Source organism: Streptomyces hyaluromycini (assembly GCF_002217755.1).
GTDB lineage: Bacteria > Actinomycetota > Actinomycetes > Streptomycetales > Streptomycetaceae > Streptomyces > Streptomyces hyaluromycini.
Genome location: NZ_BCFL01000025.1, coordinates 55,356 through 113,026 on the forward strand (window position 1 = coordinate 55,356; position 57,671 = coordinate 113,026).

The following is a 57,671-nucleotide window of genomic DNA, read 5'->3' on the forward strand; positions in this document are numbered from 1 at the left end:
ACGGCACCCGCCCTCGTACCAGCCGCCCCGCCGCCCCCCGTGGAGCGTGTCTGCGCGCCGACTCGGCGAAGGGGCAGGGCCGTTGAGTACCGAATCGGTGCGGCGGGGGCCGCGGGGTGCGGGGCCGGGGATGCCGGAGGGGCAGGTGGAGCTGGCCGAGCCGCCCGCGCTCGGCGAACCGCCGCAGGCCGATCTCGGCTCCGCCCTGATGTACCTGCCGATGGGCCTGGGCACGGGCGCGATGATGCTGATGTTCTCCCAGGGCCAGCCCGGTCCCACGACGTATCTGATGTCGGGGCTGATGGGCGGGTCGATGGCGAGCATGACCCTGACGCAGCTGGGCCGGGCCGGCGGCGACCGGCGGCGCCGGATGCGCGCGGAACGCCGTGACTACCTGCGCTACCTGGGCCAGAAGCGCGCCCAGGCCCGGCAGGCCGCGGCCGAGCAGCGCGCCGCCCTGCTGTGGGACAACCCGCCGCCCGACCGGCTGTGGACGTGGCCGCTCGGCGACCGGCTCTGGGAACGCCGGCCGAACCACGAGGACTTCGCCCGGGTCCGGATCGGCACCGGCACCCGGCGGGCGGCACTGGAGTTCCTGCCGCCGCAGACCCGGCCGGTGGAGGACCTGGAGCCGCTGTCGGCGGTGTCGCTGCGCCGGTTCACCCGGGCCCACCAGCGGGTCCCGCATCTGCCGGTGCCGGTGGCGCTGCGCGCCTTCACCAGCGTGGAGTTCGCCGGTTCCGGTGTCGAGGCGCTGGCCCTGATGCGGGCGATGGTGGCCCAGCTGGCGGTGCTGCACTCCCCCGACGACCTGCGGATCGCCCTGCTGGGCGGGGAGCTGGCGGCCGCGGAGTGGGAGTGGCTGAAGTGGCTGCCGCACAACGCGCATCCGGAGGAGTCGGACGCGGCCGGACCGCTGCGGCTGGCCGCCGACGACCACGACGGGCTGCTGGAACTGCTCGGCGCCGAGGTCCGCGACCGCCCCGACCACGACCCGGACGTGTCGCCCAGCACCGCCGAGCCGTTCGTGGTGGTGATCGCGCAGGACATCGGGATCCCCGCGGCCTCCCGGCTGCTGACCACGGGAATGCGCAACGTGGTGCTGCTGGACGCGACCGGCGCCATGCCCGGCGGTGCGAAGGTGCTGCGGCTGACCGTGCGCGACGGCCGCGCCGAGTACCCGGCGGGCAGCGACACCGCCCGGGTGACGGCCGACGCACTGAGCGGGACGGCCGCCGAGGTACTGGCCCGGCAGCTGGCACCGCTGCGGACCGGCGGGGTCATCGACCTGGTGGACCGGTCGCTGGACTCGGACTTCGAACTGACCACCCTGCTGGGCGTGCGCGACCCGCACACCTTCGACGTGGCCGGGCTGTGGCGGCCGCGCCAGCTGCAGGCGGCCCGGCTGAAGGTGCCGCTCGGGGTCACCGAGGACGGCGAGGTGGTCGAGCTCGACCTGAAGGAGTCCGCGCAGGGCGGGATGGGCCCGCACGGGCTGCTGATCGGCGCCACCGGCTCCGGCAAGAGCGAACTGCTGCGCACCCTGGTGATGGGCCTGGCCGCCACCCACTCCTCGGAGGTGCTCAACCTGGTCCTGGTGGACTTCAAGGGCGGCGCCACCTTCCTGAACATGGAGCGGCTGCCGCACACCTCGGCGGTGATCACCAACCTCGCCGACGAGGTCCACCTGGTCGACCGCATGCGGGACTCGATCAACGGGGAGATGGTCCGCCGCCAGGAGCTGCTGCGCGCCGTCGGCCACTCCTCGCTCTTCGAGTACGAGAAGGCCAGGCTGTCCGGAGCCGACCTCACCCCGCTGCCGTCGCTGCTCATCATCGTCGACGAGTTCTCCGAACTCCTCGCCAGCAAGCCCGAGTTCGTCGACCTGTTCGTGTCCATCGGGCGGCTGGGGCGCAGCCTCGGGGTGCATCTGCTGCTCGCCTCGCAGCGGCTGGACGAGAGCCGTATCCACAAGGTCGAGGGCCACCTGTCGTACCGGCTGGCGCTGCGCACGTTCTCCGCCATGGAGTCCCGCGCCGTCATCGGGGTGACCTCCGCGTACGAGCTGCCGTCCGCGCCCGGCAACGGCTATCTGAAGGTCGACATCTCCAATCTGGCCCGGTTCAAGGCCGCCTACGTCTCGGGGCCGGCACCGGCACCGGCCGCTCCGGGCGAGTCGGCGGCGCGGGCGGCCGAACCGGCGGCGGAGGTCGCGCTGTTCGGTCTGGGCCGGCTGGGCCCGGTCCGGCCGCCGGAGCCGGCCGTGGCACCGGCGCCGCCGTCGGTCGACGAGGACCAGGCCGACCACGACACGGGCGAGAGCCTGCTGGACCTGCTGGTGCGCCGCATCGAGGGCAGCGGGCCGCCGGCCCGGCAGGTGTGGCTGCCGCCGCTGACCGATCCGGCCGGCCTGGACGAACTGCTGCCCGGCATCGTCCCCGACCCGGTGCGCGGCATGACCGCCGCCGGTCATGACGCTCCGCCGCTGACCCGCGTCCCGCTGGGCATGGTGGACCGGCCGTACGAGCAGGCCCGGGAACTGCTCGTGGCGGACCTCGCCGGGCCCGACGGCCATGTCGGCCTGGTGGGCGCGCCGCAGACCGGCAAGTCGACGCTGCTGCGCACCCTGATGCTGTCCCTGGCGCTCACCCACACCCCGGAACAGGTGCAGTTCTACTGCCTGGACTTCGGCGGCGGTCTGCTCTCCACCGGTGGTCTGCCGCACGTCGGCTCGATCGCCGGCCGGGTCGACCGGGATCGGGTGCACCGTACGGTGGCCGAGCTGACCCAGCTCCTGGAGCGCCGGGAACAGGAGTTCGCCGCCCAGGGCGTGGAGTCGATGGCCGCGTACCGCGCGCGGCGCGCCGCCGGGCAGGTCGAGGACCCGTACGGCGATGTGTTCCTGGTGGTCGACGGCTGGGCGACGCTGCGTTCGGAGTACGAGGACCTGGAGCCGGTCGTCATCGACCTGGCCGCGCGCGGCCTGTCCTTCGGGGTGCACGTGGTCGCCTCCGCGGTGCGCTGGTCGGAGATCCGGCCCCGGCTGCGGGACCTGCTGGGCACCAAACTGGAGCTGCGGCTGGGTGACTCGATGGAGTCCGAGGTGGGCAGCCGGATCGCCGCCGGGGTGCCGCACCGGCCGGGCCGCGGCCTGGTCTCCTCCGGCCACCACTTCCTGTCCGCGCTGCCCCGCATCGACGGCATGGCGACGGTCGACGACCTGACGGCGGCGACCAAGTCCGCGGTCGCCGAGATCGACACGTTCTGGACCGGCCGCCGGGCCCCCGAGGTACGGCTGCTGCCCCTGCGGCTGCCCGCCGACCGGCTGCCGAACCCGCCCGCGGACGCCGCCGAACTGCGGATCTGCCTCGGTGTGGACGAACTGCGCCTGGAGCCCGCCTGGCACGACTTCGGCGCCGCGCCGCACCTGATGGTGCTGGGCGACAACGAGACCGGCAAGACGAACCTGCTGCGCCTCGCCATCCGGGCCGTCACCGCCCGCTACTCCCCCGACGAGGCCCGCATCCTGACCGCGGACCCCGGCCGCGGGCTGCTGCGGGACATCCCCGAGGCCTACCGGGTCGGCTACGCCGTCGACTCCGACGGGCTCGGCGAACTGGCCAAGTCCGCGGCCGTGTCGGTCGGTCAGCGGCTGCCGGGGGCGGACATCAGCCCCGAGCAGCTGGCCCGCCGGGACTGGTGGCACGGACCGCGGCTGTTCGTGGTGATGGACGACTACGACCTGTTCGGCGGCCTGCCCGGAATGCCCTCCCCGACGGCGCCCCTGGTACCGCTGCTGGCGCAGGGCCTGCACATCGGCCTGCACCTGGTGGTCGCCCGCAGCGCCTCGGGAGCCGGCCGGGCCATGATGGACCCGCTGCTGCGCCGCATGTGGGAACTGGGCAACCCGGCACTGCTGTTCTCCTACCCCAAGGAAGAGGGCAAGTTCCTCGGCGAAGCCAAGCCCCGCACCCTGCCGCCCGGCCGGGCCCAGCTGGTCACCCGGCGTTCGGTCGGTCTCGTCCACACCGGCCTGGTCCCCCCGGCATGATCCCCCGACGCGACCGCCCGGCCGCGCGACCCGGCGCCCGGTGACCGGATCCCGCCCCCACACCGCACAGGAACACCATGACGACGTCAACGCCCCTGCTCCAGTCCACTCCGCCCGACGTCTGCCGGCTCACCGTTCAGGGCCCGGCCGGGCGCGCCGATCTGGCGGTCCCGCTCACCCTGCCGGTCGCCGCGCTGCTGCCCGTCCTGCTGCGGCACGCGGGCCTGCCGGACGACGGCGGCCGCAACTGGGTGCTCCAGCGGATCGGCGACGAGCCGCTGGACCCCGACGGCACCCCGCAGACCCTGGGGCTGCGCCACGGTGAGGTGCTGTGGCTGCGGGCGGCGGAAGAGGCCCTGCCCGGGCTGCACTTCGACGACGTCGCGGACGGCGTCGCCCATGTCGTCGGCGGGCAGCGCGGGCGCTGGACCCCGGCCGCCACCCGGGTCCTCGCCCTGACCGGGGCCGGGCTGGTGCTGGTGGCGCTGCTCGCGGTGCTGCTGCGGCCCGGCCCCGGTGCGGCGAACGCGGTCGCCGCCGGTGCGGCCGCGCTGCTGCTGGCGGCCGGCTGCGTCGCCGCGGACCGGTACGGCACCCACCGGGCCACCGCCGTGCCGGCCGGCTGCGGCTCGCTCGCCCTCGGCGTCCTCGCGGGCCTCGCCTCCCGCCCCGCGGCGGGCGGCGGCTACCGTCCGGACGGCCCCGGCCTGCTGCTCGCCGCGCTCTGGGTGACCGTGCTCGCCGGTCTGCTGCTGGCGTTGCGGGCGCTGCCGGACGCGCTGCCGGGCGCCGCGCTGCTCACCGCGGTGAGCACGGCGGCGGCCTGCGGACTGGCCGCCGCCGGCTGCTCGCCCTCGCAGGCGGTCGCCGTGGTGGCCGCCGCCCTGTTCGTCCTCGGCCGCGTCGGCCCGCGTACGGCGCTGCGCCTGGCCCGGCTGCGGGCGCCCCAACTCCCGCACAACGCTGATGAGTTGCAGCAGGACATCGAACCCCAGCCGGAGCAGCTGATCCGCTCCCGGACCAGGGTGGCCGGCGCCCTGCTGGACACGCTCGCCGTCACCACCGCCGTACTGTGCCTGGCCGCCTGGTGGCTGCTGGCCCATCGCACCGACTGGGTCGGCTGGGTGCTGCCGCTGGTCTTCGGCACGGCGGTGGTGCTGCAGGCCCGCGAACTGACCGGGATCACCCAGCGGGTGTCCACCGCCGTGGCCGGTCTCGCCGGGCCGGTGGTGGTGCTGCTGGTCGACGTGGCACCGCACGGCACCGGGGCCCGGATGGCGACGGCGGCGGCACTGCTGCTCGCCGCCGGCGGACTGCTGCTGGCCGCCGAGCGGCTGCCCGGACGCCGGCTGCTGCCGGTCTGGGGGCAACTGGGCGACATCACCGAGTGGGTCACCGCGATCGCCCTGCTGCCGCTGCTGTTCCAGCTGCTGCACGCCTACGCGTGGTTCCGTTCCCTGGCCGGCTGAAGGAGACACAGGTGCAGACCCGACGCGACCATGTGCAGGCGTACCAGTTCGCCGTGGGCAGGCTGGCGACCTCGCTGGTCACCGGTGATCCGGGCCGCGGCACGAGCCCGACCCGGCGCGGCTCCCTGGGCGCCTTCTTCGGCGTGCTCCTCGTGGTGCTGCTGTGCGCCGGATCCGGGGTGTACGGCCTGATCAAGCCGGTGCAGAAGGACACCTGGCGGCAGCCGGGGTCGATCATCGTGGAGAAGGAGACCGGCAGCCGCTACCTGCTGGTCGGCGGCACCCTGCGGCCGGTGCTCAACTACGCCTCCGCGCTGCTGCTCACCGGCTCGTCCGGGACGGTGCGCACGGTCTCCCGGGACGTGCTCGCCCCGGTGCCGCACGGCTCGGCCATCGGCATCGCCGGCGCCCCCGACGCGCTGCCGGCGGCGGCCGACGTCCTGTCGGGCGGCTGGGCGCGCTGCCTGCGGCCCGGGGCGCCGGCCGGCGAGATCCTCGATCTGGGGCCGCCCCGTACGCTGCCCGCGCCGGGCTCCGCCCAGGCCGTGCTGGCCGGACCGAAGGGCGAGCTCTACGTCCTGTGGCAGGGCGTGAAGTACCCCGTACCGGCCGCCGACGCCACCCTGATCGCGCTCGGCCTGGACAGCGAACAGCGGATCGCCGCGCCCCGCGCCTGGCTCGCCCGGGTGCCCAGCGGTACGGCCCTCACCGCACCGGCCGTACCGCACGCCGGTACCCCGGCCGGCCGCGTGGCCGGCCACGCCGTGCGGGTCGGGCAGCTCTTCCGCACCCCCGCGGCGTCCGGCGGCCACACCTACGTGCTGCTCGCCGACGGGATCGCGCCGGTCACGCCGACCGAACTGGCCCTGTTGGCCGCCCGGCGCGGCGCGGCCCCGGTGCTCACCATCGACGCCACCACGCTGGCCGGCGCGACCCTCTCCCGGTCCGGCCTGGCCGCCACCGGCCTGCCCGACGTCCTGCACGCGCCGGCGGTGGACACCGCCGGCGCCGACCTGTGCCTGCGTCAGGTTCCGGCCGGCCGGAAGCTCACCTCCACCGTGGTGCTGGAGCACCGTACGGCCGGCGACGACCGCACCGTACGGGTACCGCCCGGGCACGGCGTGCTGGCCGTGGACCAGGACCAGGTGGCCGCCGGGGCCGCCGTCCCGCAGCCGTACCTGGTGGACGACCAGGGCACGCTCTTCCCGCTCGGCCAGCAGGCCGCGAGCGCGCTGCAGCTGAGCGGGCCGACCACGCCCATGCCCGCCGACGTGCTGTCGCTGCTGCCCCGCGGCCCGGTCCTGGACGGCGACGCGGCCGCCGCCACCGTGAAGGAGGGGTGAGCGTGGTGCATCTGGAGGCCCCGGCCGCGCTGGCCGGCCGCGCCGGTCTGCGGACCCGGCCGGCCGGCGAGGCCCTGCTGGTCCACCGCAAGGGCGGGCCGGATCCGGCCGCGCTGGCCTTCGCCCGGACCCTCGCCGCCGACCCGCACCACCGACTCGTCGTGGTGGACCTGCCGTTCGACGCCGGCGCCCGCGAGTGGGAGGCAGTGCCGCGGGCGCTGACCGCCGCGCCGGAGGGGGTACGGCTGGTGTTCAGCCATGCCCTGCCGCCCGATGTACGCCGGTTCGGCCAGGCCGCGGCGGAGCGGCTCGGGAGCGTGGTGCTGGCACCGGACGGCGCGGTGCGGGCCCTGCCCGAGGGCGGGCTGTTCATCGCGCCCGAGGACGGCACCGGCTGGCTGAGCTACCGGGCCCGCCACCCGGTGGGGTACGACTCCCGGCGCTTCCCGAAGCCCGCCTGGGAGTACGCCGTCACCGACCGGACCTGGCACACCGCGTCCCACGCCGTCGTGGAGCCCACTCCGAGCGGGGTCTGGCTGCGCGGCACCGGTGCGCCCGGCGGCGGCCGGCACTGGCTGGTGGACCGCATCCCGGCCGGCACCGAGATGCTGACCGCGGTGGTGGGCAGCCCGGGCGGCCCTCCGGTGGACCTCCCGGACGCGGTCCGGGTCTGGCACAGCGTCCTGCCCTCGGCCCGCCGGCGGCTGCGCTTCCTGCAACTCGGCCCGGTGGCACTGCCGGACGGCGTGGACTCCCTGGGCCAGGGGCTCGCCGACGGCACCGGCGAGCAGGTCGTCTTCTACACCGGCCTGCCCGCCCGGCAGCACCTGGGCGGGCAGGCCCCCGACATCGAGGTGCCGAGCCACGACGGTACGGCGGCCTGGAAGCCGTTCGTCGGCGAGGTGGTGTACTTCCCGGGCAACGGCCGTACGCCACCGCTGCCCGCCCTGTTCGGCGTCCGCTCCCCGCTCACCGGAACCCCCGACAGTACGGGCGGGACGTACGCGTACGGGCCCGAGACCGTGCTGGAGGTCGTCCAGAGCGGGCTGTGGCTGCGCCCGTCGGCCGAGCCGGAAAACTCCGACCGGGTCCGCCGGGTCGCCGCCGCGCCCGGTCGGGCGCTGATCCTCTACGACCGGGCCACCCCCGAGTCCGGGGAGCGGCTGCGCGGCCTGGCCGAGGACATGCTGCGCCAGCTGGACCCCACCCTGCGGGAGGCGTTCCGGGTGACCCCGGCGGACGAACCGGGCCCCTCGCTCGGCTGGCACGAGCAGGAGTGGTGGGTGTGGTCGCCCGGACACGAGGACCCCGGACAGACCGTGGCGACACCGGCCGCCGCCCCCACCGCGGCGCCGGGCGCACCGCCCGCCGCACCGTCGTACGCCCGCATCCAGCCGACGCCCGCACCGGAGCCCCCGGCGTACCCGGCCTCGGCGGCCCCGCCCGCGGCCGACCCGACAGCCGGCCCCGGCCCCGACCCCGACCCCGGACCCGGACCCGGACCCGGACCCGCGACGGTCCCGTATCCCGCCCCGCCGGAGGAGAGCCGCGGCCCCGAACCGGTTCGGGCCGATCCGGCGAACGCGACACGGACACAGCCGGTTCCCGCCGACCCCACGGACACGCGACCGGGACGCCCCGATCCCGGTGGCCCGGGCGGCACGGCACCGGCCCCCGCCGGTCCCGTGCACACCGCGCAGGATCCCGCCGTTCCGTCGGATCCCGCGAGCGCGGAACCGGCACCGGCCACTCGCCCCGACCTCGCCGCCCCTCGACCGGTCCACGCCGACCCAGCGGGCAGCGCACGGGGGCACTCGACCCCTGCCGATCCGCCGACCGGCCGACCGACACCCATCGCTCCGACCGACCCCACCGGCCCAGCGGGCAGCGCACCGGGGCACACGCCCCATGTCGACCCCCCGACCGGCGAACCGGCACCCACCACTCCGACCGACCCCACCGGCCCAGCGGGCAGCGCACCGGGGCACACGCCCCATGTCGACCCCCCGACCGGCGAACCGACACCCACCACTCCGGTCGGCCCCGGAGGCGCCGCCGCGACACGCGGGGCTCCCGCTCCGGCCGCACCCGTGGGCGGTGTGCCGGTGCCGCCGCCCGGGGTGCCCGCGGGGCCCGGCGGAGCCGTACCGCCGCCGCCCGGGACGCGGGCCGGGGCCCCTCTCATCCGGCTGGAGTCGGACGTGATGCCCCCGGGGCCGTCGGTGCCGACGGCCGCCGCCGGTGACCGGCGGGAGGCGGGCGGACCCGGGGTCCGGGTGCAGCCCGTGCCCGGTGCGGCGGTTGCCGCGGTGCCGCCGGAGCGTGGGCTGGAGCGGGAACGGGCCTGGCTGCGCCGGACGTTCAGCGCCCAGTTCGGCGCGCTCGCCGGGTCGGTCGCCCGGGTGCTGTCGGAGTCGCCGGGGCTGCGTTCGTCCTCCCGGGAGGACGCGGCGGACGCGCTGACCGACCTGGTGGCGGTGCGCCTGTACCTGGGCGGCGACAGCGCCCGCGTGGACGCGGCGGTGCGCGGCGCCACGAAGGGACCGCACGTCCCGATGTCCCGGTGCGTGACCGCGGGGCTGCGCAGGCTGCCCTCCTACCGCGGCCCGGCGCTGCTGCACGCGCCGGCCGGCCCGGCGGAACTGGCCTGGTTCCACGAGGGCCGGGTCACCACGGAGTGGGCGTTCTGCTCCGCGTGGACGGCGCCCTACCCGGCGCCGCCGGACAGCGTGGACTTCCTGGTGTGGTCGATGACCGCGCGCCGCACCCGGCTGGTGGACGCCTCCGCCGCCGACCGTGTGGTCTTCGAACCCGGCACCCGTTTCAAGGTGCTGCGCGCCGACGGCGCAGGGGACCGGCCCGCGGTTCTGCTGCGCCAGCTGTCCTCCTCGGAGACCGGGCAGGACGGGCCGCTCCCGTTGGACGGGATCGCGCTCGACGGTCTCACCGCCTCGCTCGCCGCCCTGCGCGAGTTCCGCGGCGGTCCGGCGCGCGGCCAGGAACCGCCGGCCCGTCCCGTGGGCGTCCCGCCGGGGCTGCTGCCGGTCCGCCCCGCCTCGTCGAACAGCAAGGGAGCACGCCAGTGACCCGGCAGCTGCTGCAGGTCGCCCCGGACCGGCCCGGTGCCTACCGCTCGATCGGCGCGGCGCTGGCCGACGCCCGGGAGGGCGCGCTGATCACCGTGGCGCCCGGCCGTTACGAGGAGAGCCTGCACGTGACGAAGCCCGTGACGGTCGCCGCGCAGGACAGCGCGCAGCCGCCGCAGCTGCACGCGTCGGCGGGCAGCACGATCGTCCTGGACGCCGAGGCGGTGCAGTTGTCCCACCTGGTGCTGTCGGGGGCGGACCGGGAGGCGCCGGTGCTGGACGTGCGCCGCGGCCAGGCGGCCCTGGACGGCTGCCGGGTCTCCGGTCAGGCCTGGGCCGCGGTACTGGCCTGGCACGAGGGCGTACTGGCGTTGCGGGACTGCGAGTTGGCCAACGAGCGGGGCGCGGGGATCGTGGTGACCTCCGACCGGCCGAACGTGGTGGAGCGCAGCCGGGTGACCGGGGTGGGCTCGTCCGCCGTGGTGGTCGCCGAACGGGGCCGGCTGACGGTCCGTGACTGTGTGCTGGAGGGGGCGCGGGGCAACGGCGTGTGCGCCAACGGGCAGAGCTCGGTGACGGTGGAGACGACCCGGATCGCGGGCAGCGGGAAACCGGCCCTGGCCGTCGAGCAGCAGGCGCGGGCCGAGCTGCGCGAGGTGCAGATCTCCGGGAGCGCCACGCTGGACGCGTATCTGACCAGCACCGCGGAGACCGTGCTGACGGGGTGCCGGTTCACCGGCGCCGGCCAGCAGTCGGTGTACGTCGGCCCGGGCGCCGCCCCGGTGTTGCGGAACTGTGTGCTGGAGTCACCGGGCGAGGTGGGCGTGCAGGCCGTGTCCGGGGCCCGGGTGCGGCTGGAGGAGTGCGCGGTCAGCGGGGCCGGGGTGGGTGTCGCGGTGGACGCGGAGGCGAGCGCGGAGTGTGCGGGGCTGGCCGTCCACGACGCGGCGCAGGCGGCGCTGCGGGTGGCCGGGGAGGCGCGGGTCGAACGGCTGACGGTGAGCGGGGGCCGGGGCCACGGCGTGGTGGTGCGCGACGGGGGCCGGCTGGAGGTGCGGGACGCCGAGGTGGCGGCGGGCACCGGTGTGACGCTGACCGAGGGGGCGCGGGCGGAGCTGTCGGCAGTGCGGCTGCGGGCCGCCGGCGGTCCGGGTCTGTCGCTGGCGGACGCGTCCCGGGCCACCCTCAGCGGGTCGGCGGTGACCGGCTCGGCGGTGCTGATCGGTTCCGGCTCCCGGCTGACCGCGCACGACAGCGAGTTCGGCGACTCCGACGCGGACGGCGTCCGCCTGCTCACCGCGGGCGAACTGGCCGCGACCGGCTGCCGGATCTCCGGCGCCCGCGGCCACGGTGTCCATGTGACGGCGGGCTGCCGGGCGGAGCTGACGGGCTGCACGGTACGGGACAACGGCGGCGACGGCGTGCGCTCGCGCAGCGACGAGCCGGTGGTGGTCACCGACTGCGACATCCGGGACAACGGCGGCCGGGCGGTGGCCGACCGGAGCGGCGCCCCGGACGCCGTGGCCGGAAAAGCCGACCGCGATGGACGCGACGGACCCGGTGCCCGGCCGGCCGGGCTGTCCGGCGGGGAGCGCGAGGACGGTCGTACGGACCGGACCCGGATGGTGGGGCCGCTCGCCGAACTCGACGCGCTGGTCGGTCTGGAGAGCGTCAAGCGCGAGGTCACCGGGCTGATCAACCTCAACAAGATGGCCCAGCGGCGGCAGGAGATGGGGCTGCCGATGCCGCCGATGAGCCGGCACCTGGTCTTCGCCGGTCCGCCCGGCACCGGCAAGACCACGGTGGCCCGGCTGTACGGGGCCGTGCTCGCGGAGCTGGGCATCCTGAGCGAGGGCCACATCGTAGAGGTGGCGCGGGCCGACCTGGTGGCCCAGATCATCGGTGGGACCGCCATCAAGACCACCGAGGTCTTCAACAAGGCCCTGGGCGGGGTGCTCTTCATCGACGAGGCGTACACCCTCACCAACCAGTCCCGCGGCACCGGCCCCGACTTCGGCCAGGAGGCCGTCGAGACGCTGATGAAGCTGATGGAGGACCACCGCGACGAGATCGTGGTCATCGTGGCCGGCTACTCGGCGCAGATGGACCAGTTCCTCGCCTCCAACCCGGGCATGGCGTCCCGGTTCGCCCGCTCCGTGGAGTTCCCCAACTACAGCCCCGACGAGCTGGTGACCATCGTGCGGGGCCTGTGCGGCAAGCACTACTACGAGCTGTCGGACGGCGCGCTGGCGGCGTTGGACCAGTACTTCGAGGCGGTGCCCAAGAGCGACACCTTCGGCAACGGGCGGGTGGCCCGGCAGATCTTCGAGGAGATGATCAGCCGTCAGGCGTCCCGGCTCGCCGTCGAAGCGCCGCTCGACGACAACGAGCTGAGCGTCCTGGCGGCCACCGACGTACCCGCCCTGCCGGCCCGGGGCGACGGGGCGGGCGGCAAGGACGGCGGCCGCCGGGAGACCCCCGCGGTGCGCCGGCTCGCCGCGGTCAGCGGGCAGCAGCCGGCCCGCGACGCCCTGCTGGCCCGACTGCGCCGGCTGGCCGTCGCGTCCGGCGCCGACAGGGAACTGCCGCGGGCGGCCGCTCTGGTGCTGGAGGGCGGGCCGGGATCCGGTCGCGCGGCACTGACCGCGCTGTACGGGCGCGGGCTCGCGGAGGCGGGACTGCTGCCCACCGGTGCGGTGGTACGGCTGCCGCTGTCGCAGGTGCCGGCCCGCTGGCCGGAGCAGCCCGCGGCCCGGCTGACCGCCGCGTTCGCGGAGGCCGAGGGCGGGGTGCTGCTGCTGGAGCTGGACCCCGGCTTCGAGCAGCGGCCGCCGGCGGAGCAGACGGCGGTCCTGGACGGGCTGCAGACGGTCGCGGTCCGGCCGGGTGGTCCGGTACCGGTGCTCAGCGGTTCGGCCGCCATGGGGCCGCTGCTGCGGGGCCGGGCCCCGCTGACGGCGGTGTTCGCCGAGTACGTGCGGATGGTGCCGTACACACCGGCGGAGCTGGTCGAGCTGGTGGCACGGCGGCTGCGGGTCCAGGGGTTCCGGCTCGCCGAGGACGGCGCCGCGGAACTGGCCGCCGAGTTCGGCCGGCGGCCGCCCGGCGGCGCGGTCTTCGGCGCGCACCGGCTGGCCGACCTGCTCGCGGCCCGTTGCGAGCGGCTGGAGATCGGTGCGCAGGAGCTGTACGGCGCGGGTGTGGTCGCCGCTCCGGCCCCCGAGGCGGAGGCGGAAGCGGTTCCGGCCGGGTGAACGGGAACGGTCCCCCGCCGCGGAGTGCAGCGGGGGACCGTCTTCGTCCTACGGGTGCCTCGGCTCTCAGTGCACGGTGCCGGACGCCCAGACGACGGTGCCGGACGAGGTCAGGACCGTCACGTTGCCGTCGGCCTGGAGGACCAGTTCGGCGCCGTTGTTCCCGGCGGTGCCCGCGGTCCACAGGGTCTGGTCGGCGGAGCCGTAGACGACGAAGTTGCCGTCGGCCTGGAACACCGCCCGGTTGCCCGCGCCCGAGGTTCCGGCGGACCACAGGACCGTGCCGTTCGTGTCGGTGATGACCAGATTGCCGGTCGACGTCATGGCGAGGCGCACGTGGTCCGTGGACACGGACTGCCCCGCGCCGAGCACGGTGGTGGCGTTGACCACCCGGGTACCCCACTGGTGCGGGGCGGCGGCGACGCTCGGACGGGCACTGGCCTTGGGCTTCTCGGTGGCCTTCGGCTTCTCGGCCGTGGGCTTCTCGGCCGTGGGCTCCTCGACCGTCCGCTTCTCGACTGTCTGCTTCTGAGCGGTCGTTGTCCGGTGGACCTGCTGCTTCTCGGCGGTCGCGCGCGGGGTGACCGCCCGTTCGGTGACCGCCGACGGCCGGTCGGCGACTGTCCGCGGCGGGCTCGTGGCCTTGTCGTCCGTGCCCGGGGTCCGGTCGTCCGACTCGTCCAGGAGCGCGTCCGCCCACGGCACGCGCGGCGTTCGGCTCTCGCTGGGTGAGGTGCGGGGTGCGGTGTGCTGGTGCGCGGCGGTCTTCGGGGTGCCGTCCCCGCTCGGCGACGCGTGCGGCGTCCGGCTGCCGCTCGGGGAGGGTGTCGGCGTCGGCGCCGGTGTGCCGCCCGCGCCGAGGTCGTCGTCCGTCGCCGTACCGCTCTGGGCCGGGTTCCGCGTGCCCTGCTGCGGGGTGGCGTACGGGACCGGGCTGCTGTCGCCGTCGCTGGAGAGGTCGCCGCTGCCGGAGGTGGCCACCGGCGCCACGCGGTCGAGCCCTTCCACGTCGGTGGTCTGCTTCTCGCCCTTGTGCGCCAGCGGCACGGAGACCAGGACCGCGCCCGCCACCGCGGCCGCGGCGACCAGCGGCCAGGGGCCGGACTTCGGCCGGGCGCCGCGTGTGACCGGACCCGGCTGGTCGCCGCCGGGGTCGGGGCGGAAGCCGCGCGCCGTCGCGCCCGTGCGGCGCAGGCGGGTGACGACGTCCGGGCGGGTCTCGGCGGGCGCCGGTACGACGGGGGCCGTCGGCTCCTCGGCGACGGCGGTGACCGCCGCCCGGGCCGCGACGCCGGCCGCGACGGCCTGGGCGTGCGCGAGCGCGGCCGAGGCGGCCGTGCCGTCCGGGTCGCCGTCGTGCATGGGCATGGCGGCGGCGCGGCGTATCCGCCTGGCCCTCGGCGGATCGCCGAGAGCCGTGCGATCCGTGCCGGGCGGCCGGGCGCCCGGCTGGTGCGTGGGGGTCATCCGTTCTCCTCGTGGTCTTCTGGTGGTGGCCGGCGCCCGGACTTCACCCCGGTGAACCGGAGATCTCCCCGTGCGCGCCGGGCTGTTGTCCCGGCGGGGGCGGGGGCGTCGCGGCCGGCGGTGTGAAGGTGACGGTGACGGCGGGGGGCCTCGGCACGGGCTCGGCGACGAGCCGCAACGCCCCGCCTGCGGCCCCTCCCGGAGCGCGCTTCCGCTCCTGCTCCGGCTCGCGCTCCTGCTCCGGCTCGTGCCGCTGGTCCGGCTCGTGCCGCTGGTCCGGCTCGTGCCGCTGGTCCGGCTCGTGCTTCTGGTCCGGCTCGTGCTTCTGGTCCGGCTCGTGCTTCTGGTCCGGCTCGCGCTTCTGGCCCGGCTCGTGCCGCTGTGCGGTGCCGGATCCGGTCCCGGGCTCCGGCTGCTGTCCCGCTGCGGCGGACACCGCCGGTTCGGGCCGTACGTTCTCGGCGGGCTCCTCGGCCGGCTCCGCCTGGAGCGCGAAGTCCGGCCGCACCACCGGCCCGGGTACTACGGCGGGCTCCGCGGCGGCGGACGTCCCCGCCGCGCCCTGCCAGCCGCGCGGTGCCACGGCCAGGCCGTGGACGACGGCCAGCCGGCGCACCGCGCGCAGGTCGTCGTCCGAGCCGTCGCCCTGCAGCTGGACGAGGGTGCGTTCGCGCACGTCGTCCTGGAGGGCGGTGAAGAGGCGGTCGAGGGGTTCCCAGACCGAGTCGTCGAGCGGCTCGCCCGGCACGCCGACGTCCACCGTCATGAGTTCGGGCAGGACGGGGCGGGCGGCGATGTCCTCCGGTACCGCAAGGCCGTTCGGGCCGATCCAGAGCCCCGCCCTGGTGACCACGACCTCCCACTTGCGGTCGAGCATCATGGCTCCGGGTTCGAGTCCCGGGCGCAGTCCGCTGACGGGCGGCCGCCAGGTGCCCAGGCGCGGCGCGGGCGCGGCACCGCCGTCCGAGGGCACACAGGTGACGGTCTCCACGTAGGGCCGCCAGGAGGGCTCGCCGGTCTCGTCGGTGAGCACCACGCGCGGTGTGCCGGCCCGGCCGCGGTCGTCGGCGCGTTCCAGGTCGTCCAGCAGCAGCGGCAGTCCGCTGAGCACCTGGACGGGGATGCCGAGCAGGTCCGCGACGTGCCGGCCGACCGGGAGCAGGTCGGCGCCGCCGCCGGGGACGAGCCGTACGGTGCCGCGCACCTGGGCGGGGAGCGCGGCGATCACCTCGGCGAGGGCGTCGGCGGGCACGGTCGCGGTCCGGGAGGAGCCGACGACGAGCAGCGGACCGGCCGCGTCGGGCGGCACCGCGTACCGCAGCGCGGAGGCGCCCTCCGGCGGGGTTCCGGTGGGCAGGACGAGCAGTCCCGCGGGGATCTGCTCCACCACGCAGCCGCCGACGACCGCCGGGGCGGTGCGCTCCACCGCGGCCTGCCACTGCGGTTCCGGCAGCCGGGTGCCGACGCGGCGGGGCACCAGTCCGGAGGAGAAGTTCCACCAGCCGCCCGGGATGTCGGGCAGGTCGGGTGCGAAGAGGGTGCCGCCGGGGGCCACGACGACGAGGCCGCGGGGCGCGAGGACCTCGAACGGCCCCGCCTCGCTGAACGCGCGTGCGGCGGCGGGCCGGTCGGGGCGGTCGGCGGCGGCGCCGGACATCACCAGCCGGAGCACGCGCGCACCGGCCGCGTGGGCCTCGGCGAGCGCCGGGGCCAGCCGGGCGCGGAGCGTCTCGGGCGCCTCGAAGCCGGCGCCCACCAGTACGGTCACGTGGTCCGTGGGGCGCCCCTGCCGCAACTCGGCGGCCACGCCCACGAGATGGTCGGGCGACTGGCCCGCCGCGTGCACGGCGAGGACGCCGTCCGCACCGGTGATCTCCAGGGCCGCCTCGTCGCCGTGCCGGTCCGCACGGCGCCTGCCCGTACCCCGCCGGGCGGACCGCCCGCTCATCGTCGGCTCCGGGTTACAGGAGCCACCCATGTCACCGTCACCCTTCGGACGATAATCGAGCGGAGCCCCGTCACGGCGGTCCCGGGCAGCACCCGCGCCCGGCCTTCGCCGGCCTCAAGTACCGCCTGGATCAGGGGTTTTGCCGTTCGCCAGGCCGCGCCGGGGCGTTGGCGTGCCGGCCCCAAGTCGAGCCCTACGGGCAGCATCGCGGGTACGAACGGACGGGCCGCGGACCCGCCCACGGCAGTCGTCACCCGTCCAGCACGCCGGCGGCCAGGCGTTCGGCCAGGGCATCCTCACGAAGGGTCCAGTCGGCCGGGGGCAGGCCGGCGAGGGCGGCGCGCAGCCGCTCCTCGGTGATCTCGGGTCCCCGGTCGCCGGCGATGCGCTGTACGTGCCCCAGCAGCACCGTCCGGTCGGGCATGCCGCCGTGCGGCTGTGCGATGGGGGCGAGTACCGCGGCGATACGGCGCGCGACCTCGTCGCCCACCTCGTGGTCGGGGCGGTGCCGCCAGTCCTCGCCCAGCGCGCCGCGGACCGCACCCACCAGCGTGTCGTCCGGCAAGGCCGTGTCCCACCGCAGGTCCCGCAGCCGGTCGTGGACCAGGTGCAGGAGCAGTGGCGGCACTTCGGCCCCGGGCTCGGCCGGTGCCCGCGAGGTGGCTTCGAGAGCCGCGTGGACGGCGCGCAGCCGGTCGAGGAGCTCTCGGTGGCGGTCCTGCCCGGGCTGCCTCTCCTCGGCCGCCGTGAACAGGCGGAGGGCGCGCCGCTGACGCGCCAGCACGGTCTCGGTGTCGTTCCCGATCAGGATCTCTGCGGCGCCCTCGTCCCGGTGGTACGCCGCCGTGGCGTCCCCCACCGCCGTGCCGCGGTCCTTGACCAGGGCCTCCGCGAGCGCGTCGAACCGCTCCGCGAGGTCCGGCGCCACGGCGCCCTCGGCGCCCTCCGTGCGAACACCGAGGGCGCCCGAAGCGGGCTCGGCCGGCGGCCGGTGGGGCTCCGCCTCGTCCGGCCGCGTCTCCTGCGCGCGCGAGGAGGGCCCGGCCGACGCGGGATCCCGCTCGGAGTCCGCGGTAGGAGCGGTGGCGGGCGCACCTCCGGCCGTACCGTGCCACTGCTGGCTCCGGGCCTGTGCGGGTGCCTGTGCCGGTGCCCGTGTCAGGGTCGCCCACCGGGAGTACTCCGAGAGCCACTCGAACGGCTGCTGACCCGGGGTGAACTGCATCATGTCCCTGACGTCCTGGGGCAGTTGGACCGACACCCAGCCCTGGTTGCCGCCCTCCCAGGAGTCGAGCGTGACCGTCCTGACCTGAGTCCTCAGGTCCTCCCGGGAGCCCAGGAACTGGAAGACACTTCGCCACACCAGGTCCTTGTCCGGGTGCGACGACTTCTGGAGGGCCTCGTTCAACCCGGTGACGTGCAGATCGCCGTTCCGGTTGTACAGGCCCCGCACCGCGGAGTGCGCGAGGTTCTTCGCGAGATCCAGCGTGCGGTCCCTCGACCACTGCTCGGCGCCGCCTCCGGGCGGCGGTGCTGTCCGCCAGGTGTTCTCGGAATGCACCGTGATGTGCGCGACGGAGGGAGGCAGGGTGCGGGCGTACCCCAGATCACCGAACAGGCCGCTGAAACTGCTGGGCCCCGTCCTGAACATGACGGAGTGACGGTGCAGGTTCATGTCGATCTGGCGGGCGTTGATGGCCGGCAGGTAAGGCTGGTAGAGCTGCCCCTGGGTCAGGGTGTAGTTGCGCTCGTACATGTCCTCGATCATGGTCAGGACCGGGTGGCCGGCCGGTGCGAGGACGACTCCGTTCGCCATGTTGACCTGACCGCTCTGCGGATTTCTCTCGGCGTAGATCGCGTAGGTCTCCCGACGGTTCTCCTGGCCGATGCCGCGCAGGTCCGCCAGGCTGTCGATCACCTGGTCGCCGTCGTTGTAGAGGCCGCCGAACTCCTTGACGACCGCCACCCGCAGCAGGTCGCTCGCGGCGGCCCAGCCCGGCCCGGTCCTCTTCGCCAGCTCGGTCCGGAAGGCGTCGTTGAGCCGCATCGGGCGGTTCGCGTTGAACACCTCGTCGACGTTGACCAGGTGAACGCCGGAGTCCGCCGCCCACCGGACGAGGTCCCGGACCCTGGCGGCCCGTGTGCCGGCGGGCGCGCCCTGCCCCGCTCCTGCCAGGGCGTCCCGGATCTCCGCACGCGGTACGTCGGTCCACAGCACGAAGGTCGCCTCGTTGCCGAAGCGGCGTGCGCCGCCGTAGAACCGCTCCCAGAACTGCGGGGCGTCGGCCGGGTTGAGCGGACCGCCCAGCCAGATGGCGTGGACCAGCCGGGGCATCTCCAGCGTGTCGGAGGCCAGCAGCTCACGGTGCCGGGAGGAGGGACCGAAGTGCCACTCCCGGCCGGCCAGCCGGCGGGAGTAGCTGAACTGTCCCTGTGCCACGCCCCATCCGACCGGGTCCATGTCCCGGCCCGGTGTCTGCGCCCGCAGGTCCGCCCGCCGCAGGAACTCCACCTTCTCGTCGGCGGACAGCCGCGAGTAGTCGTACGGCATGCCGCGCGGGTTCCTCAGTACAGCCGGGACGGCGGGCGCCTGGCGCAGACCGAACAGGTCGGGCCCCAGGGCTCCGTGCTGCTGGAACGGGCCCACCGCGGGCATGACCGCCGCCTGGCGCAGATCGGCGACCAGTTCGCCGGCGTTCCGGTACCCCGCCACGCCTCCGTCACGCCGGGAGGGACCGGCCACCGGTCCGGGGGTCCCGCCGCGGGCCGCCGCGCGATGGCCCGAGGCGCCGTACGGGGTGGACGGCCCGGACCTGCGCTGCGACCCGCCCTCGTCGTTCCCCCGCAAGGCGGGCGAGCCTGCCCGCAGTTCGACACTCTCGCCGCGGTTGGCGATGGTGCGGGCGATCCGCTCGCCGATGTGACGCGCGGGCTGGTATCGCAGTTGGGCGGGCGTGAACGTGTTGCGGTACTGGAGCACGGTGTCGAGGTCGGTGGCTCCGCCGGGCCACTTCAGCCTCCTCAGCTCGGCGTTGGTCGCGTCGAGAAGCAGCTGGTCCGGGTCCAGGGTGTGCGGCTCAAGGGCCTGGGCCTGCGCGGAGTTCGTGCGCCGCGTTCCGAGAAGGTCCCCCGCGTCCCGTGACAGCCTTCGGGCCGCGCCTTCCGGATCGGCCGCGTCGCGGTCCCGGTACAGCTGACGGGCGATGACCGACCGGATCTTCTCGTGCACGGCGAGTCTCGCCGCGTCCCCCTCCGTCATCTCCGCGTGCCGGACCGGCGGCGGCTCATGCTCCTGAGCCATCAGGGCGGTGGCCCTGGCCTCCCAGTACCTCGTCACGTCGGGCCGCTGCTTGCCGAGGAACGTCTCCGCCGACGCGGCCTCCCGGTCGAACTCCTCCCGCGAGCCGGAAACCTGCGCCGGCCCGGCGAAGAGGTGGCCCAGCTCCGCCACGAGTGCGGCCGCGAGCCGGCCGTCGGCGACCGGCAGCATCCCGGTCAGGCCGTCCGGTACGTGGACGCGCAGCTCCCGCCCGCCGACGCCCCGCAGGACGACGTCGACACCGAAGCGGTAGTAGGCGTACGACCGGGTGCCGGCGCGGTTGTGCTCCACCGTCTCCGCGACGCCGCCGTCGATCCCGTCGCCCCGCTCCCGGCCGGCTTCCAGGATCTCGCGACCCATCAGAGCGACCGCGCCGCCCCCGCTGCCGCCGCCTTCGGGGATGAGGCCCGCGTACCGGCCCGCGTCCCGCTCGGCGCCCACGTGTTCGCTCCTGCCGCCCGGCTGGTAGCGCCGGGCCTTGAAGGGCACGTCCTGGCCGTCGGGGTGCAGCCGCTGTGCGGAGGTCAGCTCGAAGCCGACGGTGACCGTCCGGCCGGCGACGTCGACCTGGTAGTCGTGGGCGAGGAGGCGGGAGATCCGGGCGCGGAGTGCGGAATGGGCGGTCTCCTGGTGGTAGCGGAGTCCGTGCCGGGTGAGCAGGCCGACGGCCGGGACGTCACGGGTACCGGCGGCTTCCAGGTCGGGCTGTTTGCGGCTCGGCGTGCCGGCCACCTTGGCCCATTCGCGTACCGCCCGGGCGGCCGGCACGTCCCACGGGTGGAGTTCCGCCAGGAGGTCCGCGATCCGGCGTGGCTCCGGTCCGGGCCGGGCCGTGGTGCCGTCGGGGCCGCTCCAGCGCGGGGTTCCGACCGGCATCCGGGTGAGCGGAGATCCGGCGGGGGTCCCGTCCAGGGCGACCGTCAGATGGGACGGGACCAGCAGCCGTACCTCGCCGCCGAGCGGGGTGCCGTCGCTGCTGTGCTGCCAGCTCCACGGCTGGTGGCGGTACCAGGCGTTCTCCACCACGTGCCGGGTGCCGAACGGGCGCGCGATCAGCGCGGCGGCACCCACCAGTGTCCGGCCGACGGAACCCAGGACCTCCGGCAGCTGCGTGGTGACGCCCATCCGCACCCGGAAGCCGAGCCGGTGGGTGAACTCCTCCGAGGAGTCCCGGGTGTCGGCCCGGTAGATGTCGACGTCCTTGTGCACGGCCGTGACCGTGCGGATGTCCCGGCCGACCAGCCCGGCGGTGACGCCCAGGGCGCCGTGGACCTGCCGGTCGTTCTCCGGGACCCGCTCGCCGCCGCGCGCCTCGACCTCCACGCCGAAGCCGTGCGAGGTGCCCCGGCCGCGGACGTTCGTCTCGTCGGTGACGGACTCGCCGCGCAGGGTGAGCCTGACCCCGTCGCGGTGGCGATGGGCGTGGGCGGCCGCCATGTCCGTCACCTCGACGTTCACCCACAGGTAGTGGCTGGTGCCGGCGAAGCCCGAGAGCGCGGAGGATTCCTCGGCGTGGACGGGGAACCACCGCCGCACACCGCCGTCGGTGAGCGCGGACCACTGGGTCGTGAGCGACTCGGAGCGGAACGCCGCCTGGAGGGACCGCCACAGCGGGGTCCCCTTGTCGGCCGCGCCGGCCCGCAGTACGCCCCGGCCGGCGAGGCGCTCGACGAGGTACGGCAGGACGGAGTCCGCGTCGAGCAGCTCCGGATGGGACGCGGCGGGCAGGAGCCGGCCGCCCAGGTAGCCTCGCGTGATCTCGCCGGTACGACCGGTCTCGGCGACGGCGGTCTCGGGGACGGCGGTCTCGGGGACGGCGGTCTCGGGGACGGCGGTCTCGGCGACCGGGGGGTGCGGGGCGGGAGCCGGGTGCGGTGCGGGGGCCGGTTCGGGAGCGGGTGCGGGGGCTTCCTCGGGCAGGATGTCCTCGACCCTGCGCGCCGGCGCCAGCAGCTCCATCCCGTCGGTGACCCGCAGATAGCGCGTCACCGACTGCGGGTCCCGCCCCGGCTTCCACCGGGTCACCGTCACCTCGTAGGCGGCGTCCGCCCGGAAGGCGACCGAGTCGGCGTAGGTCGCCCGGGTGACCTCGATCGCGCCCCTGTCCCGCTCGCGCGCCCTGTTGTAGGGCTGCCAGCCGATCTCGGCGTGCGCGGACGCGACGACCCGCCCGCCGGGGCGGTGGGCGTCGAGGTGCTCCGCGCCGTGTGCGTCGGCGAGTTCCGCGTCGTTGCCGAGGTCGGAGCCGAATCGGAGCTGCGGCCCGAGCCCGGCCTGGAAGGTCAGCGACACTCCCAGGTTCCGCCGCTCGGAGCGGCGGGCGACCGCCTGGGCGTACTGCTCGATCTCGGTGGAGCCGGTACCGGCCGCCTCCGGAGCGCGGCGCGGCCGGTAGCCGCGCAGCCGCAGCTTCATGGTCGAGTGCCAGCCGTTCACGTCCGGCAGCCGCACGACCCGGCCGCTCGCCTCGACGAGCTGGCCGAAGTACGCCGCCAGGTCGCCGGGCCGGGTCGCCGCGGACAGGGCCTCGGGCAGCAGCGGCTCCCGCCCGGGGCGGCTCTGCGGCAGCCCGTGCACCCGGGAGAACAGGTCGGCGGCCAGGGCTTCGAGGGAGGGGCTGTGCGGGAACGCCGGGTACAGGCCCCCGGATCCCCGGTGGAAGTCGAACCGGGCCTCGCGCTCGCCCGGCCGGCCACTGGAGTGCTCGCCCGGCCAGCTCCTGGAGAACGACACGTTCCCGGCGCCCAGCAGTTCCCCGGGCGCGGGATGCTCCCGCGGGGCGTGTTCCTGCGGCACCACGATCTGCGCCAGCAGCCCCGGTTCGTCGATCCACCAGCGCGCCGCCTCCCGCGGCCGGTTCTCGGGTACCAGGGACAACTCGTAGACGACGTCGTAGCGGTGCTCGTCGACGTCGTTGACGTTCTCCATGCGCCGGTAGCTCTTGGCGACGTCCGTGAAACCCTCGGCACGGCCCGCGTCGGCACGCAGCCGGAAGCGCAGGCCTCCGAGTTGCAGCCGCGCCGCGGAGCTGACCTTGAACCGTACGGCCGCGCCGAGGCCGCCCGAGACGGTGCGTGTGGTGTCGACGCGCGCGGCCAGCGTCTCGCCGACGGCCGCCCGGTTGTTGACGGTCATCGGATAGGACACCGTGCCCCGGTGGTCGAGCAGATGGGCCCGGACGGACAGCCTCAGCCGACGGTCGCCGACGTGGATCGTGTGCGCCACCCCGGCCAGCAGGTTGTGCAGTTCGCCCTCCAGCGCCGGCTGGCCGAAGTACGACGACAGCTGCCGGTCGACCAGCGCCCAGGAGACACCGCGGTCCCGGCCGGCCAGGTCCCGCACCGCCGACCGGAAGTGCTCCTCGACCAGCGCGGCACCGGGCAGGGCGGCGGCTACGGCGTAGCCGATGCCGTGCCGCCGCGCCAGGGCCGGCGGTTCGGCGGCCGGCAGGGCCCTGGCCCGGCGCACCTGTTCCTCGACCGGGGTGTCCAGGCGCGCGGGGCGGACCTCGGTGCGGCGGGGGGCGATCCCCGCCTCCCGCAGCAGCGCCCGCACATGCGGCTGCGCGGCGACCGGGCCGCGCTCCACGACGGGTCCCGCGTCCCGTACGGCGGGGCTGTGCACCCCGCCGAGGACGTGCTCCTCGAACTCCCGGGCGCCCGCGCCGTCGCGCCACGGCACGCTGATGTCCGCGTCGGTGAGCGCGTCGACCGTGCCCAGCCGCGGGTGGCTGCGGCTCGTCCACTCGACGTTGACCCGCACCCTCGCCCGGTACCGGGCCTGCATCGTGTCGGTGTTGAGGATGGCGTGGGAGAGGGGCTGCGAGGTGAGCGTATGGCTCCACTTCCGGCCCGTACCGAGGCCGAGACCCCCCAGCGGCGCGAAGGCGCGGACCCGTTCGGACAGGGTCGGTACGTTGAGTCCGCTGACGTTGGCGAGCACGCTGTAGGTGATCGCGCTCTTGCCGCCGTGCCCGTCGAGCCGGGCGAGGCCGACTCCGAGGTCCTGCCGGGTCCTGGACGGCGCGAACCCGATCAGCTGGAGGCCGACGATGTCGGTACGGAGCCGGAAATGGCCGTCGAAGCCGTGCAGGCCGGGCAGGTTGAGGCCCCGCACGACGGGGTTGCTCGGGTCACCGCTGGTGAACGACCACCGGCTGCGGTCGAGCAGGGTGGACTCGTTGAGCAGCTTGGTGGCCTCGCGGACCACCTCCGCGGTGATCCGCGGGTTCAGCGCCTGAGCGCGCAGCGCGCGCTGCAGCGCGACGACGACGGGGGCCGTGTCGAGGGCGTTGACCACCTCGCCGGCCAGCCTGGGCCGTGGGCCTCGGGCAGCCTGCGGGCCGCTCGTCGACGCCGACGCCTCCGCCGGCGTCGCGACGGGTTCCCCGCCCGGCGCGACCACGGGTTCGTCGGGCTGTGAGTAGGCGTCCGGGAATTCCACGGTCATGGCCCGGGGCACGGAGTACGGCTGCCCGGGGTCGCTCCGCTGCCCGTCGGCGAAGATCTCGACCCGGAGATCCGCGTCGAACGCGTTGACGTCCGCCACGAATACCTTGCGCCCGCTGACGACGTCCTGCTTGACCTTGGTGTTCGTGATCCGTTCCGCCTGGCCGGTGATCACCGGCGTCCCCACGAACGCCGAGGCCACCGCCGTCTTGAGGTTCAGGGCGGCGAACAGCAGCGTGTCGGCGGCCCGGGTGGTCGCCCGGGTCTCGGAGTTCTGCACGGAGGTGGCGGCGTACCGCACCTCGTAGTCGCGGACCGCGTCGGCCGCCGCCGGCGCCTGGGCCGCCCTGAAGTTGTGCAGCACCGGACGCAGCCACACCACCCGCCCGTCCAGCGGCACCATCCGCCCGCCGGCCAGGAGGGTATGCCACTCGGCGGGCCCCTCCGCGGTGAGCAGTTCGGCGATGTGCGGTTCGACGGCCCGGGCCAGTTCCCGGTCGGCGAGCCGCGCCGCGATCTCGCGGGCATGGCCGTTCGCCTCGTCGCGTGACCAGCCGTCGGCGCCGCGGAGGGTGTGCACACCGAGCATGCCGTGCTCGGCGTACCAGGGGGGACGTTTCGCCGGCTCGGTGGCATCACTGGTCTCGACGTCCGTACGGGGAACGTCCTCGGGGCCAGGACGATCCGGCAGCCCGTGATCATCCGTCACTGTTCGGGGAGGGCTGCCGAGTGGCTGGTCCGCCCTGGCCGGCCCGACCGATGCGTCGCTCGTCACCGGGGACTGCACGGATGCCGGCTGCACGTCGGCGGGTCGGGTGCGGGCGCCGGCGAGCCGGGACTCCAGCGCCTCCTCCAGCCGGGAGATGAGCGCGGGGTTGGGGGGCTGGGCGTTGCGTGCGTCGGCCAGGGTGCGTTCCAGGCCGGCGCGCATGGCGTCCTCCGTGAGCGCCATTCCGATGAAGGGGCCCCGGTGCGGCGGACGTCGCGTGCCCGTGCCGCGTGCAGCGTTTCCGGCTGCTCCTCCCCGCTGGGTCCCGGTTCCGGTGGGCGGTGGTGCGGGCGGGAAAGCGGCGGCCCCACCGGGGGCGTCGAGCCGAAGCCCGCCCATCCGTGCCGCGAGCTGATCCCCGGCGTAGTCCCCGCGCGGACCGGTGGCAGGCCTCCGACCGCCGGTCTGGGCGGGACGGGCGGCCCGGAGCCGGTTCCGCAGCTCTTCCGCCTGCCGCACGGCATGCCCCAGCACCCCGTGCAGTTCGGGGTGCGTTGCCGGATACCAGCCGGTGATGCGCTGGGCCAGCGCGTTCAGATGGTCGCCTGCCTGCTCCGTCACCGCCCACTGCCGCCAGGACGGATGGGGGCTGCCGGCCGCCACCCCGACGCCCCTGGCGATGACGTTGATGCCTTCGGCGGTCAGGACGAGGCCGTCGTTGACATTCTGGGGGAGAGCCGTGTCCAGCGTCGTCATCGCATCGAGGAAATCCCGGAACGCGGCCGCGACGGGGTGCCCGTTGGCCATCAGGGCGCCGACCCAGTTGATCGTGCTCTGCGGGACCGCTCGCTCCCGGCGTCCGACGGCCGCCTCGTACATGGCCCTTGCCGTCGTCCCGAGCGTGCCGAACCACCTTCGGACCTCGTCGGGCGTCGAGAGGGCCGGTCCATAGCCCCGCATCTCCACCAGGACGAGCGGTACGCGCAGACGGCCCCCGTTGTCGTCCAACCCGTCGAAAGCGGTGTGCATCCCGAGCATGAAGGCCTGGTCCGCGCCGTCGACCGGAGGCGCGTCACGCAGCCCGGCGTCCAGGTACTCGCCGATGCTCGGACTGTCCTCTGCCGGACGTACGCTCGCCAGGTCGAAGAGGGTTTCCGGGGGACCGTCGGTCAGGCGGCGGAACTCTCCGCCGTGCTCGGGGTCCACGCGCAGGGCGCGCCGGAAGTACTCCCCCATACGGTCCTTGATGTGATCGGCGTTGCCGTCGAGGAATTCCCGAAGGTGCCGCGGAAGACTTGCCCTGATGCCCGCGAGCGAGGTGCGGGAAGCCACGACCGTGAGGTTCTTCCCCAGCGGCACATTCGTCTTCGAACTGTGGTGCGAGAGCGCGTACCAGGAGCCCACGGCACTGGCCTGAGTGAACATGAGCGCGAGGAAGCCGCGTATCGCACTGATGTCGTCGTGCTCGGCCAGCAGTTCCGCCGCGTGCCCGGGAAGCGGGCGGTGGGACAGGGCCGGTATGGCCTGCGTGGCGTAGAGCGCGGCGATCTCGTTGCCGAGCAGCAGTCCGTTGTCGATGTACTGCTTGACCCGGAACAGGCCCCGCGGAGCGTGCTCGCGTGCATGGATCAGGTGTTCGTGGAGCGAGGACACGGGGATCCCCACGGTGAAGTGCATGCCGTACCAGTCGAGCCCGAGCCTGGACCTGCGATGGACGAGCGGCATGTGGGCGAGTTCCGGCAGGTGGGTGAAGTCGTTGCTTCCGGAGAAGACGTCGCCGACAGTCCGGCCGTTGCTCGCGACCAGCAGGTTACGCAGGGCGTCGAACTCGTGGAAGAACTGTTCCGGAGCAGGCCGGCCATGGTCACCGTCCAGGACCGCGAGCGGCTTGCTCACCACCTCCAGGATCGCCTGGCCTCTGGTGACGCCGTCCAGGACCACGTCCAGGGTGCGGCCGCTCACGACCGGTGTGTAACCCCCGAGGACCTCGCTGTCGAGATGGTCAGGCACGTGCACACGCACCCAGCCCGGTTCGGCTTCCATCCCGACGGCGCCGCCTCGCGGACCGGCGTAGGCCTGGCCGGTGAGGACGATATTGGCCAGCATGTCGGCCTGGACCAGCCGCCCCTGGGCCTTCTGATCCGGCGTCAGCGAGCCGTAGGCCCGCTTGATCGCGTCCTCGCTGTCCCCCCACTCGTCCGGGACGCGCTCCCGGGCCGCCTCCAACACGGCGTGCGCTGCACCCGGGTCCGCGGCTTCAAAGGCGTTCCACGCGTCGTACGGGGTCGTCTTCGACAGAGCGATGATGCCGCGGTCCCCGGCCCCGGGCTCGTCGGCCGGCCCGTGGGTGGCGCTGGCTGTGGTGACGGTGTCCGGGTGGGGGCCGATGAGGTGGTGGAGGAGCTGGACGTCGCGGGGGCGGAGGGTGTCGGGGGTGAGGCCGTTTTCCGTCCAGCCCGTTTCGGGATCCCGGCCGAAGTCGCCCATGAGGGTGCCGGGAATCCCGGGGCTGTCGCGCAGGCCGAGCTGGTGGGCGATCTCGTGGGCGTAGCGGATGGGTGCGGCTTCGGCCTGCCAGCGGGTGAGGGTCATGGGCAGGCCGGTGTCGCGGCTGAGGGCGACGGTGAGATGGGGCGGGCCCTGGTCGTGCGGGGGCAGCGGGTGGTCGGGATCGTCCGTGAACTGCAGCGTGACGTGTACCCGGCTCCCGTCCGGCAGTTCGGGGACGATGTCCGCGGTGCTGAGATACGCGGCTCCTTCGCGTGCCCGTTCCCGCATCTCGGTGATCTGTTCCGGGGCCAGGTCATGACTCTCGCCGATGCCGACCCGCACGGTCAGATCGGTCACCGGCCGGCCCTCGTGGCGCAGATGACGCACCGTGAACCTGGAGTCCACCGTGTACGGAGCGTCCGGTCCCACGGGGCGGATCCAGGTGCGGCTGACCTCGGTGGGGACCGCGGCGGCCCGCGCCTCCTGCCATCGTGCGTCACGGCCCATGCGGTCGTCGGTCACCACGGACACGTCGACCGCCCGCGCGGAGGAGCGCGGACCCTCCTCCCAGATCCGGCGCGGCCGGTGCGACGACGCCCCGGCGGACTGCTGCGCCGCAGCGAGCGCGCCCCGGAAGGAGTCGTGCAACTGGACCGTGGCGGCACGGGCACGCTGCAGGTACGGACGCACCTGCGGACCGAGAACGGGAGACAGGTTGTCCAGTTCGGTGATCAGGCCGCTCAGCGTTCCGGTAGCGGACTCAAGCCGGGGCTGGTCGAAGCGGTGGGCCCTGTTGCTCTCGAAGTACTGGACGTCGGTGGCAGCGGTGGCAAGGCCGGAGACCGTCTCGGGCGGCCCGGGCAGCAGGCGGTCCTGGTCCTGGGGCAGTACTTCGGCCAGCGCGCCCGTGCTGTGGAGAAACGCCAGGAACCGCGTCGCGGCCTGCTGCGTGCCGTTGAGCAGACCGTGCAGGGACCGCCATTCCGACTCGACCCGATCCTGGTTCCGCGCCGCCCGCCACAGAGCGCTCTGGTGAAGAGTCTGCTTGACCCTTACCAGGGCGAGTGACGTGTCGCGCACTTCGGGGAAGGACAGGGAGTCCTCACCGTAGAAACGCAGCTCCAGAGGGACCAGCGGAGGGTTGAGAAATCCCTGGTTGCCGTCCGGGGCCGCGAGTTCGCTCAGACCGCCGAACGCCTCGTTCTGCGTGACGACCCGCGCGTACCCCGACAGCGCCGAATCCAGATAGTGCTCCACGGTGATCGTGCCGGTGTCGTCGATCGGTACCGCCAGCAGCGGGAAGGACTCGACACCCGCGTTGCGGAACACCTGCCCGTAGGCCTCGTCGTCGAGCAGACTCTGTCTCACCCGCCGGGTGAACTCCTGCTTGAGCCAGGCGGCATGGTTCTGCAGGAAGCCCTGGACGTTCGGGGGCAGCGAAGCCCGGATCCGGCCCATCGGGACCCGGGAGAGCACCGCCACGAGATTCTTCTCCAGGGGCACGTCCTCGTTGCGCAGCTGCACATACCGCCGCTGGGCACCGAAGTAGACCCGCCCGCTCGCCTGGGTGTAGACGAGCCCCAGGAACCCGCGCAACGCGTTGACGTCCTCGTCGCCGGGCAGCAGATCAGCGGTCTGCGGAGGCAGTCGCCGAAAGTCCACCTGGCGGAACAGAGCGGTATAGGACCGGGCGGCGTCGTTCCCGAACCGCAGTCCGGCACGCAGAGCCGACAGGATGTGGTACGCGTTGTCCGACCGGTCGTGCACGTGCACCAGGAACTCGTGCATGGCGCTGACCGGGACTCCCACGGTGTACTGCGGTGAGATCTGCGGTCTCCGCCCACGGCGCACGATCCCCGCGTTGAGGACCTGCTGCTGGTTCTGGACCTGGTGATGGACCCGGAATCCCTCCGCGGGCGGGAAAACCTCCAGCAACGCGACCGGACGACCGAGAGGCAGATCGTTCAGCCGATTCCAGACAGCCCCGAAATGGTCGAAGAACTGCTGCGTGGTCGTTCGGCCGTTGTCCCCCTGCACCGCGGCGAGCGGCGGGGAGACCAGTTCGACGAACGGAGCACCCGGTGTCTCCTCCATCGCCACCTGCATGGTCGGCGACACCAACAGCGTCGACGGAAGCTCCGGCCCCGGCGGCAGCACCAGATCGAATTCCTCCAGCTCCGCCTCAAGCCCCCAGGCCCCGCCCTCCACCACATACCGCCCCCCGGTCAGGACCTGGTTGACCAGCAGTTGCGCCTGGTCCACCACGGAGCGCCCGTGGTCCTTCTCGGTCAGCGCCGGGTAGGCACGCCGTACCGCGTCGTCCATGTCTCCGAGGTCCGCGGCAAAGCGCGACCGGGTGGCGGTCAGCACCTCCTCGGCACGCCGGGGCTCCGCCTCGGCGAAGGCGTTCCAGGCGTCGTACGGAGTCGTCACCGGCCCCACACGTATCTCGCCGGAGGACGCCGCGGATTCCTCATGGCGACCGGCCGGGGCACCGGCAGCGGAGCGGTCCTCGGCGGTGGACTCCTCCGGTCGCCGCGAGGCCTGCGAGGCCTCGGGCAGCCCCACCCCCGCACCGCCGTCGGCGACGGCGCGGGCGGTCCGCTCGCCGAGGGGACGCACCTGCTGGTGCAGCAACTGGGCCGAGGTGAACGTGTTGCGGTGCTCGGCCATCGTGCCGAGATCGATCGTCCCGCCGGGCCACTTCAGCCTGCCCGGTTCGGCGTCGGTCTCGTCGAGGAACGGTCGGGCCGCATGGACCGCTACGTCCTCCCGGAACCGGGCGGCACGGTCGAACAGCGCTGCCGTGTCGGCGTTCGCACGTGTCAGGCCCTTCAGCCAGGTCGTGATGTCGGCCGCGGACTGCGGGGCTCCCGTCACGGGCTTCTTCAGGCCGGCGTCGTCCGTACCGGTGCCGTCGCCGACGCGGGTGGCCGCCTCGCTGACCGTGTCGTCGTCGGCCAGGAGGGTGCCGGCGTCGCTGCCCGCGTCGGAGATGGTGTGTTCGGAGTCGGCCGAGCCGGGAGTCCGATCGGCCGGGTCGTGCCGTTGCTCGTCGAGCACCGGGTGGTCCGCGGTCCGGGCCGGTTCGGGCAGCCGCTCCTGGACCTGGCCGGAGGCGGTGGCCGGGATGTCGTTGGTCCGGTCGTCGGCGCGGGTGCCGTTGGTCCGGTCGTCGGCGCGGGTGCCGTTGGTCCGGTCGTCGGCGCGGGTGCCGTTGGTCCGGTCGTCGGCGCGGGTGCCGTTGGTCCGGTCGTCGGCGCGGGTGCCGTCCGGAGCCGGGGGCGTGGCCGGTTCGGCCGGGTGTGGGGCCGGGGTGGGGGGCACGTCCGGTTCGCGCGGTGCGAGGGGGGTGGCCGCGTGGGCGGTCAGGGTCTCGTCGAAGAGGTTCTCGTGGCGGGCCTCGTGGGCGAGCCAGGCGTTGATGTCGTGGGACACCGGCGCCCAGGCCCTGTCGTACGCGGTGACGGTCTCGCCGCGAAAGGCCTTGCCGAGCCTGTCGAGGGTGGTGTCCCGGACGGAGTGCCGGTGGCTGAAGCGGCTGTCGGGGTGGCCGACGAGGGTGTGGAAGTCCCTGCCCGCGTCGGACAGTACGTGCTCCAGGTCCGTCTCGTGCGTGAACCGGTCCGGGAGGGTGGCCCGCAGCCTGGGCAGGGCGTCGGTGAAGGCCCGGGGTTCGGCGGTCCGGAGGCCGTCCTCGCCGGGGCGCGGGCTGCGGAAGTCGGGGCGGGCGAGGTGGCCGAACCAGTGGTCCTCGACGGCCTGTTCCGCGACCTTCGTCCACTCCTCGTGGACCCGCTCGCGCTGGGTCTCGCTGAGCGGGGTGAGGGTGTGGGACCGCTGGAAGTCGGTGTGGGCCTGCTCGAAGGCGCGCTCCGCCTCGGCCGTCCGGAGGTGGCGGTACTCGGCGTACGCCAGCCGGGCGGCGATCGCCTCCTCGGTGGAGGCCTGCTCGACGTGCCTCTCCCAGGCCGCGGCACGGTCCCCCGCCGGCCCGTCCGGGTCGGCGTGGATGCGCGCGAACGCCGACCGCAGGTCCTCCTGGAACGACCGGCGGGCCCAGTCGCGCGCCTCCTGCGGCGCGTACTGGCCCCGCAGGTCCTCCTCCGGCGCGGCCAGTTCGCGGTCCACGACGCGCAGGGCACCGCCGATCGACCGCTCGCGCTCGCTCAGTTCGCGCACCTGCCGGTCGAGGTTCGCGCGCAGTTCCCGCACGCTGTCGTCGGCGAAGGGGTCGGCCGCCGACCGGCCCGTCCGCTCCCCGTCGGCGCCGCTCCTGCCGAGAGCGGTGTCCACCGCCCGCGTGACCTCGTGGCGGATCCGTTCGGTGAACGCCGCGTCCACGGCCCGGGCGTGGCCGAGCATGGCCCGTAGCCGGACGTCGGCCAGGGTGGCGGGCACGGCGTCCGGTACCGGGTGCCGCAGCCGGTCGGCCAGGGCGGCCGGGTCTCGGAGGAGCCGGCCGGCCACGTCGTCCCCGCCTTCGGGGAGGTGCCGTCCGCCGAACACGTCGTCCCGGCGGAAGTCCTGCACCGCCCCGTCGAACTCCCTCGCGAACAGGTCCAGGGCGCGCCGGCGTGTCACGATCCGCTCGACGTGCAGGGGCAGTTGCTCGCGCAGCGCGTCGTGCACCGCCTGCCACCGCGCCTGGGACACCGCTCCGCCGCCCGCCTCCTTCGCGAGCAGCGTGTAGCCGTCGTGCAGGTGCTCCCGGTACGACTCCTCTACGGCGGTGCGCGGAGTACCGGACGCCGGCGGGTGTCCGTCCTCGGTCCGCTCGGTCTCCAGATGGCGGCCGGCGAACAGGTCCCCGGCCGTGAATCGCTCTACGGCCCGGCCCACCTCGCCGGGGACGTCCTTCGAGACCCGTTCGAACCCGGCCTCCAGGTCGAGCCGCGTGTTCAGCGCCCGGTCACGCGTCCCCCGGAATCCGCGCCAGTACGCGTCGCGTGCCGCGGAGTCGGCGATGCCTGCCGTCGGCACCGGCGCGGCTGCGTCCGCGGGCGCGTGGGCGGTGGGGGCGCGGTCGTGGTCCGGGGTCGTCAACCTGGTGGTGAAGCCCGGCAGTTCGCCGGACCCGGTCCTGGGCGGACGGTTTCCGGGACCCGCCGTGTCCGTGGTCCGGCCGGCCGGGGCGGGCGGTGTGCCTCCCGGGTCCGGCGGCGGGGTGGCGGCCGCCGCCGCCTCGCGGACGCTGCGCGCCGCGTCCAGATCGGCGCGGAGCCGGGCGGTGAGGTCGGCGCGCCGGGTGAGCCAGGAGCCGGTGGCCGCGTCCAGCGCGCCGGCACCCGGAGAGGTGTCCGCCGTGGGCGCCCTGCCCGGTTCCGGCGCGGTGGCGTCCGCGAGCGGGGAACGGCCGGGGACGACGGTGTCGAACAGGTCGGCCACACGCGTGCGATGCGTGTCGATGTGGCGCTGGGCGAGGGCGGGCGGAAGGCCGTCGCTCTCCCTCGTGACGGCCCGGGCCTCGGCGACGGCGCCACCGACCGCCGCGTCGCGGGCGGCCGCCCTGGCCACGTGGTACTGCGCCTCGCGCAGATACGTTCCGCGGGGGTTGTCCGCCTCGCCGGTGGAGGTCGTGACGGTGAGCGCGTCCGGGCGCTCGGCGTGCGGCCGGTCGGCGCGGGTCAGGGACACCGCAGCCGCGGCCTCCCGGTCCGGGCCGACCGCAAGCGGGTGGTCCCGCAGCCCGAAGGTGTCGGTGAAACGGGAGCCGAGGGCGGGCAGGATGCGATGCCACGCTTCCCCGGCGGTATTCTGGACGGCCGCGACGGCGACGCGTGCGGCCTGCTCACGACCGAGCCGGCCGTCCACCTGGGCAGGCAACTCCGCCACCCGCGCCGCGACCCGCTCCTGCCACACGGCTTCGGGCCGCCGCTCCACAACCACCGGACCGGACGCCGCGTGCGGATCGGCCGGCGCGGGCGCTATGGATTCCGGGTGCGTGGTGGATTCCGGGTGCGCATTCGATGCCGGGTGCGTGGTCGGTCCCGCGTCCGCCGTCGGCAGCGGATGCACGGTCGATCCCGCGTCCGACGTCGATGCCGGATACGCCATCGATTCCGTATCCACCGTCGATGCCGGGCGTGCCGTCGATCCCGTCTCAGCCCTCGACCCCGCGTCCGCCCGCGGCCCCGATCCAGTTGTCGGTCCCGCGTCCGCCGTCGTTGCTGTGTTCGGGTCGGAAGACGTGCGCGAACCGAGGTCGAGCGCGCCGGGCCGGGGTTCGGCGGTCGGGCCCGTTTCGGTAGCGGCCGTGGCGGGGCCCGTGCCGGGCGTGGCGGGGCTTGCCTCGTCGGCGGTCCGGTGGTCCGGTGCCGACGCCGTGCGCTCCGGTCCGCCGGCCGTGAGATGGGTGCCGGTGACCGGGTGGGCCGACGTGACGTCCCGGGCCGAGTCGGGCGTCGGCGTCCCGGTCTCCGCATGGGTGGCCGCTCCGGTCGTCTCGCCGCTGCCGGTGAGGACCGTGTCCGCGGTGGGCCGGACCGCCTCGGCCGGCGCGGTGCGGTCGCCCACGCCCAGGCGGCCGAAGACGGCGTCGTGGTCGGCCCGCGTCTGCGCCGACCACTCCTGGCGCAACGACTCCCGCCCGGCCGGCGACAGGACGCCCTCGGCACCCGCACCGTGACCGGCGGCGGGTACGACGCCGTCGAAGGCGCGTACGGCTGCCACCTGGCGCATGTCGGCGACCACCGCGCGGTCCAGCAGCCCGGGTACGGCCGCCGGTTCGCCGAACGGGAGGGTGGCCTGCCCGGTGCCGGTGGACCCTTCGCGCACGGCGGGCGACGCCTCCAGCGCCGTACGCACATCCGAGCTGAACGCCTGCCATGCGGCCCGGTGCACGCGTACGGCGGCTCCCGGCTCGGTGAGCAGGTGCTCCCGGGTGGCGGCGTCGGGGAGGCCGCGGGCCCAGGTGGTGAAGTGCGTGTCGAAGGGTTCCCGCGCCGCCGCGACGACGCGCTCCGCCGCTGCCCCGCGACTCGACGCGGAGGTCCCCGCCGACACCGGCTCACCGGCACCAGCACCGGCACCGGCACCGGCACCGGCACCGACCGCAGCAGCGGTCCCCGCGGTGAAGGCCCCTGCCCGGTCAGGCGTTTCGGTGACCACATGAGCCGGGGTGGCCGTGTCGGTGCCCGGCGCGGCGACCGCCGGCTCGGCGGCCTCCCACTGCCCGCGCAGCCAGGCCCCGTCGGTCGCCTGGTCCGGCGTCGGCACCCCGAAACCGGCACCCGCCCCGTCGCCGTCCGCGGGCGGCCCGGACAGGTCACCCGCCCCGGAGAACTCGGGGAGGTCGAGATGGCCCGGGAGTTTGATGTCACCCGCGCCGCCCGGGGTCTCGCCCTTGCGGCCCCCGTACAGTCCGCCCACCGCTCCGGAGACGGCGGCCAGTCCGGCGGCGAGGCCGGCGCCGTCGAACCCGTTGATGGCGTCCGTCGTCAGGGTCGTGGCCACCCCGGTCGCCGCTCCCGCGGTCAGCTGCCCCGCCAGCGAGGCCGCGAACTTCGGCGCGACCATGTGCCCGACCTCGTTGAAGACGCCGGCGAACGCGCCGCCGATCGCCCCGCCCTCCGCCGCCTGCAGGGTGTCGCGCAGATCCCAGTGGGTGCGGTCGCCCTTCAGGAACTGGACGACCTGCACCGCCGCGTCCGAGCCCACCATGAACGCGGTACCGATCGCCGCGTTCCGCAGGGCGGCCAGCAGGATCTGCCGGCAGATCGCCTGTACGCCCTTGACGACGGCCGCGGCCGCCTCCGGCAGGCCCCACGCGAACAACTCGGTCAGCGCGTACGCCAGCCAGATGATCTGCAGCAGCAGCGAGTACTTCGTGTACTCCATCTGCACGGCGGTCTCCCGGGCCAGGTCGCCCAGCCCCTTGGTCGACGAGGCCACGTTCGGCAGCACCGTCGCCATGTTCCGCGTGTACTGCTCGTACTCGTCGTGCAGCTGGCCGCCGACCGCGGCCAGCACCCCCGCCGTCGCCGGGTCCAGCACCCCCACCAGCCGGGTCAGATGCTGCGCGGCGGCGTCCACCGCGTCGCCGAGCCCACGCAGCCGGTCCTCGTCCCCCTTCGGGAAGTCCTGGCCCACCGCGATCTTGGCCACCCAGTCCAGCTCCGGCGGAATCATCAAACTCATACGTGCGGCCCGGCTCCCGACGCCGGGCGGTGCTCCGACGTGCCGCTGGCGCGCCGCAGTCCCTCGGCCGCCTCCGTGGTGACGTCCCCGACCTTGCCGAGATTCACGCGCATGGCATCGGTGCCGTCCATGAATTCCAGACTCACCCCGTGCACCCCGCGCACGACGTCGGTGAGCCTTCGCAGCGCAGGGACGAACTGTGACTCGAACTGCTTGCCGAGGGCGTCGGAACCCCAGATCTCGGGATCCAGGGGCAGGTTCTCGAAATTCCCGGCACTCTCGTCCAGGTCGTTCGTGAACCCTTCGAAATACGGCAGCTCCTTGCCGATCCCGTCGGTGTCCGCGCCGAATCGCTCACCCATGCCGATTCCCCTTCCGTTCAGCGAACCCGTCCGCACCGAAACGCATGTGACATACCGTCGGCTACGGTCGGGAGTCGTCCCGCCGGCTCTCGAAGAGGCCGTGCTTCAGGAAGTCCCGCATGGCCTCCTGCGACTCCGGTTCGGCGGGCAGCAGCCCCCCGATGTCCGCGGTGCCGGACAGCAGCGCCGAGGGCGACAGGCCCAGCGGCACGTGGTCGAAGACCATGGAGTCGATCTCGGCGAGTGCCGCGGCCCGTGCCTCGGCGATGGTGGTCTTGAGGACGTCGGCCAGTTCCCTGGGCGTCATCCGCCGGAACGCGCCGGTCGGGAAGTCGATGTCGACCAGCTCACCGCGGGCGCTGACGGTCACCTTCACCACCCGTCGTGGCGCCGTCGCGGTGCCGGTGACCTCGTTGATCCGGCGCCGGACCGAGTCGGCCTCGTCCCGCCGTGCCCGGTAGTCCGCCAGCAACCGATCGATCTCCTGCTCGTACCCGGACAACGCCCGTCCTCCGTCCTGCGCCGTGCGTGGCCGTCCCCGGCCGTTCGTCAAGAGCACCGCTTCTCGCGGCCGTACCCGACGTCCAGTCAGCACCGGCCCCGGCCGCGACTTCCAGTCCCTTCGGGGCGCGCGTCCCGTTCGTACTCCCGGAAGTGTCCGTACGACCTTGTCGCGGGCCGTCACAGGAAGCCGTTGTCGGTGTCGTCCGGGGCTCCCCAGACCCCGTTGTCCTGCACCAGGAGGTCGGCGGCGCTGACGGCGGCCGGCTTCCGCTCGTCGTCCTCGCCCTGCCCGCCCTCCTCCTCGTCCTGTTCGTCGAGGTCCGGATCGTAGGGAACGTCCGCGCACATCAGGCCGCCGACGGGCAGGCCGAGGCCGCCCGGCGCTCCCTCCCCCGGCGGCTGCCGGCGGCTGGGCTGCCAGGTGACCAGGCCGGACGGCGCCGGCTCGGCGGTCCGGGTGCCCGGTGCGCCGGTCCAGGTCTCCTCGTCCTCCCGGGAGAACCGCGCGGCAGGCCCGTCGCCGTCCTCCTCTTCGACCGCCGAGCTCAGCAGCAGCGGGACGAAGGAGTCGTCGGTACGGTCCCACGCCGCGAAGTCCTCTTCGGCGTCCGCGGCCTCCGCGGGCTCCTCGGGGCCGGGCGGCACGGGATCCGTCTCCGGCGGTGCCTCTTCCCCGGGAGTCCGACCGGTGCGGGCGCCGATCGCGGCGGCGGCGACCAGGGCGGCCTCGCCCAGCAGCGCCGCCTCGCGGGACGGCGGCTCCTGCGTGTGCAGCGCGGGTTCGTCCGGCGCCGGATCGGCCCACTCGGTCTCCTCTGCCCACGGACGGGCGGCCTCCGACTCCGGCTCCGGCTCCGCGCCCCGCCGGGCGTCCGGACCGGCGGCGGCCGCGACAGGCACGGCGGGGACGACGGGGACCGCGGGGACGGCAGGGACGGCAGGGACGGCAGGGACGGCGACCGGCTGGCCGGGCGGTGTGGTCGCCGCGCCGTCCGCGGCAGTCGCCAGGGTCAGCGCGGCCCCGCCCGCCGCGACCGCCGCGCCGGTCCCCTCGACGGACCCCGTCGCCGCAGCGTCGTTCTCCTCGTCCCACGGGCTGCTGCTGCCGTCGAGGAGGCCGGAGGAGTCGCTCGGCTCCCCGGCCCCCGCGGCGGCCCCCGGCGCGCCCATGCCCGAGGGCATGAAGGGCATCCCCGCACCCGTCCCGGCTCCCGCGGCGGCCGCCGCCGGCTCCGACGTGCCCGGGAAGCCGCTTACGCCGTCCGGCAGTTCACCGACAGCGCCGGCCGGCTCTCCGGACGCCCCGGATGCTCCGGGCACCCCGGCCCCGTCCGGAAGCGTCGTCGGCGTCGACGTCGGCAGATCCAGACCGGCCGCTCCCGGAAGCGCCGCCGTGTCCGCCGTCGGCACGTCGACGGGATCCGTGCTCGCCGTACCCGTCCACGGCTCCGTCACATGGTCGAGAAGGCCGGAGGAGTCGCTCGGCTCCGCGGCCCCCGCCGCAGCCCCCGGCGCGCCCATGCCCGAGGGCATGAACGGCATCCCGGTGCCCGCGCCCTGTCCGGCAGCGCCCGACGTCGGTTCCTCGCCGCCGGGGAAGGCGCTCACGCCGTCCGCCGTGCCGGCTCCGGCCCCGGGAACGCCGGCCGACTCCCCGGGCACTCCGGAACCCTCCGGTACGTCCACGCCCGTCCCGCCCGGGAACGCCGTCGGCGTCGATGTCGGCAGGTCCAGACTGCCGGCCCCCGGAAGCGCCGCCGTGTCCGCCGTCGGCACGTCGACCGAGTCCGTACTCGTCGAGCCCGTCCACGGGTCCGCGACGCCGTCGAGGAGGCCGGAGGAGTCGCTGGGCTCCAAGAGCCCGGAACCGGTCCCGGCCGCTCCGGGTGCTCCCATGCCGGAGGGCAGGAAGGGCATGCCGGTGCCGGTTCCCGCGCCCGTACCCGAGGTCGCGTCCGGCACCGCCACGTCGGCCGCCCCCGGGAACGCCGCCGGTGTGGACGTCGGCAGGCTCGTGCTGCCGTCGGCGGCGGGACCGGACGACTCCAGGCCGAGGCCGCCCGGGAACGCCGAAGGCGTCTCCGTCGCCGCCGGGATGTCCAGCGCGCCGGTACCGGGGAGGCCCGCGGCGCCCGGGTCCGCGAGGCCGGTGTCGCCGGGGAAGCCGGCGGGCAGGGCGTCGTCGGTGAAGGCGGAACCGCTGTTCGCGAGGCGGGGGTCGGACAGCGAGGTGTCCCCCGTGCCGGTGGATCCGGAGAACCCGGGAAGGGGCAGTGCGGTCGCCGTCTGCGGGTCGAAGCCTCCGGTACCCGCTCCCGTACCGGTGTCCCCGGGAAAGCCCGCGACGTCGCCGGCCAGTCCGGTCGGGTCCGCCGCCCCGGTGCCCGTGTCACCGGGGAACGGGGAGGCGTCGCCGGAGAGCCCGTCGATACCCGTAGTACCGGTGCCGGTGCCGGTGTCCCCGGGGAAGGCGGAGGCGTCGACGGGCAACCCGTCGGTACCGGCGCCGGTGCCGGTACCGATGCCCGTGTCCGTGCCCGTGTCGCCGGGGAAGGCGGACGGCGTCGCCAGGAGGTTGTCCGGCGACAGGCCGTCCGTGCCGAGCGGTCCCGCGCCGTCGGCGCCCGCCGGCGTGTCGGCGGTGCCGCCGGGGTCGAGCGAACCCGAGAAGGGCGTGGCGGTGCCGTCACCCGGCCCCGTGGCCGCGTCCGTCGCGAGGTCCGGGGCGAGACCCGTACCGGTGCCCGTGTCGAGGCCGGTACCGGTGGCCGGGTCCAGGCCTGTTCCGGTGTCCGGGGTGGTGAGGCTGTCCGGCACCGAGGTGTCGGGCAGGCCGTCCGTGGGGGACGTGTTGCCGGGACTGTTGATCGGCGAGGGCGACTTGATGCTGTCGATGGTGACCCGGTAGTTGCCGGCAAGGCTCTTGAGCACCTTGCGCATGTCATTGGTCATCATCTCGACGAGCTGCGGTTTCTTGCTGATCGGGATGAGGCCGTTGCTCATCGGCTGAACGCCCATCTGCCGCGCCTGGTTGGCGTACCAGAGGTCGATCTCGCCGATCAGGCGCTGCGCGTTGGCCAGGTTCACCGCGTTGTCGGCCACCTGCTGGGGGACGTTGTGGGCGCCGGTGGAGCCGCCGGCCAGGGCCTCCACGTTGGCCTGTACCTGTTTGGAGAAGCCGTCGATCATCTCCGCGAACGCGTCGGCGGCGGCACCCTGCCACGGGCCGTTGTCCCCGGCGAGGGCCTTGGCCTGTGCGGTCAGCGACTGGGCGACGGTGTCGAGGACGCCCTGCACCTCGGCGAGGATGTCGGCCGCGTCCTGCAGGGACTGCGGGGAGGCCACCGCGGCGGCGTGGTCCTCGTTGGCCTGGCTGTGGACGCCTGCCGACATACCGACGATGGCGGCCTGGATCTGCTTCCAGTCCCAGGTGTCGTAGTCCGACGTCGAGCCGGGGTCGCTGCCGCTGTCCCCGTAGACGGCGCCGTCGCTGCCCTGGGTGAACCCGCCGCCGTTGTACTTGTCGTTGTTGTCGGGCATGGCGTTCCTGTCCTGTCAGGCCCTGCCGTGGGCGGGTGGGGCGGACCCGCCCACGGCGGGTCAGCTGCCCTTGGAGCTGTCGGGGCTGTCCGATCCGCTGCCGGACGATCCCGTCGACGTGGACCCGGTCGCCGGCGTTCCGCCGTTGTCCTTGGCCAGCGCGTCGAAGTCGGACTGCGCCGGCTGCATGGCCTTCGTCAGATCGCTCACGTCGACGACGGAGGCGTCATGGACCTTGGAGTACTGGCCGGCGATGTCCCGGACGCCCTTGGCGATGTCCGTCAGACCCTCGGTGAGATCGTGCAGGACGTCCCCGAGCTTCTTCTTCAGTCCGTCGTCCCCGTTGGGTCCGTTCAGGTCCTTGCGGATGATGTTGCCGTCGTAGAAGGCGCCGGCGTGCACATCGATGCCGTGGAGACGGTCGAGGACTCGCTGGACCGGGTCGATCAGCTGCTCCATGTTGGAGGCGAAGACCTCCATGGGCTGGGTGTCGACCTGGGTCTTGCTGCCGCTGCCGCTGCCGGAGGGCACGGACGGCGGCTGGAACTTCCCGGCGTTGGGGTCCACCGTGCCGTGACCGGGATCGATGTGGGTCGGCCCCGAGTACGGGTCGGGCGTGGTCTTGACCGGGGGCGCGCCGGGCGACGGGTGCCCCGGGTTGGCGGGATCCATCTCAGTTCCCCCAGATCTGCACGCCCTTGCGCTCTCCGTCGCTGTAGTAGCCGTTGATGTTGCCGAGGGTGGTGGTGGCCTGTCCGGCCAGCCGGGCCATCTCCGCGGCGGCGGCGTCCCACTGGGCCTTGACCTCGGTGTAGACGTTGCGCGCGTCGCTGGTCCACTCGCTCAGCGAGCTCTGGGCCTGGTTCTCCAGGTCGGAGAGGGTCTGGGTGATGCGCTGGGTGATGGCGTTCATCTCACCCACGATGGTGTCCACCTGCGGCATGTCGACGCTGTACGTAGGCATGGTGGTGTGCTCCTTTCTCGGAAGTCGTCGGAAGTCGTCGGAAGCCGGCCGTCAGATCTTGAAGTTCGGCAGCCCGTTGCCGACGGCGTTGCGGACCGCCGTGGCGCTGTCCGTGGTGGTGCCGTGCACGTTGTCGTACACGCCGGTGTTCGCCACCAGCTGGTCCAGCATCTTCTGGAGTGCGGCGTTGACCTTGCCGAAGTCGGCCAGCCATTCCTGCATGGCCTGGTGGAAGATGTTCGACGCGTCGCCGCTCCAGCTGCCGAGCAGACCCGAGATCTGCCCGTCCATCTGGCTGTAGGCACCGGTCGTGTGCTCCAGAGCGTCCTGGAAGGCGCCCCGGGCGGTGATCATTCCCTGGATATCAACCTGGGTGGAGGCCACGCCTCCTCCTTTCGGTACGTCGTCGCGCCGACCGCGGACACGCACGCGTCCATGGGTCGCCGACTGATCCAACTCCCATGGTGGGCAGCCTCCGCCGCCGGCGGACCGCCGAACTCCGGCGGCTGCCCGGCTGCTTGGAAAATGTGCCTGTCCGTGCCCGCGCACGGCGTCCCCGACAGGACGACGGCACGACCGCTTCCGGCGGACAGGCCCGCGAAGTCGTACCCGGTCGGCTAAGCGGGTCCGGCGAAGTCCGCTGCGCTTCGGCAGCGCCCCGAAGGGGCGCGGGGAACTGCGCGACCAGCCACGACGGCGCCGCAGTCGGCAAACGGCAGACGGCAGACGGCAGACGGCAGACGGCAGACGGCAGACGGCAGACGGCACATCGCGGCACGTCCAGCGGAGCGCTTGGTCAGCCGGAAGTGCTCCGGGCGGCAGCCCGCCGGGGGTCGCCGACAGCCGTGTGCCGGGCCTCGTCATCGCTTGCCGGGTGCCGGGCCTCGTCGTCGCTCGCCGGGTGCCGGGCCTCGTCATCGCTCGCCGGGTGCCGGGCCTCGTCATCGCTTGCCGGGTGCCGGGCCTCGTCGTCGCTCGCCGTCAGCAGGGCCTCGGCCGCCGCCGTGAGGCGGAGGAGCAGGTGCGCCAGCGCTCCCCCGTCGGCCGTCTCGTCGAGCAGGCGGGCCTGGTCCGTGCGAACGCGGTGGGCGGTGCGCCGGTGGAGGTCCTCGCCGCGCGGGGTGAGGTGGAGCAGGACGCGACGGCGGTCGTGGGGGTCGGGGCGGCGGTGGACCAGGTTGTCCGCGACCATGCGGTCGACGAGCTTGGTCAGGCTCGGCGCCGGCATCAGGGCGTGGTCGGCGATCTCGGACATCGGGTGCCCCCGGCCGTCCCCGACGATCGACAGGACCCGCCACTCCTCGACCGTGCAGTCCTCCTCGGCCAGCACCGCGGCCAGCCGCCGCACGACCCGCCGCTCGGCATGGCTGAGGAGGTGGGCGAGGTCCGGCGAGGAGGGTGCGGACGGCATTGCCGGTGTCCTTCCGGTAGGCCTACTGTGCGCGCAGAATACGAGTCTTGGCGAGGGCGCCGGGGCCCGGGACCGGAATCCGCGTTCCCCATGCCCGCACGGAGGTGGCCGATGCGTCCGGCGCCGCCGAGCGACCGGAGCGGCACGCTGCTCCTCGCCCTGGTCGTGCCGTTGCAGGGGCCGGCGGGGGTCTTCGGGCCGTCGTGCGAGTCGGCCGCGCGGCTGGCCGTGGAGGAACTCAACGCCGTGGGCGGGGTGCTGGGCCGGGAGGTCCGGCTGGTCACGGTGGACGGCGGGGCGCCGCCGGCCCGGGTGGCGGCCGAGGTCGGGGCGCTGGTGTCGCTGGGCGCCGTGGACGGGGTGGTGGGCTGGCACACCTCGGCGGTACGGCAGGCGCTGCTGCCCCGGATCGCGGGCCGGGTGCCGTACGTCTACACCGCGCAGTACGAGGGCGGCGAGCGGACTCCCGGCGTCTTCCTGACCGGTGAGACCGATGTCGCCCAACTGCTGCCCGCGATGCGGGTGCTGGCGGAGGCGGCCGGGGTGCGGCGCTGGTGCACGGTGGGCAACGACTATGTGTGGCCCCGGGTGACCGCCCGCACGGCACGGGCGTATGCGCGCAGGTGCGGCGGGCGGGTGCGGGACGAGGTGTTCGTGCCGCTGGGCACGGACGGGTTCGGGCCGGTGCTGCGCCGGATCGAGCGGTGCGAGGCGGACGCCGTGCTGATGCTGCTGGTCGGGGCGGACGCGGCCCGCTTCAACCGGGCGTTCGCCGCCTACGGGCTGCACCAGCGGTGCCTGCGGCTCAGCACCCACATGGACGAGAACATCCTGCTGGCCACCGGCGCGGACGGCACCGACGGGCTCTGGGCGGCGGCCGGCTTCTTCGAGGCCCTCGCGACCGCCGAGAGCCTCGACTTCGGCGCCCGCCACGCGGCCCGGTTCGGTGTGCACGCCCCGGTGGTGGGGAGCCTGGGCGAGTCGTGTTTCGAGGGGGTACGGCTGCTGGCGGCCCTGGCCGAACGGGCGCGGTCGCTGGACGTGCGGGCGATGTGCGCGGTCGGGGACGCGGTGTCCTACGAGGGCCCGCGGGGCGTGGTGCGGCTGCGCGGCAACCATCTCGCCCAACGGCTGTATCTGGCGCGGGCGGACGCCTTCGACTTCCACGTCGTCGCCCAACTCTGAGACCACGCCCGCCATGTGACGATACTTCCCACGGGAAGTATCAAGCTTTGTCTTTTAAAGCAGGTGAAACGTTCGGGAAACAGCGCGCCGCGACTCTTCCGTGCAAACGACCGGGGACGAGAGAGGGCAGAGTCGTGACGGAGATCGTCGGCAAAGAGGCGCCGCCGGCCGTGGCGGACAGCGGCACGGACGGCAAACGGACGTACAACGACTGGGCGCAGAACGACACGCTGGAGGACTACTCGCTGCGGTACGCGCCGAAGTCCTTCCGCCGCTGGACCCCCTATGTGGTGGCCACCACCGCGCTCGGCGGCATCGCCTATCTCGCGGACTTCGCCATCGGCGGTTCGATCGCCATCTCCAACGGCTTCTCCAGTGCGATGGTGGCGATCCTGGCCGCGGCCGTGGTCATCTTCCTCACCGGCATCCCGATCTCGTACTACTCGGCCAAGTACTCCATCGACATGGACCTGTTGACCCGGGGCGCGGGCTTCGGCTACCTCGGTTCGACGCTCACGTCGGTCATCTACGCCAGCTTCACCTTCATCTTCTTCGCCCTCGAAGGCTCGATCATGGCGCAGGCCCTGGAGCTGGGCCTGCACATCCCGCTCGCCGTCGGCTATCTGATCTGCTCGCTGATCATCCTGCCGCTGGTGATCTACGGCATGACCGCGCTGTCGAAGATGCAGGTGTGGACGCAGCCGGTGTGGCTGGTGCTGATGGTCGCGCCGTTCGTGTCCATCGCGATCCAGGAGCCGGGCAAGTTCTCGGAGTTCACGCACTTCGCGGGCAATTCCCCCACCGGGTCGAGCATCAGCATGCTGGGGGTGGGCGCGGGCGCCGGTGTGGCGCTGTCGCTGATCGCGCAGATCGGTGAGCAGGTGGACTACCTGCGGTTCATGCCGGACAAGACGCCGGAGAACAGCAAGAAGTGGTGGGGGGCGGTACTCAGCGCCGGTCCCGGCTGGGTGGTGCTCGGTGCGGCGAAGCAGATCGGCGGCGCGTTCCTCGCCTTCTACATCGCCGGGAGCGTGGGCCTGGCCAAGGCCAACGAGCCGATCCAGCAGTACGTGTCCGGTTTCAAGACGTTCGCCGCGCCCGTCGCGCTGGGCCTGGCCACGTTCTTCGTGATCCTCTCCCAGATAAAGATCAACTCGACGAACGCGTACTCCGGTTCGCTGTCCTGGTCGAACTTCTTCTCCCGGCTGACACACCGTCACCCCGGGCGGGTGGTCTACATCTTCCTCAACGTCGGCATCGCCCTGGCCCTGATGGAGGGCGGTGTCTTCGGCTTCCTCAACACCGTGCTGGGCTTCTACTCCAACGTGGCGATCGCCTGGATCGGCGCGGTCGTCGCCGACCTGGTCATCAACAAGCCGCTGAAGCTCAGCCCGTCGTACATCGAGTTCAAGCGGGCCCATCTGCACAACTTCAACCCGGTCGGCTTCGGCTCGATGCTGATCGCGTCGGCGGTCTCGATCGCCGCCTACTTCAACGCCTTCGGGGAGTACGGCAAGGCGTACTCGCCGTTCATCGCGCTGTTCCTGGCGATGGTGCTCTCGCCGCTGTTCGCGGTGCTGACCAAGGGGAAGTACTACATCGCCCGCGTCGACGACCTCGCGGAGCCGCTGCTCGGCCCGGACGGGCTGCCGTCGGCGGTCACGCTGACGTGCACGGTGTGCGCGACCGACTTCGAGCGGCCGGACGTGGCGAACTGCCCGTTCCACTCGGGGGCGATCTGCTCGCTGTGCTGCAGCCTGGAGAAGGACTGCCACGACTCCTGCAAGACCGGCCCGGTCGCGCTCGCCATGCCGACGGTACGGTCCGCGGACTGACCTTCCGGCTCCCGCCGCTCCAGTTCCTACCGCTCCGGCTCGCGTCCTTCGGCGCGGGCCGGAGCTCCTGTGTACAGGCCGTCCATCAGGAGCCTGATCTGGCGGTCGGCCTGCCCCTTCCAGTCACCGGCCACGTCCAGCCGCAGCAGGCCGCCCATGGCCCGGACCACGTCGGCCGTCGCCATGTCGGCCCGGAGCGTCCCGGCGGCGACGCCCGCGGTGAAGAGGGTGTCGATGGTGTCGTAGACCTTCGAGTACGACTCCTCGGCCCCGCCGGAACGCAGCGCCTGCGACATGTGCTGTTTCGTGACGAGCAGGCCCGCCAGCCGGCCCATGAACTCGCGCAGCGCCCGGTCCGGCGGGAGTGTCGCGAGGAGGTCCGCCGCGTCGGCGCACAGCTGGTCCACCTCGTGCTCGTAGGCCGCGAGGACCAGTGACTCCCGGGTCGGGAAGTGCCGGTAGAGGGTGCCGATGCCGACCCCGGCCGCCCTGGCGATGCCGTCCAGCGGCGCGTCCTTGCCGGTGCGCGTGAACTCCTCCAGCGCCGCCGCCACCAGCTTCTCGCGGTTGCGGCGGGCGTGGGCGCGCACGGGCCGTGCGGATCCCTGTTCGTTCATGCCGTACTCCCCTCCAGGCCGGTCACCGTACCGGGCATTCTGCCCACTTGCTTACCGGAGGATCCTCCATTAACGTCATTGTTACCGGAGGATCCTCCGGTATTCGCCATCGTACGCACTGCGCACATCGAACGGAGTCATGCCGTGAACACGGTTTCTCTCGGTGACCTCACCACCTCCGCCCAGGGTCTCGGCTGCATGGGCATGAGCGAGGGATACGGCCCGACCAGCTGGGACGACGCGATCGCCACCATTCACCGGGCCCTCGACCTGGGGGTCACCCTCATCGACACCGCCGACGCCTACGCCTTCGGACACAACGAGGTGCTGGTGGGCCGGGCCGTCGCGGGCCGGCGGGACGAGGTCCAGCTCGCCACGAAGACCGGCATCGACCGCATGGGCGCCGACACCTGGGCACTGCGCGGCGACCCCGGCTACATCAAGCGCGCCTGCGACGCCTCCCTGCTCCGGCTCGGCGTCGACCACATCGACCTCTACTACCTGCACCGGCCGCCGCAGAACGCCGAGATCGAGGAGTCCGTCGGCGCCATGGCGGAGCTGGTGAAGGAGGGCAAGATCCGGCACATCGGCCTGTCCGAGGTGAACGGCGAACTGCTGCGGCGCGCCCACGCCGTGCACCCGGTCACGGCGGTGCAGAGCGAGTACTCGATCTGGTCCCGGGACCTGGAGACGACCGTCGGGGACGCCCTGCGCGAGCTGGGCGTGGCCCTGGTGGCGTACTCACCGCTCGGCCGGGGCTTCCTGACCGGCACGGTCGACGTGACCGCGCTGCCGGCGGGCGACGCCCGGCGGCGGCTGCCCCGGTTCCGGACGACGGACAACGACGTCATCGCGGACGCCGTCCGCACCCTGGCGGAGGCCAAGGGCGTGACCCCGGCACAGCTGGCACTGGCCTGGGTGCAGGCCCGGGGTGCACACCTCGGGGTGCCCGTGGTGCCGATCCCGGGGACGAAGCGCGTGAAATGGCTGGAGCAGAACGTGGCCGCCGCCGGCATCGAGCTGACCGCCGACGAGGCCGCCACGCTGGACGGGCTGGCCGCGCGGACGGTGGGCGGCCGCTACTGAACGGCACCGCCACCGGTTCCCGGCCGGCGCCCGGCACCCCGTGCCCCCGGACCTCGCGTCGGCCGGAGACCGCCAAGTGCCCCACCACGGCGGGAGCCGCACCACGGAATCCGCCGCTCCTTCGGGTGTGACTGCCCTCACACAACCCGGATCGAACTTCTCCCGCTCCGCCCCGTCCTGCCGATGTCCCACCGAACCGACCGGACACGGAGAAGAACATGACCTCGCCCCTGACCGATCCCCTGGCCGCCGGAACGCACGCCGTCGAGATCGACGGCCTCGTGCAGCGCTACCACGTGCACGGCACGGGGCCGGTGTGCGTCGCGCACTCCGGCGGCCCGGGCATCGACTGGGAGTACCTGCGGATGCCCGAACTGGAGCGGCACCTGACGGTCGTCTACCCGGAGCCGATCGGCAGCGGGGCCTCGGACCGGCTGCCGTCCCACCCCAACGGCTACACCCGGGCCCGCTACAGCCGTTTCCTCGGCGCGCTCCTCGACCACCTCGGCGTCTCCGAGGTGCACCTGCTGGGCCACTCGCACGGCGGCTTCGTCGCCCAGTACCACGCCCTGCACCACCCCGAGCGGCTCGCCGGGGTGATCCTGTACGAGAGCCTGCCGGTGACCGGCCCCGAGCACACCGCCGAGACCGTGCGGCAGGTGGAGGCGTTCGCCGGGCGGCACGCCGGCCACCCCGGGCTCGCCGAGGTCCTGGCCGCCTTCCAGGCCATCCCCACCGTCACCGACGACGCGGCGCAGACCGCCGTCGCCCGGGGGCTGTTCCCCGCCTACTTCGCCGACTACTGGGGCCGGGAGCAGGAGTTCGCGCCCATCCGGGCGGCCGTGCGGGCCACGTACGTCTCCGGCCTGGACGAGGACCTGTCCCCGATCGTCTTCGACGACCGCGCCGGCCTCGGCAAGGTCACCGTGCCCACCCTCGTGCTGGCCGGCCGCCACGACTTCATCTGCGGAGTGCGGTGGGCCGAGGAACTGCACACCCTGGTCCCCGGCTCGGAGCTGGTCATCCTGGAGAACAGCGGGCACTTCGGCCACATCGAGGAGCCGGCGGCCTTCACGGCCGCGGTGACGCGGTTCGTCACGACCGGCCGCTAGGGCCTGTCTGACAATGCCCGTCTGCCTCGCGACGCCATGCACGCACTCTCGCCGCACCGGGCGCAGACCCAAGTACGTCCAGTACGAGGGCCTACGCCCGGCACGCCGAGAGCACGCACCTGACGCCGCGAGGCCGCCCTCCGGGCGACGACGGGAATTGTCAGACAGGCCCTAGGCGATCCGACTTCCCGAGAGAGAACGTTCCGAAAGAGAATCAGAGTCATGACCACAGTCGTTCAGGCGTCCGTCGCCGAACAGTCCGAGGCCGAGGCGCTCTTCCAGTTCGAGACCCGGGCCCCCGAGTCCGTCCGCACCGCGCTCGGCATGAGCGCCGCACGCATCGGCGGCGGAGTGGTGCTGTCGATGACCGACGACGTCACCCACTTCTGGAGCAAGGCCCTCGGCTTCGGCGTCGGCACCCCCGTCACCGCGGAACTCGTCGGAGAGGTCTGCGACTTCTACCGCGCGGCGGGCACCCCGCGGGCCGTTCTCCAGATCGCCCCGGCCTTCCTGCCCGAGGACTGGGCGGACATCTGCGCGCGGGAGGGCATCACCGCGTCGGACTCGGCCTGGGTGAAGCTCGTCTGCCCGGTCGAGGAGGCCGTCGCCCGCGCCGACGCGCCCGGCCGGTCCCCCGACGGGATCCGCGTCGCCCCGGTGGAGGCCGAACAGGCCGCCGAATGGGGCGAGGTGATGATGACGGCGTTCGGCATGCCGGTCGAGCCCTACGCGCAGATGGCCGCCGGCAGCGTGGAGCAGCCCGGCTGGCACCCCCACGCGGCCTGGCTGGACGGGGAGTTGGTCGGCACGGGCACGATGTACGTCCGCGGCGAGACGGCCCAGTTCTTCGCCGGCTCCGTCGCGGCGCACGCCCGCAACCGCGGCGGCCAGACCGCGCTGCTGGCCGCCCGGGCCCGCAGGGCACAGCAGCTGGGGTGCCGGACGCTCGTCGCCGAGACCGGCGCCGAGACCCCCGGGACCCACAACCCCTCCCTGCACAACATGCTCCGCCTGGGCTTCGAAGTGGCCTACGAGCGCCGCAACTGGCTCTGGAAGCCGACCGCCTGACCGGCGGACCTGCCGCCCGGACGCCGCGTGCCGCCGCTTCGGCGGCGGCACGCAGCGCGGCCGTGCGCCCGGCACGGACCGGCTCGCCCACGCCCCGGACGTCCTGGAGCGGGCGGGAGCCGGCCGCCCGCACGCGGCCGACACGGTCCGTCCCTCCGACCACGGCCACCGGCCCGCCCGCGCCCGGAACGCCCTGGACCGAGCGGCTGCCTGCCGCCCGTGCAAGGCCCTCAGGCAGCCGCTCGTCGCCGACGTCCACCGCGCGGACCGGACGGGGGCCCCGTCCGCGAGCCCGCCGCGCGCCGGTGTGCGAGCGGTCATGGCTGCGGAGCCGGTGGATGCCCGGGCCGTGCTCGCTCCCGGCGGCTTACGATGAGGCGTGTACTCCTGGAGCGAAGCCCTCACCCTGACCTCGGCGAGCGCCTGGGACGAGCTCTTCACCGGCCTGCACGGCGCCAGCCGGATCAGCGTGCCCGACCGCGAGGCGCCGTGGCGCGCCCGCCTGGAGTGGCAGCAGTCGACGGCGTACGGCGTCGCCCTGTGCGCCGGCGGGCGGGAGGTGGTGCAGCGGGAGACCCGGCACATCCGCTCCGATCCGCGGGGTACGTACGAACTCCTCGTCCCGCTGGCCGGTACCGCCTGGGTGGAGCAGGGGCCGTCGGCCACGGAGATCCGGGCCGGCAGCATGGTGCTCTGCGACATCGACCGTCCGATGAAGTTCGCGCATGACGCGGACTTCCTGTCGATCGCCTTCATCATGTCCGGCGAGAATATCTCCGCGCGCAGCCGGATCGCGGCCGGCGAGCCGCAGTTGCTCGGCGCCGAGCGCGGACTGGGCCGGATCGTCCGGCAGTTGACCACCACGCTCCACGAGGAGCGCGCGGAACTCTCGGAGCGCACCTTCGACCTCGCGTGCGACCGGCTGCTCGACCTGGTCTGCCTGGCCGCGGAGGGCGGCACCGACACGGCGCCCGCCGGGCAGCGGGCGACGGTCGAGGCCGCGGTCCGCCGCTACGTCCGGCAGCACGCCTGTGAACGGGACCTGGACGTCGTCGCCGTCGCGCGGGCGCTCGGCTGGTCCGTGCGCTATGTCCAGCAGGTGCTCCAGGACGCCGGCACCACGGCCCGCGACCTGATCCGCCGGGAACGGCTGAACGCGGCCCGCGAACGGCTGGCCGGCCCGGGCTGGGCGTCGTACTCGATCGCGCAGATCGCGCACTCCTGCGGCTTCGGCAGTCACGCGTCGTTCGCGACCGCGTTCCGGGCGGAGTTCGGGACGACCCCGAGCGAGGCCCGGCGGCGGCGCGCTAGCTGAAGTAGCGGCGCGGGTTGTCGACCAGCATGGTGGTCAACTGGGCCTCCGAGACGCCCGCTTGCAGCAGTGCCGGGAGGACCTGGTCGTGCAGGTGGGTGTAGTGCCAGTCCGGTGCGATCTGCTCCTTCACACCGGGCGGGAACCAGTCGATGTGGCAGGACGCGTCGTGCGACAGCACCATCCGCCCGGCGAGCCCCTCGGCCGCGAGGGCCGCGACGGTCGCCACCCGCTGGTCGCCGGGGAGCAGGATGTCGAGGCCGAAGCGGTCCATGCCGACGTACGAGCCGTTGTCGATGAGTTCGTGCAGGTAGTCCAGGTCGGCGGTGTCACCGCTGTGCCCGACGACCACCTTGCCGAGGTCCGCGCCCTCGCTGCGCAGGATCTCCTGGGCGACCAGGCCGGTCCGTGCGGTGGCGCCGGTGTGCACGGTGATCGGGGCGCCGGTGGCCAGATGGGCCTGGGCCACCGCGCGCAGCACCCGCTCCACGCCCGGGGTGAGCCGGTCCTCGATCGCGCACTTCAGGAAGGCGGCCCGGATCCCGGTGTCCGCGATGCCCTCGGTGAGTTCGCGGACGAACAGTTCGGTCATGCCCTCGGCGCCGCCGAGCAGGGTGCCCGGGCCGTGGTAGCGGAAGTAGTCGGGGACGTCGGCCAGGGTGTAGATGCCGGTGGCCGCCACGATGTTGAGGTCGACCTGCTCGTTCACCCGGGCGACGCGCGCGACGTCGCGGCCGAGGCCGATGCAGGTGGGGTCGACGATGGTGGTGACGCCGGTCGCGGCCAGGGCCTTGAGCCGGGTCACGGCGTCGTCAATGCGCTCCTGCTCGTCCCAGGTCTCCGGGAGGCTCTGCCGGAACTCCTCGCTGAGCACGAAGACGTGCTCGTGCATCAGGACGGTGCCGAGGTCGTCGGCGGGGACCGGGCCGCGGACCGTCTGGACCGTCTGGACCGTCCGGTCCGGGGAGTCGGTGGTCATGGGTTGTTGTCGCCTTCCTGCACATGACGTGGGAAGACCGACTTTTCCAGTGCGGGGGCGGCACCGTCTTTCGCGTCGACGCACGGTTCTTTCGCCTCGGCGTACGCCGCGGACATCAGCGGCAGGGAGAGATGGGCCAGGTCACCGGGCGGGGGCGTGCGCAGCGACCACAGGGGGGCGGGGGTGCCGTCGGCGACCGCGGCCGGGGCGTCGGTGAGGTTCATGCGCTCGCGCAGGCGGCCGTAGAAGTCCATCGGCGCGAACCGGACCACCCGCAGGCGGGTCGGGGCGGCGTACACGCCGATCCAGTCCCCCGGCTCCAGTACGCCGCGCACCTGGCCGTCGACGCTGACCGCGGCCTGCCCCGAGCGTTCCAGGACACGCAGGCCGACCGCCTCGTTCGGGGCCGTGACGACCGAGCGGTTGAACGCCATGTGCGGGGCGACCGGGGTGAAGACGAGGGCCTCCGCGCAGGGCGAGACGACGGGTCCGCCGGCGGCGAAGCTGTAGGCGGTCGAGCCGGTCGGCGTGGCCACCAGCAGCGCGTCGGCGGAGTAGGAGGCCAGCAGCCGGCCGGAGACGTACACGCCGACGGAGACCTGGCGGTCCCGGGACAGCTTCTCCAGGACCACGTCGTTGACGGCGGTGATGTGCAGGGGGACGCCCCAGTCGGTGTCCTGCTCGCAGTCCGTGCGCACCTGGGGCGGCGGCAGCAGCGGCCCGCGGCCGTACTGCATCAGCCGCTCCATGTCGGCCGGCATCTCCAGGCGGCGGGAGGCGCGCATGGTGAGCAGCAGTCTGCTGTCGACGGTGTAGCGGTCCTCGCGGATCGCGTCCAGCGCCTCCCGGACCGAGCAGACCGGCACCTCGGTCAGGAAGCCGACCCGGCCCAGGTCGACGCCGAGGACCAGCGCGTCGTTGCGGGCGGCGAGCCGGGCGCCGCGCAGGAAGGTGCCGTCCCCGCCGAGGGTGACGATCAGGTCCGGGTCGCCCGCGGCCGCGACCTCCTCCCCTGAGTGGTGCCGCCCGCCGTCGTGCCATACGTCGATGTCGGTGCACCGCACGTCGTGCTCCGCCGCCCACGCCCGGACGACACAGGCCGCGTCCACCGCCTCCGCGCGCCCGCCGTGCACCACAAGTCCGAGCCCGTTCACCGTCATCTCCGCCTCCAGGACACCGTGGCCGGCTGCTGCTCCCACGCTGTCACGGGCGGGGCGGATCTGTCGGGCGGAACGGGATCACAGTCCGGATCACAGCCCGAGGGAGATGGCCAGCCGGGTGAGCTCGGCGGTGGTGTTGATGTCGAGCTTGGCGCGGATACGGCGCAGGTAGGCGTCGACCGTGTGCCGGGAGAGCCCCATCAGCCGGGCCGCCTGGAGGTAGGTGCAGCCCGCGGCGATGTGCTTCAGCGTCTCGCGCTCACGCGGGGCCAGCGCGACGGCGGCGGTCTCGGTGTGCTGGGTGACTGCGGTGAAGCTCATGAGAGGGGTCCTTCACATGCGATCAGTCGAAATTGACCAATAGAGGCGATTTGTCCGTTTACAAAACCCTGACAACCCGACGTCATGGCGCTGTCCGCCGACTGTCACAGGCGCGTCACAGGGACCTCCGGCGGGTGTGCCCCGTGAGCCCGGGTGGCAGCGGCGGCGGATTGGTGCTCCGTGGCGGCCGGGATCATCCTGGGGAGAGAGCCGGCCGTGCAGGTTCCGCGAAGGATGAGCGGCGATGGAACGACGTCCCACCCCTCCCAGCCAACCGGCGCAGACGCACGCCGTGCTCCAAGGGGCCCGCACCGCCACGGTCACGGTCGACGAGCGGGGCGTCGTGTCCGGCTGGAGCGACGGGGCCCGGCTGCTGCTGGGGTACCCGCCCGCCGAGATCCTGGGGCAGCCGGCCGCCGGGCTGCTCGCCGACCCCGGCCGGGACGCGTGGCGGGAGGCGGCCGCCGGACCGCGCTGGAGCGGGACCGCGGCGCTGCGCCACCGGGACGGTCACCGGCTGAACCTGGACGTCCTGGTCCACCGCAGACCCTCCGGCGAACGGCCGGGCGGCACGGAGTGGCTGGTGGTGTCCCCCGTGACCGGCCCGGCGGCGGCCGCCGCCGGCCAGACGCTCGGCGAGTGGGCCTTCCAGCAGTCACCGTGTGTCTCGGCCGTCTTCGACGAGGGGCTGCGGCTGGCCCGGGCGAGCGTCGCGACGCAGCGCACGCTGTCGCTGGCGGAGGGGATGATGCGCGGGCTGCGGCTGACGGACATCGTGCCGTACGAGGGGAGCGCCGAGGCCGAGTCGAGCATGCGGCGGGTCCTGGACGGCGCCGGGCCGCAGGAGATCCGTCTCCATCTGGACCCGGCCGACCCGGAGCGCACCTGGCACGCGTGGCTCATGCCGCTGACGGACCCGGACGGCCGGGTGCGGGCGGTGGCCCTGACGGCCCACGCCGACGCGTCCCAGCAGCTGGTACGGCGCCGGATGCTGCTCCTCAGCGACGCCGGGGTGCGCATCGGCACCGGCTCCGACGTGCAGCGCACCGCGCAGGAGCTGGCCGAGGTCGCCGTCCCCGCCTTCGCCGACGTCTGCACCGTGGACCTGCTGGACGCCCCCCGGCACGGCGCACCGCCGCCCGGCGGCGTCGCCCTGCGCCGGACCGCCGTGCGCTCGGCACCCGACGCGCCGCCGCTCCCCCGGCCCTCCGGCGAGGTGCTGCGCTGCCCGCCGTGGTCACCGCCGGGCCGGTGCCTCACCGAGGGGCACGGCAGGGTGTACCCGGGCGGCGACGAGGTCGTGGGCCGCTGGGCGCGGGAGGATCCGCAGGCCGCCGCCTGGGTCCGGGAGAGCGGGGCGCACTCGCTGCTGGCGGTGCCGCTCAGGGCGGGCGACATCACCTTCGGCGTGGCCCTCTTCGGACGGAACCGGCGGACCGAGCCGTTCGACGCGGACGACCTGTGGCTGGCCGAACAGCTCGCGGCCCGTACGGCCGCCGGCATGCAGGGCGCCGCGCGTGCCCAGCGGCAGCACACCACCACGATGACGCTGCAGCGCAGCCTGCTCCCCCAGACCCTGCCCGAGCAGGCCGCCCTGGACATCGCCACCCGCTATCTGCCCTCGGTCAGCCAGGCCGGGGTGGGCGGCGACTGGTTCGACGTCATTCCGCTGTCCGGGACCCGGGTCGCGCTCGTGGTGGGCGATGTCGTCGGCCACGGCATGCGGGCCGCCGCCACCATGGGCCGGGTCCGCACCGCCGTCCGCACCCTGGCCGACGTCGACCTGCCGCCCGACGAACTCCTCAGCCACCTCGACGACCTGGTCGTCCATCTCTCCGCCGAGGAGGCCGGTGCCGACAACGCCGCCGACAACGCCGGCGGCGTGGGCACGACCTGCCTGTACGGCGTGTACGACCCCGTCACCCGGCGGCTCTGCGCCGCACGGGCCGGCCACCCGCCGCCCGCCGTGGTCACCGCCGGCACCGTCCGCTTCCTCGACGTCCCGGCCGGACCCCCGCTCGGCCTCGGCGGGCTGCCCTTCGAGTCGTACGAGACGGAACTCCCGGAAGGCAGCGTGCTCGCCCTCTACACCAACGGCCTGCTCGAACCCCGCGAGCACGACATCGACGACGCCCTCGACACGATGTTCGCCGCGCTCGCCCGCCCCGCCCGGAGCCTGGACACCGTCTGCGACCGGGTCCTGACGTCCATGCTCACCCACCGCCCCGACGACGACATCGCCCTGCTCGTCGCCCGCACCCGGGCCCTGCACGCCGACCGGGTCGCCACCTGGGAGCTGCCCTTCGACCTCGCCGCCGTCGCCGAGGCCCGCAAGCTGGCCACCGAGCAGCTGGCCGAGTGGCGGCTGGAGGAGGCCGCGTTCATCACAGAGCTCATCGTCAGCGAGATGGTCACCAACGCGTTCCGGTACGGCCGCCCGCCCGTACGGCTCCGCCTGATCCACGACGACCACACCCTCACCTGCGAGGTCTTCGACTCCAGCAACACCGCCCCGCACATGCGGCGGGCCCACACCTACGACGAAGGAGGCCGCGGGCTCCTCCTGGTCGGCCAGCTGACCCAGCGCTGGGGCACCCGACACGCCGGCACCGGCAAGACCGTCTGGGCCGAGCAGTACCTCGCGGAGGGTTGAGAGCCTGGAGTGCCGCTCGGCAGCGCCCCGAAGGGGCGCGGGGCTGTATCGATATGCGGCTCCGCCGCGTGGGCGCGACCAGCCACGACGGCGCCGCAGACAAACGACGACGCATCGCGGCCCTTCCAGCGGAGCGCTCAGCGGCGGAACACCGGGCGGGCCCAGCCGGGCGGGCGCGGGGTGCGGGCGGTGGCGCGGCCGACGGTCGGGGGGCCGTCGGCGGACGGCTGCTCGGCCGGCCCCGCCGGCTCCCCCACCGGACCGGCGCCGTACGCGGCGAACCGCAGCGCGCCCACGAACTCCAGGCAGGAGCCGTACCGGTCCTCGGGGACCTTGGCCAGCGCCCGCGCGAGCACGTCGTCGAACGCCGGCGGCAGCCCCGCCCGCACCTCGCTGAGCGCGGGCGGGGCGTCGTACTGGTGCGCCCACAGCAGCGCGATGTCCTCGTCCCGGACGAACGGCGGGCCGCCGGCGAGCATCTCGAAGACCACGCAGGCGAGGCTGTAGAGATCGCAGCGGCCGTCCACCGGGCGCCCGGAGATCTGCTCCGGCGCCACGTAGTCCAGCGTGCCGACGAACTCGCCGACCGTCGTGAACCCCGTCAGCGACAGCGACTTCTTGGTGAGCCCGAAGTCCGTGAGATAGACGTGCTCCGGGTGCTCGCTGTCCGTGCCCTGCGCCACCAGCACGTTGCCGGGCTTCACGTCCCGGTGCACCAGATCGTGCTCGTGGGCCGCGTCCAGCGCGGAGGCGACCTGGCCCGCGATCCGCAGCACCGCGTCCACCGGCAGCACGCCCTCCTTGTCCAGCAGCGCGCGCAGGTCCGGGCCCGACACGTAGCGCATCGCGATGTACAGCACGCCGTCCGTCTCGCCGGCCTCGAAGATCGGCACGATGTGCGGGTGGTCGATGGCGGCGGCGACCCGTGACTCGTGGGTGAAACGGCGGCGGAAGGTGTCGTTGCGGGCCATCTCGGGGGCCAGCAGCTTCAGGGCGACGGTCCGGTCCAGGCGCAGGTCCGTGGCACGGTAGACGACGGCCATGCCGCCGCGTCCGATCTCGCCCTGGACCTCGTAGCCCGCGATGCGCGTCGCCATCACCGTCCACCCCGTAGCGCCAGAAACCTGCCCAAATCGTATCCAGGGGCCCGTTGCACGCGCGAGGCCGCATGACCGGTCCGCTGGTCCCGGGGCGGTCGGCCCCGTGCCTCCAGTAGGCCCGCGGCCCGCGAGCGGGTCACGTTCCGACAGCTCGGGACTTGACATGGGGAAATCCGGCGATCAGGAGGGCGCCGCCTGCCAGCCGGTCCAGCGCGACACGGTCACGAGAACGACCGGGCCGCCGGGAGGGCGCTCCCGGTACTGCGGGTATTTCTCGCACAGTGGCTCGACGACGGCCGCGTCGGCGGGAATCACCGTCGCATCGCCGTCCGCCCGGACCCACCACAGGCGGTCCCAGTTCTCGTCGTACGCGTCCACGAGCAGGCTCACGGCCGGCCGCGCGGCGATGTTGCGCAGCCGCTTGAGGCGGGGTGTGGTCTTGGGTTTGTGGTCCACGGCCGTGACGATCCCGTCGGCGCCGTGCCGTGCGAAGACGACCGGCACCAGATGGGGACGGCCCGCCTCGTCCACGGTCGCGAGCCGTGCCACCCGGGCCGCGGCGAACCGGCGTCGCGCCTCGCCCTCGGTCAGCTCCGGCACCGCGCACCCCGCCCCGTCAGACCCGGCCCAGCGCGTCGAGCACGTCGTCGTCCGTCAGTTGCCCGAAGTCGTCGTACCACTGCCCGACCGCGCTGAAGACGGCCGGCCGGCAGGGGCAGACGACGAGGTCGGCCTCGGC

29 protein-coding genes (1 of these 29 only partly in view) are annotated in these 57,671 nt (G+C 74.1%); 12 read left to right on the top strand and 17 right to left on the bottom strand.

Translation table 11 applies throughout. The features are described from left to right. The first annotated feature begins 130 nt into the window (after positions 1–130). From eccCa to SSP29_RS32865, 5 genes are all read left to right on the top strand, one after another. Positions 131–4,051, top strand: a complete 3,921-nt coding sequence (eccCa, locus tag SSP29_RS32845; protein WP_089104511.1) for a type VII secretion protein EccCa — start codon at positions 131–133, stop codon at positions 4,049–4,051. 77 nt (positions 4,052–4,128) lie between these two features. Then, positions 4,129–5,520 (top strand): type VII secretion integral membrane protein EccD, encoded by a 1,392-nt coding sequence (eccD, locus tag SSP29_RS32850; protein WP_089104512.1) that lies wholly within the window; start codon positions 4,129–4,131, stop codon positions 5,518–5,520. Positions 5,521–5,531: 11 nt separating this feature from the next. Then, a complete protein-coding gene (gene eccB / locus SSP29_RS32855; protein ID WP_167450052.1) occupies positions 5,532–6,863 on the top strand; it encodes a type VII secretion protein EccB in 1,332 nt (443 codons plus the stop codon). A 2-nt stretch (positions 6,864–6,865) separates the two neighbouring features. Next, positions 6,866–9,949, top strand: a complete 3,084-nt coding sequence (locus SSP29_RS52615) for a hypothetical protein (RefSeq protein WP_089104514.1) — start codon at positions 6,866–6,868, stop codon at positions 9,947–9,949. Further along, positions 9,946–13,203, top strand: a complete 3,258-nt coding sequence (locus SSP29_RS32865; RefSeq protein ID WP_089104515.1) for a right-handed parallel beta-helix repeat-containing protein — start codon at positions 9,946–9,948, stop codon at positions 13,201–13,203. The genes SSP29_RS52615 and SSP29_RS32865 overlap by 4 nt, the downstream gene beginning before the upstream one ends. Positions 13,204–13,269: 66 nt before the next feature. Here the strand turns inward: SSP29_RS32865 and SSP29_RS32870 are convergent, their stop codons facing one another. The 10 genes from SSP29_RS32870 to SSP29_RS32915 form a co-directional block, all read right to left on the bottom strand. Continuing rightward, a complete protein-coding gene (locus SSP29_RS32870; RefSeq protein WP_089104516.1) occupies positions 13,270–14,670 on the bottom strand; it encodes a hypothetical protein in 1,401 nt (466 codons plus the stop codon). A gap of 43 nt (positions 14,671–14,713) precedes the next feature. Further along, the gene (locus SSP29_RS32875; protein ID WP_218036939.1) at positions 14,714–16,648 is read right to left on the bottom strand and encodes a hypothetical protein; all 1,935 of its coding nucleotides are present in this window, start codon (positions 16,646–16,648) and stop codon (positions 14,714–14,716) included. A 220-nt stretch (positions 16,649–16,868) separates the two neighbouring features. Next, entirely contained in the window at positions 16,869–35,723 is an 18,855-nt protein-coding gene (locus SSP29_RS32880; RefSeq protein WP_145968977.1) for a WXG100-like domain-containing protein, read from the bottom strand. Then, positions 35,720–36,085, bottom strand: a complete 366-nt coding sequence (locus SSP29_RS32885) for a hypothetical protein (protein ID WP_089104519.1) — start codon at positions 36,083–36,085, stop codon at positions 35,720–35,722. The genes SSP29_RS32880 and SSP29_RS32885 overlap by 4 nt, the downstream gene beginning before the upstream one ends. 61 nt (positions 36,086–36,146) lie before the next feature. Next, a complete protein-coding gene (locus SSP29_RS58735) occupies positions 36,147–36,587 on the bottom strand; it encodes a YbaB/EbfC family nucleoid-associated protein (RefSeq protein ID WP_089104520.1) in 441 nt (146 codons plus the stop codon). Positions 36,588–36,766: 179 nt separating this feature from the next. Then, a complete protein-coding gene (locus SSP29_RS58740) occupies positions 36,767–40,129 on the bottom strand; it encodes a WXG100 family type VII secretion target (protein ID WP_089104521.1) in 3,363 nt (1,120 codons plus the stop codon). A 60-nt stretch (positions 40,130–40,189) separates the two neighbouring features. Further along, the gene (locus SSP29_RS32900) at positions 40,190–40,801 is read right to left on the bottom strand and encodes a hypothetical protein (protein ID WP_089104522.1); all 612 of its coding nucleotides are present in this window, start codon (positions 40,799–40,801) and stop codon (positions 40,190–40,192) included. 1 nt (position 40,802) lies between these two features. Beyond that, positions 40,803–41,093 (bottom strand): WXG100 family type VII secretion target, encoded by a 291-nt coding sequence (locus SSP29_RS32905; protein WP_089104523.1) that lies wholly within the window; start codon positions 41,091–41,093, stop codon positions 40,803–40,805. Positions 41,094–41,144: 51 nt separating this feature from the next. After that, positions 41,145–41,477, bottom strand: a complete 333-nt coding sequence (locus SSP29_RS58745; protein ID WP_167450053.1) for a WXG100 family type VII secretion target — start codon at positions 41,475–41,477, stop codon at positions 41,145–41,147. A gap of 412 nt (positions 41,478–41,889) precedes the next feature. Beyond that, positions 41,890–42,504: a MarR family winged helix-turn-helix transcriptional regulator gene (locus tag SSP29_RS32915; protein WP_089104525.1), complete on the bottom strand. Its 615-nt coding sequence runs from the start codon at positions 42,502–42,504 to the stop codon at positions 41,890–41,892. A 111-nt stretch (positions 42,505–42,615) separates the two neighbouring features. Between SSP29_RS32915 and SSP29_RS32920 the strand changes: the two genes are divergently transcribed. Continuing rightward, a complete protein-coding gene (locus tag SSP29_RS32920) occupies positions 42,616–43,689 on the top strand; it encodes a substrate-binding domain-containing protein (protein ID WP_089104526.1) in 1,074 nt (357 codons plus the stop codon). Positions 43,690–43,823: 134 nt separating this feature from the next. Beyond that, positions 43,824–45,524, top strand: a complete 1,701-nt coding sequence (locus SSP29_RS32925; RefSeq protein ID WP_089104527.1) for a hypothetical protein — start codon at positions 43,824–43,826, stop codon at positions 45,522–45,524. A gap of 26 nt (positions 45,525–45,550) precedes the next feature. Here SSP29_RS32925 and SSP29_RS32930 read toward each other — a convergent pair whose 3' ends face one another. Next, complete coding sequence (locus tag SSP29_RS32930; RefSeq protein ID WP_089104528.1) at positions 45,551–46,141, bottom strand: TetR/AcrR family transcriptional regulator; 591 nt, start codon at positions 46,139–46,141, stop codon at positions 45,551–45,553. Between the two features lie 198 nt (positions 46,142–46,339). Here SSP29_RS32930 and SSP29_RS32935 point away from each other — a divergent pair, with 198 nt between their 5' ends. The 4 genes from SSP29_RS32935 to SSP29_RS32950 all read left to right on the top strand — a co-directional run bounded on the left by SSP29_RS32935 (position 46,340) and on the right by SSP29_RS32950 (position 50,722). Then, positions 46,340–47,227, top strand: coding sequence for an aldo/keto reductase (locus tag SSP29_RS32935; protein ID WP_089104758.1), 888 nt, complete (start codon positions 46,340–46,342; stop codon positions 47,225–47,227). A gap of 218 nt (positions 47,228–47,445) precedes the next feature. Beyond that, entirely contained in the window at positions 47,446–48,339 is an 894-nt protein-coding gene (locus SSP29_RS32940; protein WP_089104529.1) for an alpha/beta fold hydrolase, read from the top strand. Positions 48,340–48,561: 222 nt separating this feature from the next. Beyond that, on the top strand, positions 48,562–49,407 hold the full coding sequence (locus SSP29_RS32945; RefSeq protein WP_089104530.1) for a GNAT family N-acetyltransferase: 846 nt from the start codon (positions 48,562–48,564) through the stop codon (positions 49,405–49,407). A gap of 379 nt (positions 49,408–49,786) precedes the next feature. Continuing rightward, positions 49,787–50,722, top strand: a complete 936-nt coding sequence (locus SSP29_RS32950; RefSeq protein ID WP_089104531.1) for a helix-turn-helix transcriptional regulator — start codon at positions 49,787–49,789, stop codon at positions 50,720–50,722. Here the strand turns inward: SSP29_RS32950 and SSP29_RS32955 are convergent. The 3 genes from SSP29_RS32955 to SSP29_RS32965 all read right to left on the bottom strand — a co-directional run bounded on the left by SSP29_RS32955 (position 50,715) and on the right by SSP29_RS32965 (position 53,179). Further along, positions 50,715–51,698, bottom strand: a complete 984-nt coding sequence (locus SSP29_RS32955; RefSeq protein WP_089104532.1) for a phosphotriesterase family protein — start codon at positions 51,696–51,698, stop codon at positions 50,715–50,717. The two genes, SSP29_RS32950 and SSP29_RS32955, sit on opposite strands and share 8 nt — an antisense overlap. Further along, complete coding sequence (locus SSP29_RS32960) at positions 51,695–52,858, bottom strand: NAD(+)/NADH kinase (RefSeq protein ID WP_089104533.1); 1,164 nt, start codon at positions 52,856–52,858, stop codon at positions 51,695–51,697. The genes SSP29_RS32955 and SSP29_RS32960 overlap by 4 nt, the downstream gene beginning before the upstream one ends. Before the next feature lie 90 nt (positions 52,859–52,948). Continuing rightward, on the bottom strand, positions 52,949–53,179 hold the full coding sequence (locus tag SSP29_RS32965) for a response regulator transcription factor (protein ID WP_089104534.1): 231 nt from the start codon (positions 53,177–53,179) through the stop codon (positions 52,949–52,951). A gap of 244 nt (positions 53,180–53,423) precedes the next feature. Here SSP29_RS32965 and SSP29_RS32970 point away from each other — a divergent pair, with 244 nt between their 5' ends. Next, positions 53,424–55,832 (top strand): SpoIIE family protein phosphatase, encoded by a 2,409-nt coding sequence (locus SSP29_RS32970; RefSeq protein ID WP_089104535.1) that lies wholly within the window; start codon positions 53,424–53,426, stop codon positions 55,830–55,832. 137 nt (positions 55,833–55,969) lie between these two features. Here SSP29_RS32970 and SSP29_RS32975 read toward each other — a convergent pair whose 3' ends face one another. The 3 genes from SSP29_RS32975 to SSP29_RS32985 form a co-directional block, all read right to left on the bottom strand. Beyond that, positions 55,970–56,929 (bottom strand): serine/threonine-protein kinase, encoded by a 960-nt coding sequence (locus SSP29_RS32975; protein ID WP_089104536.1) that lies wholly within the window; start codon positions 56,927–56,929, stop codon positions 55,970–55,972. A 183-nt stretch (positions 56,930–57,112) separates the two neighbouring features. Continuing rightward, positions 57,113–57,532: a TIGR03668 family PPOX class F420-dependent oxidoreductase gene (locus SSP29_RS32980; protein WP_089104537.1), complete on the bottom strand. Its 420-nt coding sequence runs from the start codon at positions 57,530–57,532 to the stop codon at positions 57,113–57,115. A gap of 16 nt (positions 57,533–57,548) precedes the next feature. Next, positions 57,549–57,671 carry the 3' end of a phosphoribosyltransferase gene (locus SSP29_RS32985; protein ID WP_089104538.1) on the bottom strand. It continues 519 nt past the right edge of the window, so 123 of the gene's 642 nt are visible here — the last part of the coding sequence; the start codon falls outside the window, past its right edge; it ends in the stop codon at positions 57,549–57,551.

Coding starts and splice junctions, on each gene's coding strand:
- SSP29_RS32970 (WP_089104535.1), top strand. CDS start 53,424: ATGGAACGACGTCCCACCCCTCCCAGCCAACCGGCGCAGACGCACGCC.
- SSP29_RS32975 (WP_089104536.1), bottom strand. CDS start 56,929: ATGGCGACGCGCATCGCGGGCTACGAGGTCCAGGGCGAGATCGGACGC.
- eccCa (WP_089104511.1), top strand. CDS start 131: ATGCCGGAGGGGCAGGTGGAGCTGGCCGAGCCGCCCGCGCTCGGCGAA.
- eccD (WP_089104512.1), top strand. CDS start 4,129: ATGACGACGTCAACGCCCCTGCTCCAGTCCACTCCGCCCGACGTCTGC.
- SSP29_RS32955 (WP_089104532.1), bottom strand. CDS start 51,698: ATGACCACCGACTCCCCGGACCGGACGGTCCAGACGGTCCAGACGGTC.
- SSP29_RS32945 (WP_089104530.1), top strand. CDS start 48,562: ATGACCACAGTCGTTCAGGCGTCCGTCGCCGAACAGTCCGAGGCCGAG.
- SSP29_RS32920 (WP_089104526.1), top strand. CDS start 42,616: ATGCGTCCGGCGCCGCCGAGCGACCGGAGCGGCACGCTGCTCCTCGCC.
- SSP29_RS32905 (WP_089104523.1), bottom strand. CDS start 41,093: ATGCCTACGTACAGCGTCGACATGCCGCAGGTGGACACCATCGTGGGT.
- SSP29_RS32935 (WP_089104758.1), top strand. CDS start 46,340: ATGGGCATGAGCGAGGGATACGGCCCGACCAGCTGGGACGACGCGATC.
- SSP29_RS58740 (WP_089104521.1), bottom strand. CDS start 40,129: ATGCCCGACAACAACGACAAGTACAACGGCGGCGGGTTCACCCAGGGC.
- SSP29_RS32940 (WP_089104529.1), top strand. CDS start 47,446: ATGACCTCGCCCCTGACCGATCCCCTGGCCGCCGGAACGCACGCCGTC.
- SSP29_RS32965 (WP_089104534.1), bottom strand. CDS start 53,179: ATGAGCTTCACCGCAGTCACCCAGCACACCGAGACCGCCGCCGTCGCG.
- SSP29_RS32960 (WP_089104533.1), bottom strand. CDS start 52,858: ATGACGGTGAACGGGCTCGGACTTGTGGTGCACGGCGGGCGCGCGGAG.
- SSP29_RS32870 (WP_089104516.1), bottom strand. CDS start 14,670: ATGACCCCCACGCACCAGCCGGGCGCCCGGCCGCCCGGCACGGATCGC.
- SSP29_RS32885 (WP_089104519.1), bottom strand. CDS start 36,085: ATGGGTGAGCGATTCGGCGCGGACACCGACGGGATCGGCAAGGAGCTG.
- SSP29_RS32900 (WP_089104522.1), bottom strand. CDS start 40,801: ATGGATCCCGCCAACCCGGGGCACCCGTCGCCCGGCGCGCCCCCGGTC.
- SSP29_RS32915 (WP_089104525.1), bottom strand. CDS start 42,504: ATGCCGTCCGCACCCTCCTCGCCGGACCTCGCCCACCTCCTCAGCCAT.
- SSP29_RS32875 (WP_218036939.1), bottom strand. CDS start 16,648: ATGGGTGGCTCCTGTAACCCGGAGCCGACGATGAGCGGGCGGTCCGCC.
- SSP29_RS32880 (WP_145968977.1), bottom strand. CDS start 35,723: ATGAGTTTGATGATTCCGCCGGAGCTGGACTGGGTGGCCAAGATCGCG.
- SSP29_RS32930 (WP_089104528.1), bottom strand. CDS start 46,141: ATGAACGAACAGGGATCCGCACGGCCCGTGCGCGCCCACGCCCGCCGC.